The following is a 49,130-nucleotide window of genomic DNA, read 5'->3' on the forward strand; positions in this document are numbered from 1 at the left end:
GGCCTCTCCCGTGCCCGCCACCCCGGCGCCCACGGCGGCCGAGCCCGAGCGCAGCGGCCCCGACCACCAGCAGTTCGTCGACTGGCTGCGCATGGTGGCGCCGTATATCCATGCCTTCCGCGGCAAGACCTTTGTGATCGCCTTCGCCGGCGAACTGGTCAAGTCGGGCGTGCTCAATGCGCTGGTCAACGACGTCGCCCTGCTGCACGCCATGGGCATGCAGATCGTGCTGGTGCATGGCTCGCGCCCGCAGGTGGAAGAACAGCTGGCGCTGCGCCATGTCGAGTCACAGTTCGTCGATGGCGTGCGCGTCACCGACAACGCCGCGCTCGAATGCGCCAAGGAAGCCGCCGGCGAATTGCGCCTGGACATCGAGGCCGCCTTCAGCCAGGGCCTGCCCAATACGCCGATGGCCGGCGCCCAGCTGTCGGTGATCTCCGGCAACTTCGTGACTGCCCGCCCGGTCGGCATCGTCAATGGCACCGACTACCAGCACACCGGCCTGGTGCGCAAGATCGACGCCGAGTCCGTGCGCATGTCGCTGTCGCACGGCAAGGTGGTGCTGCTGTCGCCGCTGGGCTTCTCGCCCACCGGCCAGGCCTTCAACCTGTCGATGGAAGACGTGGCCAGCGCCACCGCGACGGCGCTCAAGGCCGACAAGCTGATCTTCATCACCGAGGTGCCGGGCGTGCCCGACCCGGTCGGCAAGATGATGCAGGAAATGTCGCTGCGCACGGCGGTGGAGCGCCTGCAGAACAACCACCTGCCGCCGGACGTGGCCAACTACCTGCAGCACCTGGTCAAGGCGCTCAAGGGCGGCGTGCCGCGTGCGCACCTGATCCCCTATTCGCTCGACGGCGCGGTGCTGCTGGAACTGTTCCTGCACGACGGCGTCGGCACCATGCTGTCAGACACCGACCTGGAAAGCCTGCGCGAAGCCACGCTCGACGATGTCGGCGGCATCGTCCAGCTGATCGCCCCGCTGGAGCAGGATGGCACGCTGGTGCCGCGCGGACGCCACCTGATCGAGCGCGATATCTCCAACTTCTCGGTGATCGAGCACGATGGCGTCCTGTTCGGCTGCGCGGCGCTCTACGACTACCCGCGCGAGAACATGGGCGAGATGGCCTGCCTGACGGTATCGCAGGAAGCCCAGGGCACCGGCGACGGCGAGCGCCTGCTCAAGCGCATCGAGCGCCGCGCCCGCGCGCTCGGCCTGGAGAAGCTGTTCGTGCTCACCACCCGGACCGAACACTGGTTCCTGAAGCGCGGTTTCGTCCACGCCAACGTCGACGACCTGCCCGAGGACAAGCGCAAGCTCTACAACTGGCAGCGCAAGTCCATGGTGCTGATGAAAAAGCTCTGAAGCCGTAGGGGCAATCGCCGCAGCGCCGCGGCCCGGTGCCCCGCTTGGCTACAATAGCGCCAGCGCCGAAGCTCTAACGAACATACCAAGGAGTCCCCATGGCCCGCATGGTCCAATGCATCAAGCTGAACAAGGAAGCCGAAGGCCTCGACTTCCCGCCGCTGCCCGGCGAACTGGGCAAGAAGATCTGGCAAAGCGTGTCGAAGGAAGCCTGGGCTGGCTGGCTCAAGCACCAGACCATGCTGATCAACGAAAACCGCCTGAACATGGCCGATGCGCGCGCGCGCCAGTACCTGCTCAAGCAGACCGAGAAGTACTTCTTCGGCGAAGGCGCCGACCAGGCCCAGGGCTACGTGCCGCCGCAGTCCTGAACCGGGACCGGCCAATGACAAAAGGGGTGCCTCAGGCACCCCTTTTTGCTTGGCCGCGGACGGCTTTGCTCAGTAGTCAGTGCGCTGCACGCTGTCGCCGGTGCCCAGCAGCAACACATCCGCGCCGCGCAGCGCGAACAGGCCCACCGTGACCACGCCCGGCACCTGGTTGACGGCCTGTTCCAGGCCGCGCGGATCGTCGATCTTCAGGCCGACCACGTCCAGGATCACATTGCCGTTGTCGGTCTTGTAGATGCCGCCTTCCTTGGCCATGCGCAGGCGCGGCTGGCCACCCAGGGCCTGCAGCTTGCGCGCCACCGCGGCACGTGCCATCGGAATCACCTCGACCGGCAGCGGGAAGGTGCCCATGGTCTGGACCAGCTTGCTGCCGTCGGCGATGCAGACAAAGCGCTTCGCGACCGAAGCCACGATCTTCTCGCGCGTGAGCGCCCCGCCACCGCCCTTGATCATGGCGCCGCTGGCGTCGATCTCGTCGGCGCCGTCGACATACACCGGGATCTCGTCGACTTCGTTCAGGTCCAGCACCTTGAAGCCGTGCTGCTGCAGGCGGCGCGTGGAGGCCTCGGAGCTCGACACCGCACCGGCGAAGCGCTCCTTGAATGCCGCCACGGCGTCAATGAAGAGATTGGCGGTGGAGCCAGTGCCCACGCCGAGCACTGCCCCTTCGGGCACTTCCTGCTTCACGTAGTCGGCGGCAGCTTGCGCGACCAGCGTCTTGAGTTCATCCTGAGTCATGACAACAGCCAGATTGCGTTGGGGGAAACGCGTAGTGTAGCGGATTGCGGCGGCAGGTCACGCGGGCGACGGTACAATGGACCGGACCGGGTGCCGTACGCGCACCCCTGATGCCCGCGACCGATTTTGCAGACGCTCAAGCAGACGACCAAGCGACCATGAACCAGCTCGAACAACTCAGGCAATTCACCACGGTAGTGGCCGATACCGGCGACTTCCAGCTGATGAAGCAGTACACCCCGCAGGACGCGACCACCAATCCGTCGCTGATCCTGAAGGCCGTGCAAAAGCCCGAATACCGGCACCTGCTGGAGAAGGCGGTACAGGACCACCACGGCAACGGCGGCGTCGATGCGGTGATGGACGAAGTGCTGATCGCCTTCGGCTGCGAGATCCTGGCGATCGTGCCGGGCCGCGTCTCGACCGAAGTCGATGCGCGCCTGTCCTTCGACACCGAGGCCAGCGTGGCCAAGGCGCGCCACCTGATCCAGCTGTACGAGCAGCGCGGCATTGCGCGCGAGCGCGTGCTGATCAAGATTGCCTCCACCTGGGAAGGCATCCGCGCGGCCGAGATCCTGCAGCGCGATGGCATCCGCTGCAACATGACGCTGCTGTTCTCGCTGGTGCAGGCGGTGGCGTGCGCCGAGGCCGGCGCGCAGCTGATCTCGCCCTTCGTCGGCCGCATCTTCGACTGGTACAAGAAGCAGGCCGGCGAGCAATGGGACGCGGCCGCCAATGGCGGTGACAACGACCCCGGCGTGCGCTCGGTGCGCCAGATCTACGACTACTACAAGAAGTTCGGCTACCCGACCGAGGTAATGGGCGCCAGCTTCCGCAGCACCGCCCAGATCCTGTCGCTGGCCGGCTGCGACCTGCTGACCATCAGCCCCGAGCTGCTCGAGCAGCTGGCCGCCGGCCAGGGCCCGGTGGCGCACAAGCTGTCGGTGGACCAGGCCCAGGCCGCCAATATCGCCCGCATCGCAGCCGACGAGCCGGCCTTCCGCTGGCAGTTGAATGAGGATGCGATGGCGACCGAGAAGCTGGCCGAAGGCATCCGCCTGTTTGCGGCGGATGCGGTCAAGCTGGAGAAGCTGATCGGCGAGATTGCGAAGTAAGGACGGTCCGGGCGGCAACGCCCGGATCCAGGCTCAGCCGGCCGAGGGTGCCGGCTGCGGCCACAGCAATGGCAGACATGCCCCCGCCGCGGCGGACAGCACGATATCCGCGGTCTGGTCCAGCGCCGACGGCTGCGGATTGACCACGATCACCGGCGCGCCATGCTCGCGCGCCAGGCCCGGCAGCCCCGCCGCCGGATAGACCAGCCCCGAGGTGCCGACCACCAGGCACAGGTCGCAGTTCTGCGCCGCATGCTCGGCGCGGTAGCGCGCCACGCGCGGCAGGTCCTCACCGAACCACACCACGCCCGGACGCATCAGCGCGCCGCACAGGTTGCAGCGCGGCGGCATGCCGGGCAGCGCGGTCGCCTCGTTGCAGCGTCCGCACCCGTCCAGCCATTTGTTGGCGAACAGGTTCCCATGCAGTTCGATCACGCCTGCGCTGCCGGCGCGCTGGTGCAGGCCGTCCACATTCTGCGTGACCAGCGTGAACGGTTTCTGCGCTGCCAGCGCGACCAGCGCATGGTGCGCCGGGTTGGGATGCACGGCTGCGACCAGCTCGCGCCGGTGCAGGTACCACTCCCAGACCAGCGCCGGCTGGCGGCGGTAGGCGTCCTCGCTGGCCAGCTCTTCCGGGTCGAACTGTTCCCACAGCCCCGTCATCGCGTCGCGGAAGGTCGGCACGCCGGATTCGGCGGAAATGCCGGCGCCGGTCAGCACGAAGATGTTGCCGGCGGCCGCGATCAGCCGGCGTGTTTCCTCAAGCCCCGGCATGTCAAGGAGACCGGAATCAGCGGCCATGGACTTATCGCGGCAGGCGCCGCTGACGCACGGCTTCGTACAGGCATACGCCGCTGGCGACCGAGACGTTCAGGCTTTCCACGCCACCCGCCATCGGGATGCCGACCAGCTCGTCGCAGGTCTCGCGCGTCAGGCGGCGCATGCCCTCGCCTTCGGCGCCCATCACGATCGCGGTCGGGCCCTTGAAGTCGATGTCATACAGCGACTTTTCGGTGCCGTCGGCGGTGCCGATGACCCAGATGCCGCGTTCCTGCAGCTCACGCAGGGTGCGGGCCAGGTTGGTGACGGTGATATAGGGCACGGTCTCGGCGGCGCCGCTGGCGACCTTGGCCACGGTGGCATTGAGGCCGACGCTGCGGTCCTTGGGGGCGATCACGGCATGCGCGCCGGCGCCGTCGGCCACGCGCAGGCAGGCACCCAGGTTGTGGGGGTCGGTGACGCCGTCCAGCACCAGCAGCAGCGGCGTGCCTTCGATGCCGTCGAGCAGTTCATCCAGGTTCAGCGCCAGCGCCACGTCTTCGGCACGTGCCACCACGCCCTGGTGGCGGTCGGTGCCGGCCATGCCGCGCAGGCGCTCGGCATCGACCGGATGCAGGCGCACGCCCAGGCTTTCGGCCAGGCGCACGAAGTCCTGCATGCGCCGGTCGCGGCGCGCGGATTCGATATAGACATCGGTCACGCCCTTGGCATCTTGGCGCAGGCGTGCGGTGACGGCGTGAAAGCCGATCAGGAGTTTGTTTTTAGCCATGGCGCGATTGTACTCGCCCTCACGCCCCCGGCAGCCGGCCGGGGGCGCGAGTCGGCGGCATGGCGGCCGCCGCAGGCTTCAGCGCTTGCGCGGGGTGCGCGGGCTCTTGGCCGGCGTCTTGCCCGCCGGCTTGGCCTGGTGCGACTTGGAGGCCGGCTTGCGCGGCTTCTCCAGGTGCGAGGGCTTGGGCTTGGCCGCGCGCTTGGCCGGCTTGCCGCCGGTCTTCACGTGCGGCCTGAGCGGCGTGATCACCGCCTCGAACACCGGCTGCTCCTCGATCACGCGGTCCAGCGTCTCGTCGAACGACTCTTCCGGCTTGGACGAGCCGCCCAGCAGCGCCGCCAGCTGGCGGCCCTTCTTGCGCGCCGGCACCGCATGGGCGGCGGGCACCCGCGGCTGGGTCTCGGTGCCCCCCGCGCGGGCGCGCAGGGTTTTCGCCGACGGCTCCTGCACCAGGCGGAAGTCGATCTTGCGCGCATCCAGGTCCACGCGCGACACCTGCACGCGCACGCGGTCGGTCAGGCGGTAGCGGATGCCGGTGCGCTCGCCGCGCAGTTCGTTGCGGGCCTCGTCGTACTGGAAGTAGTCGCTGCCCAGCTCGGTCACGTGGACCAGGCCTTCCACGTACAGCTCGTCGAGCTGCACGAAGATGCCGAACGAGGTCACGGCGCTGACGGTGCCGGCGTAGTCGCTGCCCAGCTTGTCGCGCATGAAGTAGCACTTGAGCCAGGCCTCGACATCGCGCGAAGCCTCGTCCGCGCGGCGCTCATTGGCCGAGCAGTGCAGGCCGAGCTCGTCCCAGATGGCCTCGTTGCGCCTGGCGCGCGCCGCGGTCAGTTCCGCCTTCTGCTCGGCGTCCTTGGCCTGCAGCCGGCGCGCCTTGGGCGAGATCGCGGTATTCAGCTCGGTCCCGTGCGCAAACGCCGGCTGGTACTTGGTATGTGCCAGCACCGCCTTGATCGCGCGGTGCACCAGCAAGTCGGGGTAGCGGCGGATCGGGCTGGTGAAGTGCGCGTAGGCCTCGTACGACAGGCCGAAGTGGCCGATATTGTCCGGGCTGTACACCGCCTGCTGCATCGAGCGCAGCAGCATGGTCTGCAGCATCGGCGCGTCGGGACGGGACTTGATCTTGTCCATCACCTCGGCGTAGTCCGATGCCTGCGGCTTGTCGCCCCCGCCCAGCGACAGGCCGGCGGTGCGCAGGAAGTCGCGCAGGTTCTTCAGCTTCTCTTCGCTGGGGCCCGCGTGGATGCGGTACAGCGCCGGGTGCTTGAAGCGTTCGAGGAAGTCGGCCGCGCAGACGTTGGCGGTCAGCATGCACTCCTCGATCAGCCGGTGCGCATCGTTGCGCGTGCGCGGCAGGATCTGCTCGATCTTGCCCTGCGCGTTGCAGACGATATAGGTCTCGGTGGTGTCGAAGTCGATCGCGCCGCGCGCGCGCCGTGCCTTGAGCAGGACCTGGAACAGCTCATACAGGTTCTGCAGGTGCGGCACCAGCTCGCCGCGCTTGTGCGCCTCGGGGCCCTTGGTGTTGGACAGCACCGACCAGACCTCGTTGTAGGTCAGGCGCGCGGTCGAATGCATCACGGCCGGGTAGAACTGGTAGCCCTTGAGCTCGCCCTTGGCGGTGATCACGGCATCGCACACCATGCACAGCCGGTCCACGTGCGGATTGAGCGAGCACAACCCGTTGGACAGCTTCTCCGGCAGCATCGGGATCACGCGGCGCGGGAAGTAGACCGAAGTGGCCCGGTCCAGGGCATCCGCATCCAGCGGCGTGCCGGGGCGCACATAGTGCGACACGTCGGCGATCGCCACGATCAGGCGCCAGCCCTTGGCGCGGCCGATCTTGACCGGCTCGCAATAGACCGCGTCGTCGAAGTCGCGTGCGTCTTCGCCGTCGATGGTCACCAGCGGGATGTCGCGCAGGTCGATGCGGTGGTCCAGGTCGGCCTGGCGCACCTCGTCGGGCAGCGCGGAGGCTTCCTGGGCTGCGGCCGGAGAGAACGCATGCGGCACGCCGTACTTGCGCACGGCGATCTCGATCTCCATGCCGGGATCGTCGATTTCGCCCAGCACCTCCACCACGCGGCCCACCGGCTGCACGTAGCGGTCGGGGAATTCGATCAGCTCGACGCTGACCACCTGCCCCACCCGTGCCTTGCCCTGCGCCTTGGGCGGGATCAGGATGTCCTGGCTGATGCGCTTGTCTTCAGGCGCCACCACCAGCACGCCGCCTTCACTGAGCAGACGGCCGATGACAAAACGGTTGGCGCGCTCGATGATCTCGACGATCTGCCCTTCGGGGCGCCCGCGCCGGTCGTAGCCCACCACGCGCACCTGCGCGCGGTCGTTGTGCATGGCCTTCTGCAGCTCGCGCTCGGGCAAGAAGATGTCGTCTTCACCGTCGTCGCGGATCAGGAAGCCGAAGCCGTCGCGGTGGCCCTGCACCCGGCCGGTGACGAAGTTCGGCTGATGGGCCAGCTCATAGCGGCCCTTGCGGTTCAGCTCGATCTGGCCGTCGCGCTCCATGGCCGCCAGGCGCTTCTGGAAACCGTCATGCTCTTTGCGCGTGACGGAGAGGGCCTTGGCAATATCGCCGGCCGACTGGGGGGATCCCGACGTTCTCAGCACGCCCAGGATTTCTTCCCGGCTGGGGATCGGATAGTTGTTCTGATTCAATTTTTTCTGGAAACTATTTGACAAAATTCTCGCGCTCTCTATAATGAGCGCTTCGGTTGTTTCGACACCTGCCCAGGTGGCGGAATTGGTAGACGCACTAGGTTCAGGTCCTAGCGGTGGCAACACTGTGGAGGTTCGAGTCCTCTCCTGGGCACCAAGTTACCGGAAAACCCGCAGCGCTTTCGAGCCCTGCGGGTTTTTTGTTTTTGACGCCTGTTTCGCGCATCAGATCCGGCAACTTGCACTCCTTGCTTGGCGGCCATGCCGCGATGTCATACCTGCGAGCGTACGGGTTTTTTCCCGTCCGTGAAACCGCGCACCGTACCCCGCGCGGCAGCCGAACCACAACGGTACGGCAATGTCGAGGAGTGTAACAGCTTCAGTGGCGATTCCGGCATTCCACCGGCCATTGGCTGCCACTTCGGCGTATTACCTCCTTCCCTCCCGGTACTCCGCCCTCCTTGCGCTCCTGTCCGTGCTTGACATGCCCGACCATGTGTAACTATCATGGTTTCACATTGCACCTGACATCCCGAGCACAAGCGTTGAGCACAAGCAGCCGGTTCGCCGTGGCGGTCCACATCCTTACCCTGCTCGCCGGTTCGGCCGAGCCGGTGCCCTCGTCGCTGATCGCCGGCAGCGTGGGCACCAACCCGGCGCTGATCCGGCGGCTGATCGGTCAACTGGCTGAAGCCGGCCTGGTGGCGACCACCATGGGCAGCACCGGCGGCGCCACGCTGGCGCGCCCGGCTGCGTCAATCACGCTGCTCGACGTGTTCCGCGTGGTGGAAACCACCGCGCTGATCACGCTGCACCAGAGCGCGCCCAACCCGGCCTGCCCGGTCGGGCGCGAGATCACCGGTGCGCTGCGCAAGGTCGCGGACCGTGCGCAGGCGGCCATGGACGATACCCTTGCCGGCATCACCATCGCCAGCATGCTCGCCGATGTCGAAGGCAACAGCCAGCGCCGCAAGCGCTGAATTTTTTTGCCCCGATATGTAACCACAATGGTTTCATATCAACCTGACCGAAAGAAGGAGTGACCATGAAGATCGCAATCATCGGCGCCACCGGCCGTGTTGGCACGCGCCTGACCGACGAAGCCCTGCGCCGCGGCCACCAGGTGACCGCCATTGCGCGCCAGGCCAGCAAACTGCCCGCACGCGACGGCGTGACCACCGCGGACGTGGACGGCGCCGACGTCGCCGCACTGGCTGCCGCCCTGGCCGGCAACGACGTGGTCATCAGCAGCGCGCGCTTTGCGCAGCTGAACGCGCAGCAGGTGACCTCGGCCGTGCGCCAGGCTGGCGTGCCGCGCCTGCTGGTGGTGGGTGGTGCCGGCAGCCTCTATGTCGCGCCGGGGGTGCAATTGGTCGACACCCCGAACTTCCCCGATGCCTACAAGCCCGAAGCCCTCGCAGGCCGCGACTTCCTCAACGCGCTGCGTAGCGAACAGCAGATCGACTGGACCTTCCTGTCGCCGTCGGCACTGTTCGAGCCGGGCGAGCGTACCGGCAAGTTCCGCGTTGGCGAGGAAAACCTGCTGAGCGACGCAGCAGGCAAGAGCTGGATCTCGATGGAAGACTATGCCATCGCGATGCTCGATGAGATCGAAAAGCCGGCGCATTCGCGCCAGCGTTTCACGGTCGGCTATTAAGCCGGCCGCCGGGGGCCGCCCGTAGCGACAGGCCCCGGCACAAGCGCATCAGGCCTGCGCGGCGTCGTCCTGGCTGGCGCGCTTGCCGCGCTTGAGCCAGGCGGCCAGGTTGTGCGGGCGCAGCGTGTCGTACTCTTCGAACGGCTGGTGGATCCACGGGTTCGACGGCAGGAAGGTCACGTGGTAGTCCGGCTCGACCTTCGAGCACGCCTTGTACCACAGCACGGCCGAACGCACCTCGGTTACGGCCGGATAGCGTTCCTTCAGGTGGCGGCCCACGCGTTCCAGCGTGATGCCAGAATCCACCAGGTCGTCGACCAGCAGCACCCTGCCCGTCAGTTCGCCGCGGGTCATGGTGATGTACTGCGCGATGTCCAGGTTGCCCTGCTGCGTGCCCGCGGCCTCGCGGTAGCTGCTGGTGGCCAGGATGGCCAGCGGCACGTCGAAGATGCGCGACATCTGGTCGCCCACGCGCAGCCCGCCGCGCGCCAGGCACAGGATCTTGTCGAACTTCCAGCCCGACTCATGCACGTTCAGCGACAGGCGTGCGATCAGGCGATGGTATTCGTCCCAGGAGACCCACAGGTTCTCGTCATCGTTCGTTGGCAGGTTCATCGTTTTACTCTTTGTATCGTCGGGTCGGTTGACCGATATGGCTCGGCCCGCTTGCGCGGGCCGATTTATTTCTGGCGGGCCGCAGCGCTCGTGGCGCCGCAGCCTGGTGGTGGGCTGCTGCCGGGTCAGGCCTTGTACGGATGACGCAGCAGGATGGTCTCGTCGCGGTCCGGGCCGGTCGAGATCATGTCGATCGGAATCCCGACCACTTCTTCCACGCGCTTCAGGTAGACGCGGGCCTGCTCGGGCAGCGCGTCCCACGTCTTCACGCCGAAGGTCGACTCGTTCCAGCCGGGGAATTCCTCGTAGACCGGCACGCAGCGAGCCACGGCATCAGAGCCGCGCGGCAGGATGTCGACGGTCTTGCCGTCGAGCTCGTAGCCCACGCACAGCTTGATGGTTTCCAGGCCATCGAGCACGTCCAGCTTGGTCATGCACAGGCCCGACACGCCGTTGATCTGCACCGAGCGCTTGAGCGCGGCGGCATCCAGCCAGCCGGTGCGGCGCGGACGGCCGGTGACCGAACCGAATTCCTTGCCGACGTTGGCCAGGCGCACGCCGACCGGGTCCTGGCGCGACGGGTTGTCGTTGTCGTACAGCTCGCTCGGGAACGGGCCCGCGCCCACGCGCGTGCAGTAGGCCTTGGTGATGCCCAGGATGTAGTTCAGGCGGCCCGGGCCGACGCCGGCGCCCGCTGCGGCAGCACCGGCCACGCAGTTGCTCGAGGTCACGAACGGATAGGTGCCGTGGTCCACGTCCAGCAGCGTGCCTTGCGCGCCTTCGAACATCAGGTTGCCGCCGGCGGCATTGACCGCATACAGCTCGGCCGACACGTCGGCCACCATCGGCGCCAGGCGCGGCGCGTAGGCCAACGCTTCGTCCAGGGTCTGCTGGAAGTCCACGGCTTCGGCGCCCAGGTACTGGGTCAGCATGAAGTTGTGATAGTCTAGGTTCTCGCGCAGGCGTTCGGCGAACTGCTGCGGATCGAACAGGTCCTGCACGCGCAGCGCGCGGCGGGCCACCTTGTCTTCATAGGCCGGGCCGATGCCGCGGCCGGTGGTGCCGATCTTGGCGGCGCCACGACGCGCTTCGCGCGCCTTGTCGATGGCAACGTGGTACGGCAGGATCAGCGTGGCGGCCTCGGAAATGCGCAGGCGGCTCTGCACCTGCAGGCCGGCGCCTTCGAGTTCTTCGATTTCACGGAACAAAGCTTCGGGCGACAGCACCACACCGTTGCCGATGTAGCAGACCGTGCCGTCACGCATGATCCCGGACGGGATCAGGCGGAGAATGGTCTTCTTGCCACCGATGATCAGCGTGTGGCCAGCGTTGTGGCCACCCTGGAACCGCACCACGCCCTTTGCCTGGTCGGTAAGCCAATCGACGATTTTTCCTTTGCCTTCGTCACCCCATTGGGTGCCGATCACGACGACATTGCGTCCCTGGCCTACTGCGGATGCGGACATATTGCTTTGGTCAATAGGTTAAAAACGTATTCTACTCTTGTTGCCGGGCGATTCTCGATTTTTGGGCACGCCCGGCGCCCAAGCGTCAGCGCGGCACCACGGCCCAGCCGGCATCCTGGCGCACCAGCTGCCGGTCGCAGTTGAATTCATCGAGCTCGTGGGTATGGCCGGGCAGCGACTGGATCACGATCTCGCCGGCCGCGCGCAGCGCGGAAATCGCGGCCCGGAGTGCCGGATCCGCATCCCAGGGCGCAAAAATCGCCTGGGCGCGCACTTCCACAGGCGACAGCGCAGCCACTTCTCGCAGATCCAGCGAGAATCCCGTGGCCGGGCGCGCCCGGCCGAAGGCTTCGCCCACCTTGTCGTAACGGCCGCCACGCGCCACGTAATTGGGCAGGCCGGCAACATAGGCCGCGAACATCACGCCACTGTGATAGTGGTAACCGCGCAAATCCGACAGGTCGATATTCACGCTGGCACCGCGCACCTGCACCGCCAGTGCCGCCAGTTCATCCAGCGCGCGGCCGATGGCCGGGCTGGCCGGCAGCGTCGCGCGCGCGCGCTCGATCACGTCCACGCCGCCGTACAGCGTCGGCAGCGCCAGCAGCGCATCGCGCTCGGTCTGCGGCATGCCCACGGTCAGTTCGCGCAGGGCCGGCACATCCTTGGTTTCCAGCGCGGCAAAGAGCGCGTCCTCGATCTTGCGGATCGACGGTAGGCCCGCCAGCAGCGCTTCCAGAATGCCGGCATGGCACATGTCGATGCGGACATCGGACAGCCCCGCCGCCTGCAGCGCGGCCAGCATCAGGTCCTGGATCTCGACGTCGGCTTCCAGGCCGGCATGGCCATAGATCTCGGCGCCGATCTGGATCGGCTCGCGCGTGGCGTGGAAGCCCGCCGGGCGCGCATGCAGCACGTTGCCCGCGTAGCACAGGCGGGTCACGCCCGGGCGGTTCAGCAGGTGCGCGTCGATGCGCGCCACCTGCGGCGTGATATCGGCACGCAGGCCCATGGTGCGGCCCGACAACTGGTCCACCAGCTTGAGCGTGCGCAGGTCCAGGTCATGGCCGGTGCCGGTCAGCAGCGACTCCAGGTATTCCAGCATCGGCGGCATCACCAGCTCATAGCCGTAGGTGCGGAACAGGTCCAGCATGCGGCGGCGCAGTTCTTCGATCTTGCGCGCTTCCGACGGCAGCACGTCGGCAATGTTTTCTGGCAGCAGCCAATGGTTGGACATAGTGAATCTCTTCTCAGTCAATCTCTTCTCAGTCATTCTGACCACCTCGCGAGGCAATGCCCCCAAGGCACCGGTCCTTGACCAGAAACGTCATCGCAGGCGCCACGCGCCCGCGCCATCACTCGGCGAGGATGGCTCCAGCCGGACAAAACCCCGGCATGCCGGGGTTTCGTCAATTCGCCACACGGACAAGCGACGGTGCTAGCGCTTGCCTCCGGATCCGCCCGAGGCGGCCGCGGCGGCACCGCCGCTGGAACGCATGTAGCGGAAGAACTCGGAGTTGGGCTCAAGCACCAGCACGTCGCGCTTGTCGCGGAAGGTGTTGCGGTAAGCCTCCATGCTGCGCCAGAACTGCGCGAACTGCGGATCGCGGCCAAACGCGTCGGCATAGATCTGCGAGGCCTTGGCATCGCCCTGGCCCTTGATCACCTGGGCGTCGCGGTAAGCCTCGGCCAGCACCACTTCGCGCTGGCGGTCGGCATCGGCGCGGATCTTTTCGCCCTCGGCGGCGCCGGTGGAGCGCAGCTCGTTGGCCACGCGCTTGCGCTCGGCCTCCATGCGGCGGTACACCGATTCGCTGATCGCGGGCAGCAGGTCAACGCGCTTGAGGCGCACGTCCAGGATCTCGACGCCGACCGACTTGGCATATTCAGCCATGCCGTTGCGGATGGCCTGCATCACCTGCTCGCGCTCGCCGGCGACCACGTCGGCCACGGTGCGCTTGCCGAACTCCTCGCGCGCCACCGAGTCGATGCGCTGGGTCATGCGGTCCTGCGCGCCGCGCAGGTTGCCGCCGAAGGCGACGAAGAACTTGCGCGGATCGGTGATGCGCCACTTGACGAACCAGTCCACCACCATGCTCTTCTTCTCGGCGGTCAGGAAACGCTCGTTGGCGGCGACGTCGATGGTCTGCAGGCGGCGGTCCATGAACACCACGTTCTGGAACGGCGGCGGCAGCTTGAAGTGCAGGCCGGGCTCGCGCACCACCTGCTTGATCTGGCCGAAGGCGAACACCACGGCGTACTGGCGCTGGTCGACCACGAACAGCATGGACGAAACCACGGCCAGCAGGATGAAAAAGCCAATCGCGAAGGAAATCAGTCGGTTCATGACGGTCTCCTCAGCGCGAGTCGCGGTCGCGGTTGCGCAGCGCTTCGCGCGAACGGGCGTCCGTCGATGCATCCGGCGCGGACGCCGGCGGGCTGGCCGCACCCGGTTGGCCCGGCTGCGGCGCAGCGCGGCCGTCGGCCTGTGCCATCAGCTTGTCCAGCGGCAGGTAGAGAAGATTGTTGCCCTGGCGCGCGTCCACCAGCACCTTGGTCGAATTGGTGTAGATCTGCTGCATGGTTTCCAGATAGATGCGGTCGCGCGTCACCTGCGGCGCCTTGGCGTATTCGGTCTGCACCGAACGGAAGCGCGAGGCATCGCCCTCGGCCTGCGCCACCACGCGCGAGCGGTAGGCTTCGGACTCTTCCTTCAGGCGCGCCGCGGTACCCTTGGCGCGCGGGAGGATGTCATTGGCATAGGCCTGGCCTTCGCTGATCGCGCGCTCGCGGTCCTGGCTGGCCTTGTTGACGTCGTCGAACGCGGCCTGCACCTGCTCGGGCGGCTGCACGCTCTGCACGTTCACGGACAGCACGCGGATGCCGGTCTTGTACGCCGTCAGGATGGCCTGGATCGACTTGGCCAGTTGCTGCGCGATCTGTTCGCGGCTCTCGTACAGCACCGCGTCCATCTTGTTGCGGCCGACGATCTCGCGCACCGAGGTCTCGGCGGCCTGCGTCACCAGCTCTTCATCGCCACCGCGGTCGGTCTTGTTGAAGAACAGGAATTCGCCGGCGTCCTGGATCACGTACTGCACCGTAAAGCGCACGTCGATGATGTTCTCGTCCTGCGTCAGCATCGACGAGTCCTTCAGGTTGCTGTCCTTGATCGAGGTGGAGCGCCCCACCTCGACCGAACGCACGGCCGACAGGTTGACGATCTCGGCCGACTGGACCGGCCAGGGCATGCGCCAGTTGATGCCGGGGCCAGTGGAGTACTTGAACTTGCCGAACTGCAGGATCACCGCGGTCTGGCCTTCCTGAACCATGAAGAAGCCGCTGGCCAGCCAGATGCCGACCACGGCCGCCACGATCACGCCAGCGCCCACCCCCGAGCCCTTGCCCGGCGTGCGCGGACCGCCAAAGCCCTGGTTGTTGCCGCCGCCGTTGTCCTTGCGGCCGAGCAGGCCGTTCAGGCGGCGGTTGAAGTCGCGCCACAGTTCGTCCAGGTCGGGCGGGCCGCCATCCTGCTGCGGGCGCTGGTTCTGCTGGCGGTTGTCGTCGCGACCGTCCTTCTTGTCGTCGTCGTCCTGACCGTTGCGACCCCAGCGCGGATCGTTCAGCGAGAAGATGGCGCGCAGGCGCTGCCAGCCCGCGCGCAGCGCGAAGCGGCCGCCTGGTGTCAGGCTCGAATCAGCATTCCGGGGAAACTGGGGCATGAAGTGCACGGGTCCGGGGAAGTTTGTAACAGGGGGATTCTAGCAGTCATCCGAGCCACTTTTGGCCAATTCGCGCAATCCCGGCAGCAATCGCACCGGGATTGGGCAGAACGGCCGGAGCACTGGCGGCGAACTGACGGCAACTTGACAGGCTACAGCCTGCCCGAATCCCCCGCGTCGGCGTCGTCGCTGCCGTCAGCCACGCCGCCCTCATCTGCACTGCCATCATCGCCGGCATCGGCGTACTGGGGCACGTCGACGAGGCGCGGGTCATAGGGTTGCGGCTCGGGCGGGCGGCTGGCCAGCCATTGCGCCACCTCGACCACGGCCTCGCGCAGCGTATCCAGGCCCATGCCCTCGCGCGCGCTCAGGAACACGCGGGTGGGGATGCCGTCCTCGTCGCGCTCCAGGCGCGGGCCCTGCTCCAACAGCTCGGGCGCGGCATCGATCTTGTTCATCACCACGATCTGCGGGATGTCCAGCGCGTTGATTTCCGCCAGCACGCGGTTGACCTGCTCGATCTGCTCGTGGCGCACCGGGCTCGATGCATCCACCACATGCAGCAGCAGGTCGGCATGCACGGTCTCGTCCAGCGTGGCGCGGAACGCCGCCACCAGTTGCGTGGGCAGGTCGCGGATAAAGCCGACCGTGTCGGACAGCACCACGTTGCCCAGCCCGTCCAGGAACAGCCGGCGCGAGGTGGTGTCGAGCGTGGCGAACAGCTGGTCGGCCGCATAGGCGCCAGCCTTGGTCAGCGCATTGAACAGCGTCGACTTGCCCGCGTTGGTATAGCCCACCAGCGAAATGCTGAGCGTGTCATTGCGCGCGCGCGCGCGCCGCTGCGTGCTGTGCTGGCGCTGCAGCCGCGACAGATCGGACTTGAGCCGCTTGGCGCGCTCGTCCAGCATGCGCCGGTCCAGCTCGAGCTGGCGCTCGCCGGGGCCGCCGCGCATGCCAATGCCGCCCTTCTGCCGCTCCAGGTGGCTCCACGCGCGGACCAGCCGCGACGCGCGGTACTGGACCTGCGCCAGCTCCACCTGCACCTTGCCCACGTGGCTCTGCGCGCGCTGCCCGAAGATGTCCAGGATCAGGCCGGTGCGGTCGATCACGTGGCGGTTCAGGAAGCGTTCCAGGTTGCGCTGCTGTGCCGGGCTCAGGGCGTGGTTGAACACGACCACGTCGGCATCCAAGGCGTCGGCGGCCTCCTTCAGCTCCTCGGCCTTGCCCGAGCCGATGAACAGCGCCGGATCCGGCCGCGAGCGGCGGCCCGTCAACGTATGCACCGGCAGAGAGCCAGCGGTAGAGGTCAGCAGCGCCAGTTCGCTGAGGCTTTCCTGGAAATCATGCTTGCCGAAGTCGACGCCGACCAGAATGGCGCGCGAAGGGGCGGTATTGGAAGTGGCTCTGGGGTCCAAGGGAGGGCGCGTAAGCGCAGGGAAAAACGGGTTCAGGGGGAAGGCGGGCGGATGTCGGACACTGTCCCGGCCCCTGCCGGGACAGGCCGCCGCATGATGCGGAACGTGGCGGCAGCGGTGGCGGCATTGGCAACCGCCGGGCCGCGCGGCACCGGGCGCGATGGCGCACCGGCGCCGGGCATCAGTGCGGCGCCGCGGGGCGCCCGCACGATGCCCGCAAGGAGATCAGGCCTCGGCGGCGTCATCCACGCGGAAATTGACCGCGCGCGCAGGAACGACAGTGGAAATCGCATGCTTGTAGACCATCTGCGTCACGGTGTTGCGCAGCAGGACGACATACTGGTCGAACGATTCGATATTGCCTTGCAGCTTGATGCCATTGACGAGGTAGATGGAAACCGGCACGTGCTCTTTGCGCAGCGCGTTCAGGAACGGGTCTTGTAGCAGTTGCCCTTTGTTGCTCATGGCACACTCCAAATTTATAGGTTTAGTGGTGAATGATGGGGATGGAAATCCCCGGTTCAAGTCAGTCGGCGCAAAAACGCGCCAGAAAAAAGATCAAAAACGGTACCAAGTCGGCGTCAATGCACAGGGAACCCCCTGCTACCGCAAATTTAGCCGCAGTTCCAAACGAACGCAAACGAAAACTTGCCCCGCCAGGAATCCGATTCCGGACTCAATCCTTCGAGTCCGCGTACGGATTTTTGTTCGTACGAAATTCGATGCGAAGAGGGGTGCCCTTGAGCTTGAATGCCGTACGGAAACGATTTTCCAGGTAGCGCCGGTAGGTTTCCGCAACGCCCGAGAGCGCATTGCCGTGGATCACGATAATGGGCGGATTCGAGCCGCCCTGGTGCGCGTAGCGCAGCTTGGGCCGCGACGCGCCGACCCGCTTGGGCTGCTGGAATTCCACCGCTTCCTGCAGCACACGCGTGAGCTGCGGCGTCGGCAGCTTGACCATGGCCGCGGCGAACGCATCATCGACCGAACGCATCAGCGCGCCAATGCCGGTACGCTCGCGCGCCGAGACAAAATGGAAATTCGCGAAGTTCAGGAATTGCAGCTTGCGTTCCAGGTCATGCTTGATGCGGTCGCGGGTATGGCCGTCCAGCCCATCCCATTTATTGACGCCCACCACCAGCGCGCGGCCCGACTCCACGATAAAGCCGGCGATATGCGCGTCCTGGTCGGAAATATCCTGTTGCGCATCGAGCAGCAGGATCACCACGTTGGCATCGGCGATCGACTGCAGGGTCTTGACCACCGAGAACTTCTCGATCGCCTCGAACACCTTGCCGCGCCGGCGCAATCCGGCCGTGTCGATCAGCGTGTAGGGCTTGCCGCCGCGCTCGAACTCCACGTAGATGGCATCCCGGGTGGTGCCGGGCATGTCGAACGCAATCACGCGCTCTTCACCGATCAGCGTGTTGACCAGCGTGGATTTCCCCACATTGGGGCGCCCGACGATGGCGATCTTGACGCCCTTGCCTTCGTCCGGAATCTCTTCGCCCAGCTCGGGGCGCTCCTGGACCGCGAGTTCGATGGCCTCGTCGACCAGTTCGCTCACGCCGTCGCCGTGGGCAGCGGAGATCGCGTACGGATCGCCCATGCCCAGCTCATAGAAATCGGCCGCCACCGAGGTGTACTTCATGCCCTCGGCCTTGTTGACCGCCAGCATGATGCGCCGGCCGGTCTTGCGCAGGTAGTCGGCGATGGCGCGATCCTGCGGCGCCAGGCCCAGGCGGCCGTCGACGATGAAGATCACCACGTCGGCCTCGACCACGGCCTGCTTGGTCTGCTTGGCCATCTCGGCGACGATGCCTTCCTTGACCACCGGCTCAAAGCCGCCGGTATCGATGGCGATGAACGGACGTTCGCCGATGCGCCCTTCCCCGTAATGGCGGTCGCGCGTCAGGCCCGGCAGGTCGGCGACAAGGGCGTCGCGCGATCGGGTCATGCGGTTGAATAGCGTCGACTTGCCCACATTGGGGCGGCCGACAAGTGCGATAACTGGTTTCATGCAATAAACGGAAACGGGGGCCGGCACGCCGCCCCCCGGTAACTCCGGAGTCAATGGATCCGACGGCACGCCGCGCCACCTAGGGCGCGGTCTGCCGCTTGTCCTGTCGGGCGCGGTGCCGGGTCAACGGACCCGCTGCAATTGCCGCGCTAAGGATCATGCTACCGGATTCGGCGCTAGCCGTACCGACAGGTGTACGGCAGCGCGCATTGGATTCCTGTCAGCCAGGCTGGAAACCGTAGACGTCGCCGTCGCGGGTCTGGATTACCAGGGTCTGCCCCGCCACCACGGGCGCGGCGGTGATGGCACTGCCATCGGTCTTCATGCGTGCGATGACCTGGCCGTCTTCGCGCGACAGGAAGTGTACATAACCTTCAAAGTCGCCCATAACCACCGAGCGGCCCAGGGCCAGCGGCGCGCCCAGGCGGCGATTGCGCAGGTCGTTGTTCTTCCAGCGCTCGTTGCCGTTCTGGCGGTCGAACGCATGCACGACCGACTGCTCGTCGCTGGCGTAAATTGCATTGTCATCCTGCGCCGGGCCGCTCGGCGACGAGAAATCCTTGCCCCACTGCGGCTGCCCGCTGGCCAGCTCCAGGCAGGCCACCCGGCCCTGGAAGGTAGTGGCGCAGACCTGGCGCCCGCTCACCATCGGCAGGCCGGTGACGTCGTTCAGGCGCTCGATCTCCGACACGCCCTTCGGGTACGAGACCGCACTCTCCCAGCGCAGCACGCCGTTGCCCGGCGTCAGCACGCCCAGCTTGCCGCCGGGGAAGCCCATCACGATGCCGTCGCCGGCAAACACCATCCCCATCGCCGCGCGCAGGTTCAGCGGCGTCTGCGAACGCTGGTAGATCCAGCGGCGCTCGCCGGTCTCGGCGTCCAGGCCGAATACGCGCGTGTCGGTGGTGCGCACCACCACCAGGCCGTTGCCGACCAGCGGCGCCGACAGCACCTCGCCGTTGACCTGCTTCTTCCAGATCTGCTTGCCGCTGGCGTCAAAGGCATAGATGGCGCCCTTCTCGCCGGCGACCGCCGTCACCGAGCCATCGCTGCCCGGGCCCGAGGTCAGGTCCAGGTCGGCCTTGGCCTTCCACAGCACGCGTCCGCTGGCGCCTTCCAGCGCCATCACGTTGCCGTTGTTGGACGAGACGTAGACGTTGTTGCCCGCCGCGGCCGGCTGCATCGAATAGGGGCCGCTCTTGCCCACGTCGGCCTTCCAGGCCTGGCGCACCGACAGCGTGCCCGAGATCGGCTTGAGCTCGGCGGGCGGGTGCTTGTTTTCCTTGCTGAACAGCGAGCAGCCGCCCAGTGTGGCCAGGCAGGCAACCGCCACCAGCGCACGGGTCATGGCGCGGGCGGGCTGGCGATGTACGGCACGGGAAAGCACTGACGTCATAGGGTTACGGTCCTGTTTATACGATCCGCTGGATATGCGGTGTTTGCATGCGTTCGGGAGCGGCCGGATCAGGCCGTGCCCAGCGCATCAAGCTTGAACTGGATGATCTGGCGCATCGCCGGCTCATCCTGGCCCAGCTTGTCCAGCGCCTTGCGATAGGCCGTGCGCGCATCGTCGCGCTTGTCCTGTGCGGCGAGCAGGTCGCCGCGGCGGTCGGCATACAGCGCCACGAACGCTGCCGGCGGTTCATCCTTGAGCAGCGCCAGGCCCTTGTCGTAGGCCTTCTCGTCGAGCAGCACGCCGGCCAGGCGCACGCGCGCCAGGTGCGAATACTCCTGGTCGCCATGGTCGATGGCCCATTGCAGCTGGCTCTTGGCCGCGGCGAGGTCGCCCGCATCGTACAGCACGCGGCCCGCGACCAGCGCGCTCATCTGGCCATAGGCGGTGCGGCCGTACTTGTCTTCCAGGTCGGTCGCGGCGCGCTTGATGCGCTCGATGTCACGCGCCTCGGCGGCCTTGAGCACCTGCTCGTACAGCACCGCGGCCTCGCCCGCCTGCTTGCGTTCCCAGTACTTCCAGCCGTTCCAGCCGGCGAACGCCAGCAGCGCGACGATCAGCGCCCAGGTCAGCGCATTGCCGTACTGGCGCCACCAGGCCTTCAGATTCTCAAGCTGTTCCTGTTCTTCTAGATCGTAAGCCATGTCGAGGCAATCACCTGCGTTGGGTTAGGTACTCGTGTACTGGGGTTTTCCGGCTGGCCGGCGCGCGATTTATTCGCTGGCGCCGACCATGGCGTCGATCAGGTAATCGACCAGTCCCTCGGCCGGCACGGTGGCCTGTTGTCCACCGCCTTCGGCCTGCTCGCGCTGGCGAAGTTCCTTGACCTGGACCACGCCGGCAGCCACTTCGTCGTCGCCAATGATAACGGCATAGGCCGCGCCGCTTGTGTCGGCACGCTTCATCTGCGACTTGAAGCTGCCGCCCTTGCCGTCGGGGCTGGCGTGCAGCACCACGTCCAGGCCCGCGTCGCGCAGCCGTTCCGCGGCGATCATCGCCTGCTGCGCGGCGGCTTCGCCCTGGTGCACCAGGTAGACGTCGCAGCCCGCCGCGTCGGGCACCACGCCCTCTTCGCGGATCAGCTCGATGATGCGCTCGATGCCCATGGCCCAGCCGCAGGCCGGCGCCGGCTTGCCGCCCATCTGCGCGATCAGCGGGTCATAGCGCCCGCCGCCGGCGATGGTGCCCTGCGCGCCCAGCTTGTCGGTGATCCACTCGAACACCGTCAGGTTGTAGTAGTCGAGGCCACGCACCAGGCGCGGGTTGATCTTGAACGGGATGTTGTTGGCCTTGAGCAGGCGCTGCACGCCCTCGAAGTGCGCCAGCGACTCCTCGCCGAGGAAGTCGATCAGCTTGGGCGCGTTGGCCGCCATCTCCTGCAGCGCCGGGTTCTTGGTGTCCAGCACGCGCAGCGGGTTGGTGTACAGGCGGCGCTTGCTGTCGTCGTCCAGGATGTCCTGGAAGCCTTCCAGGTACTTGATCAGCTGTTCGCGGTGCGCGGCGCGTTCATGGGCCTGCCCCAGCGAATTGAGCTCCAGGCGCACGCCAACCAGGCCCAGGTCGTCCCACAGGCGCTGGCACATCAGGATGATTTCGGCATCCACGTCCGGGCCGGCAAAGCCCAGCGCCTCGGCGCCGAGCTGGTGGAACTGGCGGTAGCGGCCGCGCTGCGGACGCTCGTGGCGGAACATCGGGCCGGTGTACCACAGGCGCTTGGGGCCGTCGTACAGCAGGTTGTGCTCGATGGTGGCGCGCACGGCCGCGGCGGTGCCTTCGGGGCGCAGCGTCAGCTGCTCGCCGTTGAGCGAATCGGTGAAGGAGTACATCTCCTTCTCGACGATGTCGGTGACCTCGCCGATGCCGCGCACGAACAGCTGCGTATGCTCGACGATCGGCGTGCGGATCTGCTGGTAGCCGTAGGCACGCAGCATGGCGCGTGCGGCATTCTCGAAATGCTCCCACAGCGGCGCGTCCGCCGGCAGCATGTCGTTCATGCCCTTCACGCCCTGCAGGGCCTTGGCGGGGCGCACCTTCGGTTCGGTCTTGGCACCGCCTGCGGCGGCCACGTTCTCGGATTGCGTCATTCTGTTCTTGTCAGGCTGCTGGCACCCGGCCGGTCCGGCTCAGGCTGCCACTTCTTTGTCGGCCCGCGCAGCGCCCGGGCCGTAATGCGTGCGAACGTATTCATCTACGATCGCCTGGAATTCTTCTGCAATGCGCTCGCCGCGCAGCGTCTTCACCTTGACGCCGTCGACGAACACCGGCGCCGCCGGCGATTCACCCGAGCCCGGCAGCGAGATGCCGATATTGGCGTGCTTGCTCTCGCCCGGGCCGTTGACGATGCAGCCCATCACGGCCACATCCATTTCCTCGACGCCCGGGTAGACGGTCTTCCATTGCGGCATCTGCTCGCGCAGATAGGCCTGGATGCTTGCCGCCAGCTCCTGGAAGACGGTGCTGGTGGTGCGGCCACAGCCCGGGCACGCAATCACCATCGGGGTGAAGTTGCGCATGCCCATGGTCTGCAGGATCTCCTGCCCCACGTACACCTCTTTCTCGCGCGGCGCGCCGGGTTCAGGCGTCAGCGAGATGCGGATGGTGTCGCCGATACCTTCCTGCAGCAGCACCGACAGCGCCGCGGTCGACGCCACGATGCCCTTGCTGCCCATGCCGGCCTCGGTCAGCCCGAGGTGCAGCGCGTAGTCGCAGCGGCGTGCCAGCTCGCGGTACACCGCGACCAGTTCCTGCACCTGCGACACCTTGCACGACAGGATGATCTGGTCGCCCGGCAGGCCGATTTCCTCGGCCTTCTTGGCCGAGTCGATGGCCGAGGTGATCAGCGCCTCGATCATCACGCTCTGCGCCGGCCACGGCTCGGCGCGCCCGGCGTTCTCGTCCATGATCCGTGCCAGCAGGTCCTGGTCCAGGCTGCCCCAGTTCACGCCGATGCGCACCGGCTTGTTGTAGCGGCACGCCATCTCGATCATCTGCGCGAACTGCGTGTCGCGCTTGGCGCCCTGGCCGACGTTGCCGGGGTTGATCCGGTACTTGGACAGCGCCTCGGCACAGGCCGGATAGTCCTGCAGCAGCTTGTGGCCGTTGTAGTGGAAGTCGCCCACCAGCGGCACGTTCACGCCCATGCGGTCGAGCTGCTCGCGGATCGACGGCACCGCGGCGGCGGCCTCGGGCGTGTTCACCGTGATGCGCACGATCTCCGAGCCCGCACGCGCCAGTTCCTTGACCTGGATGGCCGTGCCGATGGCATCGACCGTATCCGTGTTGGTCATCGACTGCACGCGCACCGGCGCACTGCCGCCAATGGTCACCACATTGTCGCCCCACGCAACGCGCGCCTGGCGCGTCTGGCGGCGCGGCAGCGGACCGGGCAGGACCGGGAGACAGAGCTGTTGGTTCATAGCGTTACCACCTTGCAAAGACGCACCGCGCGCCCGCGTCAGGGCAGCGTCAGGCGCGCCACGTTGTTGCGGTTGGCTGCCTTCAGGTCGACCGGCGTGCCATTGCGCGTCAACGACTCGACGCCCTTGACGTTGCCGATCACCACCTTGTACGGGGCCGTGCCGCCACCGGCCACGGTCTGGCCGGCCTTGGCGGTACCGCCCATGACGATCTTGCCGCTATTGTCCCGGATCTCATACCAGGTATCGCCGGCAAAGCGGATCTGCAGTTCGCCCTCGCCTGCTGGCGCAGCCGGTGCCGCGGCAGCTGCAGGCGCGGAAGCGGCTGCGGGTGCCGTCGCGGCCACGGGAGCTGCGGCGGCACTGGCCGGAGCGGTTTCGGCAGACGGCGCCGGCGAATCGCTGGCGGCCATGACCGGCGGCAGCGCCGCCGTCACGGTGCCAGCTTCCGTGCTCTGGATCACGGCAGGCGCTTCAGCCGTTACGGTCTCGGCAGCGCTGCTGCGCGCATCGATCCATGCGCGGATATGGTCAAGGCCGAACCAGCCGCCCGCGGCCACCAGCACGGCCACCAGCGCCAGCCAGACCCAGCGGCCGCCGTTGCCGCCCGAGCGGAAGCGGTTGCGGTCGTCGAAGGCCGCATTGATGCCACCCTCGCGCTGCCGGGCAATTTCCGCCACCTGCGCCACCGGGCGCGGCTGGAAGCGTGCCAGCAGCGGGTCGATGTCGACGTGCAGCATGCGCGCATAGGCACGCATCACGCCCTTGGCGAAGGTCACGTCGGGCAGTGCCTGCAGGTTGCCGGCCTCGATCGCGCGCAGCTTGCCTGCAGCCACCTTCAGGCGCGCGCTGACGTCTTCCACCGACATGCGCTGCGCCTCGCGCTCGCGCGCCAGCGCTGCGCCGATCTCGCGTGCGGCAGCTTCGCGTTCTCCTTCGTGCGCGCCCCCGCCGACTTGTTGCGTCGGTACGGCCTGGCCTGCGGCGCGGTCGTGCTCACTCATCCCATGCTCCTTGTTCGTAGGCGGTCAACTCACGCGAGTCGGGGAAGCGGCTGCGCAGTTGCGCCCCAAGCGCATCCTGCGTGCGGCTGTCGCCCTGACGGTGGGCAATGCGCGCTCCCAGCCAGAGGGATTGCGCATTGACAAATTGGCTGTTGTTGACGCGCTGGACATATTGCCGGGCCTGCGCGAAATCGCCGCGCCGGTAGAAGACCAGCGCAAGGTTGGTGTTGGCCACCGGGTTGTTGCGGTCGTAGCCGAGCGCGGCCTTCAGGTTCTTTTCCGCTTCGGCGCTGTGGCCCTGGCGCAGCTCGCACGCGCCCAGGCTGATCAGCGGCTTGGCGGGGCCGCCTGCGGACGGCGCCGACATCGCGCGCTGCAGCATCGGCACGGCCTCGCCGTAGCGCCCTTCCTGGCACAGGAACCAGCCGTAGTTGTTGAGCAGGTCGCCGTCGTTGGCACGCATCGACACCGCCGTGCGGAAGCTGTCATCGGCCAGCGTCCGCTCATTCATGTTCATGTAGATCAGCGCGCGCACATGGTAGGCGTCGGCGAGCGCCGGATCGATGGCAATGGCCTGCTTGATCTCGTCAAGGGCGACCGCGTTCTGGCCCGCCTCCAGGTAGTTGGTGGCAAGCTGCAGCCGGATGCCGGCGCGGCGCCTTGCATCGGTCTGGTCGGAAGCGGTCTGGGGATCCTGCGCCGGCGCATGCGGCAGCTGGCAGCCGGACAACATCAGCAGCCCCAGCAGGGCCGCAGCGAGCAGACGGATCATGCAGGGCGAACCTCCCGAGGCTGGCCGGAAGCAGCGACCGGCACCAGTGGCGTGATCTTGCCGAACTTGCCGCGCTCGGCCAGGCGCGTGCGGTCCTTCACTTCCCCGGCCAGCTGGCCGCAGGCGGCGTCGATATCGTCGCCGCGGGTCTTGCGGATGGTGGTCACGATGCCTGCGTCCATCAGCACCTGCGCAAAGCGCCGGATCTGATCGTTGTTGGAACGCTTCAGGCCCGATTCGGGGAAAGGATTGAACGGGATCAGGTTGAACTTGCACGGCACGTCGGCCACAAGCTTCAGCAGTTCCCGCGCATGCTCGACACCGTCGTTGACGCCGTCCAGCATGCAGTATTCGAAAGTAATGAAATCGCGCGGCGCGAATTCCAGGTAGCGGCGGCATGCCGCCATCAGTTCGGCCAGCGGGTACTTCTTGTTCAGCGGCACCAGCACGTCGCGCAGGGCGTCGTTGGACGCGTGCAGCGACACGGCGAGAGCCACCGGGAGATCCTTGGACAGCCGGTCCATCATCGGCACCACGCCGGAGGTGGACAGCGTCACGCGGCGGCGCGACAGGCCGTAGGCGTTGTCGTCGAGCATCAGGCGCATGGCCGGCACGACAGCATCGTAGTTCAGCAGCGGCTCGCCCATGCCCATCATCACCACGTTGGAGATGACGCGGTCGTCCTTGGGGCCGCGGCCCAGTTGTTCGCGCATGGCGAACTCCGCCATCCACAGCTGGCCGATGATTTCACCGGTGCTGAGGTTGCGCGAAAAGCCTTGCTTGCCGGTGGAGCAGAAGCGGCAGTTGACGGCGCACCCCGCCTGCGAGGAAACGCACAGCGTGCCGCGCGTTTCCTCGGGGATGTAGACCGTTTCCACCGCGTTGCCCTGGCCCACGTCGAGCAGCCACTTGCGCGTGCCGTCGGCCGACAGGTGGTCGGTGATGGCGGCAGGCGCGCGGATCTCGGCCCGCGTCGCGAGCTTTTCGCGCAGCGACTTGGCGAGATCCGACATGGCGTCGAAGCGGCTGGCACCGTAGTGGTGGATCCAGCGTTGCAGTTGCCGCGCACGGAACGGCTTCTCGCCGAGCTCGCCGCAATAAGCGGTGAGCGCGTCCGCGTCGAGGTCGAGCAGGTTGACGAGAGCGTTCATGACGGCAAACTCAGCTTCGGTGTCAGTCTAGTCCTGGCAGCAGCGCCGGACAATCAGCGGCTGTAGACGTTCATGCCCGGGAAGAAGAACGACACTTCCACGGCAGCCGTTTCAGCGGCGTCCGAGCCGTGCACGGCGTTGGCGTCGATGCTGTCGGCGAAATCGGCGCGGATGGTGCCCTTCTCGGCCTTCTTCGGGTCGGTGGCGCCCATCAGGTCACGGTTCTTGGCGATGGCGTTCTCGCCTTCCAGGGCCTGGATCATGACCGGGCCGGAAACCATGAAATCCACCAGGTCCTTGAAGAACGGACGCTCCTTGTGGACAGCGTAGAACTGCTCGGCTTCGCCGCGCGACAGGTGCACCATCTTGGCAGCAACGATCTTCAGGCCGGCGGCCTCGAAACGGGCGTAGATCTGGCCAATGACGTTCTTGGCCACGGCATCCGGCTTGATAATCGACAGGGTGCGTTCGATCGCCATGAAAAACTCCGAAAAATGAAGGGGTTACAAATGGATTAAACGTGCGATTCTAGCACGAAGACTATGACCCTTTCGAGGGTCTTCCCTGCTCTCGCGTGTGTCGGGCCGCCCTTGCCGCACAACCGGACGCCAAGTATGCCAATGAACACATTACAACCTTGTCATGCCAGGAACACGCCGCCCCGGCTAACATCCAATGTGAGCGGCACCGAACGGCGCAAAGCAATGCAAGAGGTGACTCATGAGTTACCCCGCCCTTGCAATTCCACCTCCCAGGTGCCACATTGACGATGGTTCCGTCCGGGTTCCATACGAATCTTCGCATCCGAAGCCTCGCAGCCCGGCGCCTCACCGTTTTGAGACAGGAGTCACCATGGATAACAAGCTGAACACCTACGGTTTCGGCAACAGTGCGTCGACCGTCACTGACGTCGTCGTTCGCAACCGGGTCTTGCGCAACACTTACTGGCTGCTGGCCCTCTCGATGATCCCCACCGTGCTCGGTGCGTGGATCGGCGTGGCCACAGGCTTCAGCTTCATGGCGGGCAACCCCTTCCTGTCGCTGATCCTGTTCCTGGGCATCGCGTTCGGGTTCTTCTACGGTATCGAGAAGACCAAGAACAGCAGCATGGGCGTGGTCCTGCTGCTGGCCTTCACGTTCTTCATGGGGCTGATGCTGTCGCGGCTGATCGGCGTGACGCTGCAGTTCTCCAACGGGCCGGCGCTGATCATGTATGCCTTTGGCGGCACGGCGGCGGTATTCGGTGCAATGGCGACCATCGCCACGGTCAGCAAGCGTGATTTCTCCGGCCTGGGCAAGTTCCTGTTCGTCGGCGTGATCCTGCTGATCCTGGCCAGCGTCGCCAATATCTGGCTGCAGCTGCCCTCGCTGATGATCACGGTGTCGGTGATCGCCATCGGTATCTTCTCGGCGTACATCCTGTTCGATGTGCAGCGCGTGGTGAATGGCGGCGAGACCAACTACATCACCGCCACGCTGGCAATCTACCTGGACGTGTACAACGTCTTCGTCAACCTGCTGGCGCTGCTGGGCATCTTCGGCGGCAGCCGCGAGTGACGGCAACCTCCCCTGCAGCATGAAAAAACCGGCCTGATGGCCGGTTTTTTCTTTGGTGCGACTTGCGCGATCAGCCGCGATCGAACACCGCGATCGACTCCACGTGCGAGGTGTGCGGGAACATGTTGACCACGCCCGCGCCGGCGAGCCGGTAGCCCGCCTCGTGCACCAGCAGGCCGGCGTCGCGCGCCAGCGTGGCTGGGCTGCACGATACGTAGACGATGCGCTGCGGCAGCACGTCGCTACCCTGCTGCGCCAGTTCGCCCAGCGCCTTGCATACCGCCAGCGCGCCTTCGCGCGGCGGATCGACCAGCCAGCGGTCGAAGCGGCCCAGCGCGGCAATGTCCTCGGCCGTGACCTCGAACAGGTTGCGGCAGGCAAACTCGGTCCTGGCCGCCAGCCCGTTGTATTCGGCGTTGGCCAGCGCTCGCGTGGTCAGCGCCTCGCTGCCTTCGATGCCCATCACCGACTTGCCCTGCGTGGCCAGCGGCAGCGTGAAGTTGCCGATGCCGCAGAACAGGTCGAGCAGGCGGTCCTGCGGCTGCGCGTCCAGCAAACGCAGCGCGCGGCCGATCAGCACGCGGTTGATCTGGTGGTTCACCTGGGTGAAATCGGTCGGCTTGAACGGCATGCGGATGCCGAATTCCGGCAGCGTATAGGCCAGCTCGGCATCGGCCGGATAGAACGGATAAACCGTATCCGGGCCCTTGGGCTGCAGCCAGAACTGCACCTTGTGCTGGTCGGCGAAGGCGCGCAGCAGGTCCTTGTCGGCATCGGTCAGCGGCTCCAGGATGCGCAGCACCAGCGCGGTGACTTCCTGCCCCACGGCCAGCTCGATCTGCGGCATGCGGTCGCGGATCGACAGGCCGCCAACCAGCTCGCGCAGCGGCACCAGCATGGCCGACACATGCGGCGGCAGGATCTCGCAACGGGTCATGTCGGCCACATAGCTGCTCTTGCGCTCATGGAAGCCGACCAGCACCCCACCCTTCTTGGCCACATGGCGCACAGTCAGCCGCGCGCGGTAGCGATAGCCCCAGTCCGGCCCGGCGATGGGGCGGAACACCACATCGGGCTTCACCCTGGACAGGTGCCACAGGTTGTCTTCCAGCACGCGCTGCTTGATTGCCAGCTGGGCGCGCGAATCGAGATGCTGCATCGAGCACCCGCCGCAGACCCCGAAATGCTGGCAGCCGGGCTTCACGCGCATCACCGATTCCTGCCGGACCTCGATCAGGTGGGCCTGCTCGTAGCTGGGCTTGCGGCGAAAGCTGCGGTAGCTGACGGTCTCGCCGGGCAGCGCGCCTTCGACGAAGATCACCTTGCCGGGCGTGCCGTCCTCATTCACCAGGCGGCCAACGCCGCGGGCCTCCATGTCGAGGCTGTCGATCGACACCACGGGATCGGCCGCGGGGGCGCCAGCGTCGGCGCGGACACGGGACTCTTTTGCGACGGGAGCAGCACCTTGAGCGGCAACAGCGGCCGGGGCTGCCGGCGTTTCTTGTGGGGAGGACACGGCTTGGGACACCAGACGAAACCTGACGTATTGTTTTGTGAAAGCGGGATTGTATGCCAGACCGGGCCGGCACCGGCGGCTGCTTCCCGGCGACGTGACGGAGACGGCAAATGGAACTGATTTCCTGGAATATCCAATGGGGTCGCGGCGCCGACGGGCATGTCGACCTGGGCCGCCAGGTCGACACCCTGCGCGGCATTGCCGACGCCGACGTCATCTGCCTGCAGGAGGTCACGCGCGGCTTCGGCGAACTGCGCGGCAGCCCGGGGGAAGACCAGGTGGCGGAGTTGACCGCCCTGCTGCCCGGCTACCACCTGCTCTACGCGCCTGGTGTCGACCGGCGCACCGCCACCGGAGGGCGCAAGCAATTCGGCAACCTGATCGCCACGCGCCTGCCGGTGCGCGAAGTCTTCCGCCACGCCCTGCCCTGGCCGGCGGACCCGCAGGTGGCGTCGATGCCGCGCGTGGCGCTGGAAGCCACGGTCGAAGTCGGCACCCGGCGGCTGCGCGTGATCTGCACGCACCTGGAGTATTACTCATCACACCAGCGCGCCGCGCAAGCCGAAGCCTTGCGCACCTGGCACGCCGAAGCCTGCGACCATGCGCGCCGCCCCGGCCGCAGCGAGAAATGGCCGGGCCCGTTCACGCCGGAGCCGCGCCCGGCCGAGGCTGTCCTGTGCGGCGACTTCAACAGCAAGCCTGACGATATTGCCTACCGCCGTGTGCTCGAGCCCTTTGACGACGCCACGCCGCCCTGGCGCGATGCCTGGCTGCACACACACCCAGGCCAGCCGCATGCGCCGACCTGCGCCCTGTACGACAAGGAGCAATGGCCGGAGGCGCCGTTCGCCTGCGATTTCATGTTCGTGACGGAGAATCTCGCCGGGCGGATCCGGCGCTGCGAGGTCGATGCCGATACGGCCAACTCGGACCACCAGCCGATCCTGCTGTCGCTGGATTTGTGAATTCGTGTCGGCGGCGCGTCGCCGCCGTGCTCAGTCTAGGTCTTCGGCTTCGGGCGTGAGACGCTGCAGCCGGAATGCCTGCAGGTATTCCATCCACTGCTCGCCGGGCAGCTCGGCCAATGACTCCTGGACGAACTCCATCTCGACGTCGAACTCGCGCGGCGACATGCCGCCGCGCATCAGCTGGAAGCGGCAGTACATCAGGTAGGTGTTGACGACGTCGGTCTCGCAATAGGCGCGGATCTCGTCGAGCTGGCCGGCCTGGAACGCCTGCCAGACCTTGCTGCCGTCCATCCCCATCTTGCCCGGGAAGCCGCACAGCTTGGCCAGGTCATCCAGCGGCGCGCTGGCGCGGGGCTGGTACATGGCCAGCAGGTCCATCAGGTCCAGGTGCCGCATGTGGTAGCGGCTGATGTAGTTGTTCCACTTGAAGTCGCGGCTGTCGTCGTCGCGGCCCTCTCCCATCTCCCAGTAACGCGGCGCGGTGACGCCGTTGACCAGGCCGCGATAATGCAGCACCGGCAGGTCGAAGCCGCCGCCGTTCCATGAAACCAGTTGCGGGCTGTAGCGCGCGATCAGTTCATAGAACTTCTGGATCAGCGTGGCCTCGCCGTCTTCCGGCGTGCCCAGTGAGCCGACGTGGAACACCGCCGAGCCGTCGCGGTGCGTGCGGCGCAGCACGCAGGAAATCGCGGCGATGCGCTGCAGGTAGTGCGGGAGAAAATCGCTGCCGGTCTTTTCGCGGCGGGCGGCAAACGCATGCTCGGCGACTTCGGCGTCGCTCATCGCATCGGGATGGTCATGCAAACGGCGCAGGCCGGCAACATCGGGAATGGTCTCGATGTCGAATACCAGCACAGGGGTCATAGAACAGCATCCTTCCTGACACCTTGCGAAGCGAAATGCCGCTTGAGCTTGACCAGCGCCTCCTGCTGGATCTGGCGCACGCGCTCGCGCGTGAGGCCCATTTCCTCGGCCAGCTCTTCCAGCGTGGCGGGCTCGATATGGTTGAGGCCGAAGCGGCGCTCCACCACATAGCGATGCTTTTCCGACAGGCGCGCCAGCCAGAGCTTCATCAGCCCTTCCAGCTCGCGGTGCGCCACCTCCTGGTCGGGGGCGGCGTTGTGCTCGTCGGAGAGGAAATCCAGGAGGCTCGAGCCGGGATCGAGATCGAACGGCGTATCGAGCGAGGTGGTATGTTCGTTGAGTGCCAGGACGTCCTGCACTTCGTCCGGCGTCTTGCCCAGCAGGTGGGCAATGTCTTCAAGGCTGGCGTCGCGCCCGTCGGTGCCGCCCTTCTCCAGATGGCGCTTGGCGCGCAGCACCTGGTTGAGTTCGCGGATCACGTGGACCGGCAGGCGGACCGTGCGCGCCTGGTTCATGATGGCGCGCTCGATGCTCTGGCGGATCCACCAGGTCGCGTACGTCGAGAAGCGGAAACCGCGCGACGGATCAAATTTTTCAATCGCGTGCATCAGGCCCAGGTTGCCTTCCTCGATCAGGTCGAGCAGGGGCACGCCACGATTGAGGTAGCCCTTGGCGATGCTGACCACCAGCCGCAGGTTGCGCTCGATCATGACCTGGCGTGCGGCAAAGTCGCCGTCCTTGGCCAGCGTGGAAAAATGCAGTTCTTCCGGGGCCGACAGGAGCGGCTTGATGCTGATGCGGTTCAGGTAGTGCTGGACGGTGTCCGCAGCCAGCTCGGTATGCAGCACGGTGCGGAAATCATCATGCTCGGGGGCGGCACTGTCGGTGCCATTTTCCGCGCTCTCTTCTTCCTCGTCTTCCGACTCGTCCTCATCGTCGTCGCGCACGATGCGCTCACTGTCGTCGGCAAGCAGGTCGGCCTCGCGCAGGCCCACCGAAGTGGACGTGGCGATGGGCTCGTCGGTCACGGGAATCAGTTCGGCGGCGAGATCAGGCTCGAAGCCTTCAGCATCGGCGCGCGCGTCGGGATGTGCCACACCAGCCTTCACTTCCGGCTGCTTGGGACGGCGAGCCCTGCTTACGGTTCCGGAGGAGACAGTTTTCTGGCGTGGCATGAACCCTCACTGTGGCGGCAGGTACCGCATCGGATCAACCGGTTTTCCGTTCTTGCGGACTTCGAAGTGAAGCTTTACCCGGTCGGTATCGCTGTTGCCCATCTCCGCAATCTTCTGGCCTTTTCGGACCGCGGATTGCTCAGCCACGAGCACCTTGTCGTTGTGCCCGTAAGCAGTAAGAAATGTCTCGTTGTGTTTGATGATGACAAGATTCCCGTAGCCGCGCAAGGGGCCAACGTGAATCACCCGACCATCGTCCGCAGCCAGCACCGCATCGCCCTTCTTGCCCGCAATATCGATGCCTTTATTACCCTTGTCGTCGAATTTCCCGACCGTCTGGCCGGTTGCCGGCCAGGCCAGCTTCATCGAGCCATCGGCGACCGGCGCCGCGGCCGCGGCGGGCGCGGCGGGCGTTGCCGCAGGCGCCGAAGCGGCCGCAGCCGGCGGCACCGGCGTGGCGGCCGGGCGGGCCTGGTCGATCGGCTGCGCCTGCACCGTGCCCGGCGCCACTGGCATGGTGGCCACGCCGGGCGCAGTGTTGACGTCGGCACCCGGCGGCACGATGCGCAGCAGCTGGCCGACCTCGATCTGGTTCACATTGGTCAGGTTGTTCCACGTTGCCACATCGCGATACGACTGGCCGTTCTCCAGCGCGATACGGTAAAGAGTATCGCCTCGCTTGACCCGATAGTATCCGGGGGGCGCCGGTTCCAGCGTCGCGGCCGTGGTACCGGAAGTGGAGGTACGGTCAACCACGGGTGCCGGCATCGGCGAATTGGCGCAGGCGGCCAGCAGGGCCGTCAGCGCCGAGGCCGCAAAAAGTTGTCCGGCGCGTGCGAAATATTGCGATTTCACGATGTTGTGCATAGTTCGACTCAGATGGTGCCCGATTTTAAGGGCACAAAGAAAACGGCTTCAAGCGCGGTTCTGTGAAAGCGATGGCGGTTGCGCCGCTCGATCAGCAACAGCTGCTGCGTGACGGTCTGGCCCGGCACGCCCGCCGGCGGCATCACCGCCACCGGGGCGATCAGGCGCCCGCCGATGGCCAGCTGCTCCAGCAGCGCCTCGGGCACCTCCATGCCGGCCGCGGCCAGGATGATGGCCGAAAACGGCGCCGCCTGGGGCAGCCCCAGCATGCCGTCACCGTAGTGCAGGCGCAGGTTGGGCACGCGCAGCGGCCGCAGGTTGGCCTTGGCCTGCTCGTGCAGCGGGCGGATGCGCTCGATCGAGAAGACTTCGCGCGCGACCTGGCTCAGCACCGCGGCCTGGTAGCCGCAGCCGGTGCCGATCTCGAGCACGCGCTCCAGCGGCGCGTCGGCGGCCAGGCCCTCGCGCAGCAGCTCGATCATGCGCGCCACCACCGACGGCTTGGAAATGGTCTGCTGGTGGCCGATCGGCAGCGCGGCGTCCTCATACGCCTGCGATGCCAGCCCCGGCTCGACGAACAGGTGGCGCGGCACGGTGGCAATGGCCGACAGCACGCGCTCGTCGCGGATGCCCGCGGCACGCAGCCGCGCCGCCAGCGCCACGCGCGCGCGCGCCGAGGCCATGCCGCCACCGCCCGCGGTGGCCGCCGAGGCGCGTTGCTCGACCGCGCTTGCAGGCACCGGCGCGGGCGCCGGTGCGGCGGTGCGCGGCAGGCGCGGCTTGGCCGGCTTGGCTGGCGCGGGTGTGGGCGCGGCCGGCCGCGGCGTGCCCACGGCAGGCATGCCGGCGGTGCGGGCCGGTGCGGGCTTGCGCTCGACTACCGCATCGAGCGGCAGCGGAAACTTGCTGCGAGGGGGCGTGGTGCTCATCGGGGGCGCGACACTGCGGATCGGTGGCCTACTTCAACCACTGGTCGAGCGCGTCGAGCTGCCCGCGGTGCGTCAGGTCGAGCTGCAACGGCGTGAGCGAGACATAGCCCGCCGCAGCTGCATGGAAATCGGTACCCTCGCTGGCATCGCGCGCATCGCCCGCCGGGCCGATCCAGTAGTTGGTGTCGCCGCGCGGATTGACCTGCGTGATCACCGGCTGCGACGGATGGCGCTTGCCCAGGCGCGTGGCGCGGTAGCCCTTGATATGTTCGAACGGCAGGTTCGGGATATTGACGTTGAGCAGGAACGGCTCGGCCGGCGGCGTGCCGATGATGCGCTCCACCACGGTGCGCGCAACGCGTGCCGCGGCGTCCAGGTGCTCCCAGCCCTTGTCCACCTGCGAGAAGGCGACCGACGGAATGCCCAGCAGGTAGCCCTCGATGGCGGCGGCGACGGTGCCGGAGTACAGCACGTCTTCGCCCATGTTCTGTCCCTGGTTGATGCCGGACACCACCAGGTCGGGTTTCTCTTCCAGCAGGCCCGTCAGCGCGATATGCACGCAGTCGGTCGGCGTTCCGTTGACGAAGCGAAAACCTTTTTGCACGCCTTCGCGCGCTTCGTAGATCGACAGCGGCCGCTGCAGGGTCAGGGAGTTGGAGGCACCGCTATGGTTCTGCTCCGGCGCGATGACCGTGATCCGGCCCAGCGGCGCGAGCGCGGCATGCAAAACGGCCAGTCCCGGCGCGAGATAACCGTCGTCGTTGGCGAGAAGGATATGCATGGCGCGATTGTACCTGAGCGCGCGCGCGCAAGCGGCCCGTGCGCCGCCCTGAAAGCACGTTTCTGGCGCTGTATGCAGGCCGCAAATAACCACCTCCATAGCTTGGACATGGAACAGAACGACCGTGCTATTTCTACGCTACACTTGCCCTGCCCGCCCGCATAAGCTTGACTGGCGTGAAATGCCACCAACATCACCGGAGACAAGATGAAAGCCGTACTGTGCAAAGCCTGGGGCCCGCCCGATTCGCTGACCATCGAAACCCTGCCCGACCTGGTACCGGCCAAGGGCGAAGTGGTCATCGACGTCAAGGCGGCCGCCGTCAACTTCCCGGATGTGCTCATCATCCAGAACAAATACCAGGCCAAGCCTGCCCTGCCGTTCAGCCCGGGCTCGGAGCTGGCCGGCGTGGTCAATGCGGTCGGCGAAGGCGTCACCCACGTCAAGCCCGGCGACAAGGTGATCGCCTACCTGGGCAACGGCGCGTTCGCCAGCCAGGCCAAGGCGCCGGCGGCGTCGGTGGTGCCGATGCCGCCCGGCATCGATTTCGAGACCGCGGCGGCGTTCACGCTGACCTACGGCACCTCGCACCACGCGGTCATCGACCGGGGCGAGCTGAAGGCCGGCCAGACCATGCTGGTGCTGGGCGCGGCCGGCGGCGTGGGCCTGGCGGCGATCGAGATCGGCAAGGCCATCGGCGCGCGCGTGATCGCCGCCGCCTCGACCGACGAGAAGCTGGCGGTGTGCAAGGAGCACGGCGCCGACGCGCTGATCAACTACAGCACCGAGGACCTGCGCGAACGCATCAAGGCGCTGACCGACGGCAAGGGTCCGGACGTGATCTACGACCCGGTGGGCGGCATCTATGCCGAACCGGCCTTCCGTTCGATCGGCTGGCGTGGCCGCTACCTGGTGGTGGGTTTTGCCAACGGCGAGATCCCCAAGCTGCCGCTGAACCTGGCGCTGCTCAAGGGCGCCTCGCTGGTGGGCGTGTTCTGGGGCGACTTCGTGCGGCGCGAGCCCAAGGCCAACCAGGCCAATATGGCGCAGATGCTGGGCTGGATGAAGGAAGGCAAGATCCGCCCGCATATCTCGGCGCGCTATCCGCTGGAGCAGGCTCCGCAGGCGCTCAAGGACATGGAAGCGCGCAAGGTCACCGGCAAGATCGTGATCGTGCCCTGAGCGGCACGCACGCCGGCGGCGCGCCCTGCCCGCCGGTAAAAGAAGGGCGCAAGGCGTGCGGCTACGCCCTGCGCCCGGCTGAGGCAACGCGCCTCAAGCTGCCAGCCGCCCTCGATGGCGCACACCCATGCGCCAGGCGGCGGGCAGTTCCCAACAGGCCGATGAGGCCATTCCGGCCATTCAGGCCGCCCCTTCCTCAGAAGCGGTGCTGCAGGCCGGCCATGACGCCGGTCTGGTTGTTGGCGAACCCGATCAGGTCGCGCGAGACGCTGACGTTCTGCCCGTTGCGCGCATCGGCATAGCCCACCGACAGGTAGGCCAGCGTGCGCTTGGACAGCGCGTACTGGCCGCGCAGTGAGAACAGGATCGGGTCGGCGTTGTTGCCGCCCTTGATGTTCTGCTTGTAGACCGCGCCGTACAGCGTGAAGGCCGGCGTGAAGTCATAGCTGGCGCCGCCCCAGTACATGTCGCTGCGGTCCGTCGCCGCGCCGGTGGTGAAGGTGCGCTTGTAGTTGCGGTAGCCGGCAAACAGCTTCAGGCCGCCGAAGTCATAGCTGGCGCCGGCATGGATGCCCTGGATGTAGTCGGTGCTGTCGGCCGGCGTGGTGCTGCTGCCGGCGCCGTTCTGGCGGTCCCAGGTGGCGGCCGCGGCAAACTTGCCGGCGCTGTAGCCCACCCCCAGCGCGTATTTGGAGGAGCTCTTGAAGTCCCCCGCCACTTCGCCCATGGCCACGGTCGCGCCCAGCTTCAGGCCGCCGAAGCTGCCGTCGTAGCGGACCGCGTTCGAGGCGCGCGAGAACAGGCCGTCCTTGCGGCCGCCGGTGGCGGTCGACGAGGTGGCCCACGAATAGGCCGGCGCGTAGCCCATCGGGTCGAACGGCAGCATGAAGTCGTAGGTCGTGGTGAAGGTGCGGCCCAGCACCACCTGGCCGTAGCGGCTTGCCAGGCCCACCGTGGCACGGCGGTCGAACAGCGTGTTGTCGGTGTCCAGCCTGCCGGTATCGATGGCAATGCCGCTTTCCAGGGCGAAGATCGCCTTCAGGCCGCCGCCCAGGTCCTCGTTGCCGCGGATGCCCCAGCGCGAGGTGTTCTTGCCGCCCGAGGTCAGCTTGACCGCCGAGCCGTCCGGGCCCGCGTGGCTGACAAATTCGATGCCGGCGTCCACTAGGCCATACATGGTCACGCTCGATTGGGCGGATGCCGACCCGGCCGCAGCCAGACCCATCGCTGCGAATGCCATTGCCGTACGCTTCATGCTATCTCCTTGCTTGTGCTTGTTGTGTGAATCGTTAGCCGGCCGGATGGTAGGGGACGCGCACTTTCAGTTCGCTTTCGGAATGCGGGCTTTTCGCGGGCACGGCGCCGCTGCGGGATTGGGGGTTTCCCCTAGCTTCTAAGCCGGCGCACTTCCCTGTATCTGTCTGGCCTCGGCCGTTCCGGCCGGTTTTCCGTATTGCCGCCTGACTGCCCTGCCCCATGCGTATCCTGCTTGCCGAAGACAATGTGATGCTGGCCAATTCCCTGAGCCAGGCCCTGGGCCAGGCCGGCTTCACGGTCGACTGCATGCACGACGGCCGCAGCGCCGACAACCTGCTCAGCACGCAGGACTACGCACTGCTGATCCTGGACCTGAGCCTGCCCGGACTGGATGGCCTGGAAGTGCTGCGCCGCCTGCGCCAGCGCCGCAACCCGCTGCCGGTGCTGATCCTGACCGCGCACGGCTCGGTCGAAGACCGCGTGCGCGGCCTGGACCTGGGCGCCGACGACTACCTGGCCAAGCCCTTCGACCTGTCCGAACTGGAAGCGCGCGCCCGCGCGCTGATCCGCCGTGCCCACGGGCATGAGAGCACGCAGATCGCCTGCGGCCCGCTGCACTACGACAGCGTCAGCCGTGCGGTCCTGCTGCACGGCGAGCTGCTGCCGCTGACCGGGCGCGAACGCGCCGTGCTGGAGGTGCTGCTGCTGCGCGATGGGCGCGCGGTGAACAAGGCGGCGCTGTCGGAGAAGATCTTCGGCATCGACGAATCGGTCAACCCGGATGCGATCGAGATCTACGTGCACCGGCTGCGCAAGAAGCTCGACGGCAGCGGCGTGGCCATCGTCACACTGCGCGGGCTGGGCTACCTGCTCGAAGCGCGGCCGGCGGCATGAGGCTCCCACGACAGGCGCCCAGCCTGCGCCTGCAGCTGTCGCTATGGCTGCTGTTGCCGCTGATGGCCCTGCTCGCCTTCGATGCGTGGCTGACCTATGAGCGCGCCATGTCGGCCGCGCATATCGCTTTCGACCGCACGCTGGAGGCGTCGCTGCGCGCAATGCGCGAAGGCATCCGCCTGCGCGAGGGGCGGCTCCAGGTCGACGTGCCAAACCTGGCGCTGGAACTCTTCGACGACCAGGCCGGCCCGCGCATCTTCTACCGCATCCGCGACGAGGACGGCGCCACCGTGACCGGCTACGACGACCTGCCGATGCCGGCCGAGGCGCCGCTGCGGCTGTACCGCACCGAGTTCTACGACACTGTCTTCCGCGAGCACCCGGTGCGCATGGCGGCCCAGGCGCTGCCGGTGCATGACGTGGGCTCGGCGCGCACGCGCCTGGTGTGGGTGCTGGTGGGCGAAACCATCGAGCCGCGCCAGCTGCTGGCGCGCGACATCCTGATCGGCTCGCTGCTGCAAGAGCTGATGCTGGTGACGCTGGCGCTGGGCATCGTCTGGCTCGGCGTGCGGCGCGGCCTGCGGCCGCTGAACCGGCTCTCCGACACAGTGGCACGGCGCGGCACGCAGCTCGACCCGATCGAGCAGAAGGACCTGCCCGCCGAGATGAAGCCGCTGGTGCAGGCGCTGAACCAGTACATGGACCGGCTCCACGGCATGGTGCAGGCGCGCAAGCGCTTCTTTGCCGATGCCGCGCACCAGCTCAAGACGCCGCTGGCGATCATCCAGGCGCAGTCCGAGCTGGCGCTGCGCGAGCGCGACGGCGAACGCGTGCGCGAGCATATGCGGCTGCTGCACGGCACCGTGCGCCATGCCTCCAAGGGTGTGCAGCAGCTGCTGTCGCTGTCGCGGCTGGAGCCTGATGCGGGCTATATGCCCACGCTCAGGCCGCTGCGGCTCGATGCGCTGGCGCAAGGCGTGGCACTGGACTGGGCGCCGGTGGCGCGTGGCAGCGAGGTCGACCTGGGCTTCGAGCAGTTAGGGCCGGTGGAGGTCTCCGGGCAGGCCGAGCTGCTGCAGGAGCTGACGGGCAACCTGATCGACAACGCGATCCGCTATGCGGGGCGTGGTGCGGTGGTCACGGTGCGCGTGGCGCTGCACGGCGGCGTGCCGCGGCTGCAGGTGATCGACAACGGCCCCGGCATTGCGCCGGCAGAGCGCGATGCGGTGTTCCGGCGCTTCTATCGCGGCGAGAGCGGACAGTCCGTGGAAGGGACCGGGCTGGGGCTGTCGATCGTGCGCGAGATCGCGCGGCTGCATGGTGCAGCGGTCGAGCTTGCGGATACGCCCGGAGGCGGGCTGACGGTGTCGGTAAACTTCAGCGCTGCCGACCACAAACCCGAGATTTGCTCTTGACCGCTTGGGTGCTCCCTCTCCCGCAAGCGGGAGAGGGAGCAAACCGCCGGCCAGCAGCGCTTGCCGGCAGGTTTGCATCAAAGCTTCTCCGTCTCCCCGCTCTGCGGCTGCCACTTCATCAGCCGCTTCTCACCCATGCCAACCATCCAGTCCAGCACCAGCGCAAACGCCGTCAGCACCACGATGCCGGCAAACACGGTATTGATGTCGAAGGTGCCTTCGGCCTGCAGGATCAGGTAGCCAACGCCGCGCGCCGAGCCCAGGTATTCGCCCACCACCGCGCCCACGAAGGCCAGGCCCACCGAGGTATGCAGCGACGAGAACACCCAGCTGGTGGCGCTGGGCAGGTAGACATGGCGCAGCAGCTGCTTCTGGTTGGCGCCCAGCATGCGCGCGTTGGCCAGCACCACCGGGCTCACTTCCTTGACGCCCTGGTAGACGTTGAAGAAGACGATGAAGAACACCAGCGTCACCGCCAGCGCCACCTTCGACCAGATGCCCAGGCCGAACCAGACCGCGAAGATCGGCGCCAGGATCACGCGCGGCATCGAGTTCATGGCCTTGACGTAGGGGTCGAGGATGGCCGAGGTCATCGGGCTCAGCGCCAGCCACAGGCCCACGCCCAGCCCCGCCACCGTGCCGATGCCGAAGGCCAGCACGGTTTCGATCAGCGTCACGCCCAGGTGCAGGTAGATATCGCGCTCGACGATAAACCAGCTCCAGATGCGCTGCGCCACCATCAGCGGTTCGCCGAAGAAAAAGGCAACCTGCTGCGAGCGCGTGGCCATATGCCACACGCCGAGGATCACCACCAGGACGAGCAGCTGCCAGACGCGCAGCATGCCCTTGGAATCAGTACGGAATGCCATCGGGATTCAGGTCTTGTTAGGTTGGAGGGCTCAGGCCACCTTGCGCTGCTGGGCGTAGCCCTTGAGCACTTCCTCGCGCAGCACGTCCCAGATCGCGGCGTGCAGTTCGACAAAACGCGGATGGTTGCGGATCTCGGCCACGTCGCGCGGGCGCGGCAGGTCGATCTCGAACTCGCCGATCGGGTGCGTGCCGGGGCCGGCCGACAGCACCACGACACGGTCGCTCATGGCAATGGCCTCGTCCAGGTCGTGGGTGATGAAGAGCACGGCCTTGCGCTTGGCGGCCCACAGCTCCAGCACCTCGTTCTCCATCAGCTGGCGGGTCTGGATATCCAGCGCCGAGAACGGTTCGTCCATCAGGATGATGTCCGGGTCCAGCACCAGCGTCTGCGCCAGCGCGACACGCTTGCGCATGCCCCCCGAGAGCTGGTGCGGATAGCGGTCGCCAAAGCCGCCCAGGCCCACGCGGCGCAGCCATTCCTCGCCCTGCTGCACGGCCTCGGCGCGCGCCACGCCGCGGAACTCCAGGCCGGCGACGACGTTGTCCAGGGCGCTGCGCCAGGGCATCAGCGCCTCGGTCTGGAACATATAGCCGGCGCGGCGGTTGATGCCGCGCAGGGGCTCGCCGAACACGCGAATCTCGCCGCTGGAGGGTTCCAGCAGGCCGGCGCCGACGTTGAGCAGCGTGGACTTGCCGCAACCGGTGGGGCCGACCACGGAGACGAATTCGCCGGGCTGGATCGACAGCGTGACGTCCTGGACCGCGGTATAGCGCTGGCTGCGGTCATCGCGCGAGACAAAGGTGCAGGTAACCTTGTCGAGGGAAAGTGCGGGAGTGCTCATGATGAACCGTCTCGGTCCCGCCGTGGCGGCGCCGGGGGGCGCGGCGCGGGCGGGTGATGATGGATTGGCCGTCAAGGTTTCAAAGCAAAGGCCCGCTGCGGGCAGCGGGCCGATGGCATCGACGGCGAGGGTCTTACTTGTACTTGGCGTTGGCCTTCTGCACGAAGGCGTTGGTGTAGGTCTCTTCCAGCTTGACCGGCTTGCCCTTGAGCTCGGCGTCGAACTGGCTCAGCGCATTGAACGCGGTGCGCGGGCCGTCGGCCGGCATGGTGCCGTCCGGCGAGATCGCTTCCTTGACCTTTTCCCACGCGGCCAGGTACAGCGCGCGGTCACCCAGCAGGTAGCTTTCCGGCACGGTCTTGACGATGTCCGACGGGCCCGCCTTCTGCAGCCACTTGAGCGCGCGCACCATGGCATTGGTCAGCGCCTGCGTAGTGTTGGGGTTCTGCTGGATAAACGCCTGCGACGCATACAGGCAACCCGACGGCATATTGCCGCCGAACACGGCCTGGGTGTCCTTGAGCGTGCGGGTGTCGGAGGCGATGCGCACTTCGTTCTTCTGCGTCAGCATCGAGATCACCGGGTCCAGGTTGGCCATCGCATCGATCTGGCCCGAGCGCATCGCGGCCACCGCGCCGGCGCTGGCGCCCACGCCGATGAACGACACGTCCGAAGGCTTCAGCCCGGACTTGGCCAGCACGAAGTTGGCCATCATGTTGGTCGACGAGCCCGGCGCGGTCACGCCGATCTTCTTGCCCTTCAGGTCGGCGATCGACTTGAAGTTGGGCATGGTCTTGTTCGACACCACCAGCACGATCTGCGGGGCGCGGCCCTGCAGCACGAATTCCTGGTAGCGCTGGCCCTTGGCCTGCAGGTTGATGGTGTGCTCGTAGGCGCCCGAGACCACGTCGGCGCTGCCGCCCACCACGGCCTGCAGCGCCTTGGCACCGCCGGCGAAGTCGACGATCTCGACGTCCAGCCCTTCTTCCTTGAAGTAGCCGAGGCGCTCGGCAATGGTCAGCGGCAGGTAATAGAACAGGTTCTTGCCGCCCACCGCGATGGTGACCTTGGTCTTCTCGGGCTTGCCCTGTGCCTGCGCCTGGCCGAAGGTGAACCAGCCGGCCAGGAACAGCGCCAGCGCGATCAGGAATTGCTTCCAGAATTTCTTGTTATACATGCGAGATCTCCTACCCGTGTGGACTGGCGCTGCGGCGACATGCGCTCGAAGGGGGCGCGCCGCGGTGCGGCAAATTGCGATGCTACCGGACGGTGCGATGCACCGCATCGGTATCAACACCTAGCAAACCCGCCAGCATAACGCCCTTACCTTTCGATCACCTTGCCGCAGCCCGCGCCATCATTCCGCGTGGATGTCGGCGGACTTGATCACCTTGCCCCAGCGCGCCAGTTCCGCCTTCTGGTACTGCCCCAGCTGCTGCGGGCTCATGTACTTGGCCTCGGCGCCCAGGCCCTCGGCCTTCTTGCGGAAGGCTTCGGTGCGCATGATCTTGTCGATTTCGCCAGTCAGCTTGTCGATCACCGGCTTGGGCGTGCCGGCCGGTGCGTACATCGCAAACCACGACGACACGTCCAGGTCGGGGTAGCCGGCCTCGGGCGCCGACGGCACGTCCTTCAGGCTGGGCAGGCGGGTCTTGCTGGTCACCACCAGCGGGCGCAGCTTGCCGGCGGCGATATGGGCCATCAGCGGCGGCGGCGTGGTGATGGTCAGGTCCACCGAGCCGCCCAGCAGGTCGGTCATGGCCGGGCCGGTGCCCTTGTAGGGCACGTGCGTGATCTTCGTGCCGGCCATCTGGTTCAGCAGCTCGGTCGATACGTGCTGCAGCGAGCCGTTGCCCGACGAGGCGTAGTTGAGCTTGTCCGGATTGGCCTTGGCGTACGCCACCAGCTCCTTCAGCGACTTGACCGGCAGGCTCGGGCGCACCACCAGCACCTGCGGCGCCGACAGGATGTTGGCCACCGGCGCAAAGTCCTTGACCGGGTCCCACGACAGGTTCTTGACCAGCAGCGGCGTGATCACGTGGAAGCCCGAGTACTGCAGCATCAGCGTGTAGCCGTCCGGCTTGGCCCGCGCCACCAGTTGCGCGGCGATGCTGCCGTTGCCGCCGGGACGGTTGTCCACCACCACCGGCTGGCCGAGCGCCTTGGACAGCGGTTCCGCAATCATGCGCGCCGCGATGTCGGTGGTGCCACCAGCCGCGGCCGATACCACCAGCGTCACCGGCCGGGCGGGATAGGTACCATCCTGCGCCAGGGCGACGGGCGCGAACCATGCCGCACCGAGTGCCGCCAGCGTGGCGGCTACGGCCTTGCGCCGTGCGGGCATGGCGGACTTGCGTTGAAGGGCTTGCTTCATGAGGGTCTCCGTTATCTGTTGGATGTGTTGTTCTTGTCTGGGTGCCGGCTATGCCTGCCCGGCGAAATGCTCCGCCATCCAGGCCGGCGGCTGGTGCGTGCGCAGGCGCGGGCCGGCGCTCAGCAGCTGGCTGTGGAGGTCGCGCCCGACCAGCGCCGGCATGCCGGCCACCACGTCGAGCAGCGCGCCCAGGTCGACGCCGGTCTCGACGCCCATGCAGTCGAACATGTGGACCAGGTCTTCGGTGCTGACGTTGCCGCTGGCACCGGGGGCGTACGGGCAGCCGCCCAGGCCGCCGGCGGCCGCGTCGAAGCGCGTCACGCCGGTCTGCCAGGCAGCCAGGGCATTGGCCACGCCCATGCCGCGGGTGTTGTGCAGGTGGATGGTCAGGCCGGTATCGGGCAGTGAGGCCTGGAAGGCCTCGCACAGCGCCGCGACCTGGTTCGGGTAGGCCATGCCGGTGGTGTCGCACAGCGTGATGCCGTCCGCGCCGGCCTCGGCGAAGCGGGTGGCCAGTGCCATCACCGCGGCGCTGTCGACCTCGCCCTCGAAGGGACAGCCGAACACGGTCGACAGCGAAATGTTGACCGGCACTCCGGCGCCGCGCGCCGCCTCGATCATCGCCAGCAATTGCGCTTGCGACTGCTCGCGCGTCATGCGCAGGTTGGCGCGGTTGTGGGTCTCGCTGGCCGACATCACCAGGTTGACCTCATCCGGCCGGCACGACAGCGCACGCTCCAGCCCGCGCAGGTTGGGCACCAGCGCGGTGTAGCGCACGCCCGGGTGGCGCTGCATGCGGTGCATCAGCGCCTCGGCATCGGCCAGCGCCGGGATGGCGCGGGCCGAGGTGAAAGAGGTGGCTTCGATGCGGGCAAAGCCGCAGGCCGACAGCGCGTCGAGGAAGGCGACCTTGGCGTCGGTCGGCACCACCACCGGCTCGATCTGCAGGCCGTCGCGCGGCGCGACTTCATTGATCTCGACGCGTGCCGGGCCGCGCAGGTTGGCGGCGGCGCTCATGCGATCACCTTGCGCGCGCGCAGGTCGGCGATGGCGGCGTCATCGAAGCCTGCCTGCTTCAGCACTGCATCGGTATGCTCGCCCAGCGTCGGCGCGCGGTCATGGATTTCCCCCGGGCTGGCCGACAGCTTGGGCACTACGCCCGGCACTTCCACCGTGAGCCCGCCGGCCGAGGTCACCGACTCGATCACGCCGCGGGCGCGGTAGTGCGGGTCTTCGGCAATGTCCTTGACGGTATAGATGCGGCCAGACGGCACCTGCGCGTCGCGCAGCACCGCCAGCGCCGAGTCCACCGTCTGCGTGCGGGTCCAGTCCGCGATGGCGGCATCGATTTCGTCGACGCGCTTCACGCGGCCATCGTTCTGTGCCAGCGACGGATCGTCGGCCAGGTCGGGCCGGCCGATGGCCAGCATCATGCGCTTGAAGATGGCGTCGCCATTGGCCGCCACCAGCACGTATTCACCGCTGGCGCAGGGATAGGCATTGGACGGCGCGATCCCCGGCAGCGCGCCGCCGGCGGGCTGGCGCACCGCACCGAAGGCCGAGTATTCCGGCAGCAGGCTTTCGCTCAGGTTGAACAGCGACTCGTACAGCGCCACGTCGATGACCTGGCCTTCGCCGCCGCGCGCGTCGCGCTGGTACAGCGCCAGCAGCACGCCCATGGCGCCGTGCAGGCCGGCGATGGTGTCGCCCAGCGACAGGCCGGCGCGCACCGGCGCGCGGCCGGGCTCGCCGGTCAGGTGGCGCAGGCCGGCCATGGCTTCGGCCACGGCGGCAAAGCCGGGCTCATCCTTCTTCGGGCCGGTCTGGCCGTAGCCCGACACGCGCAGCATGATCAGGCGCGGGTTGTCGGCATGCAGCACGTCCCAGCCCAGGCCCCACTTCTCCATGGTGCCGGGGCGGAAGTTCTCGATCAGCACGTCGGCCTCGGCGGCCAGCTTGCGCACCAGCGCCTGGCCTTCCGGCTGGCGCAGGTCGATGCAGATCGACTCCTTGTTGCGCGACTGAGCCTCCCACCAGACCGAGGTGCCTTCATGCAGCATGCGCCATTTGCGCAGCGGGTCGCCCTGCCCCGGCGGCTCCACCTTGATGATGTGGGCGCCAAAGTCGGCCAGGGTCTTGGCGGCAAAGGGGCCGGCGATGAGTTGTCCGAGTTCGAGGACGCGAATGCCCTCGAGGATCTGTTGCGCCATGGGTGTCTCCGTGCGATGCGGTATTTTGTTGCAGTGCGGCAAGCCCAATGACTGGCTTGTCATACATTGCGTTCGAACGGAGTGTGCCCCAGCACGGGGCCCGCCAGGAATCGGCAATCGGAGAAGCGGGCTTTCTCGGAACGCGAAAGGCTGCGAAGGCGCCTCAGCGCGGGCGCGTCAGAACGGCGCCCGGTCCCCGCACAGGTGGGTGATCAGCAGACGGGCCGAGACCGTCAGCCCGGCCGGGTCGCGCAGCCCGATCAGCAGCGAGCGGCGCGCCCAGGCGTCCTGCAGCGACACCAGCGACAGCCCCATCGACTTGACGTGCGGCTCGGCAGCGATGCGCGGCAGCACGCCCACGCCCAGGCCGGCCATCACCATGCGGCACATGGCATCGAAGCTGCGCACCTGGATGCGCAGCCGGAACGGCCGGTCGAGCCGGCTGCTCTCCTCGAGCAGGCGCGCGGCCAGCGAGGTTTCCTGCGGCAGGCTGACGAAGTCGAATTCCAGCGTATCGGCATAGTGCACCGGGCCGCGCGCGGCCAGCGGATGGTTGGGCGGCGTGATGATGACCAGCTCGTCCTGCCGGTACTCGATCGTCATCAGCCCCGCCGCGGGGGTGCGGTCGGCAAAGATGCCGACGTCGGCGCGGTTCTCGACCAGCGCGGCGACGATATCGCGGCTGTTCTGCTCTTCCAGCTCGATGCGGATGGTGGGATGACGCTGCATGAACGACGCCAGGTCGTCAGGCAGGAACTGCGTGATCGCCGAGGTGTTGGCGCACACCCGCACCTGCCCGCGCACGCCCGAGGCGTAGTCCGACATCACGCCGGCCATGCGTTCGACGTCCTGCAGGATGGTCAGCGCATGGTGGAAGCAGGCCTGGCCGGCCTCGGTCAGCTGCACGCCGGCGGCATGGCGGAAGAACAGCGGCGCGCCGACCGCGGTTTCCAGGTCGGAGATGCGCTTGCTGGCGGCGGCCACGGCCAGGTGCGACTGGCGCGCGCCGGCCGAGATGCTGCCCTGCCGGGCCACGGCGACGAACAAGCCAAGCGTGACGAGATCGAAGCGGGCCAGGTTCATGGGAGAGGCAGGCAGCTGAAGAAGGCGGAAGAACGCGGTGACCGGCGCGCGGGCAACCGGACCCGCGCGATCGTGCTCAGAGGTTGCGGCGGTCCATCACCGCACGCGCGATGGTGCCGGCATCGACGTACTCCAGCTCGCCGCCCACCGGCACGCCGCGCGCCAGGCGCGAAACCTTGAGGCCGCGTGCCTTGAGCATTTCGCCGATGTAGTGCGCGGTGGCCTCGCCTTCGCTGGTGAAGTTGGTGGCGACGATGACCTCGCCGACCGGGCCGCCCAGCTCGGGCTCGGTGGCGCGCGCGAGCAGCCGGTCAAGATGGATCTCGCGCGGGCCGATGCCATCCAGCGGCGAGAGCCGGCCCATCAGCACGAAGTACTTGCCGCGGTAGGTCAGGGTCTGCTCGATCATGACCTGGTCGGCCGGGGTTTCCACCACGCACAGCACCGAGGCGTCGCGGCGGTCGTCCAGGCAGGTCTCGCAGATCTCCTGCTCGGTGAAGGTATTGCAGCGCTGGCAATGGCGGATATGGTCCGCCGCGCCGCGCAATGCATCGCCCAGCTTGCGCGCGCCCTCGCGGTCGTGCTGCAGCAGGTGGTAGGCCATGCGCTGGGCGGACTTGGGCCCGACGCCGGGCAGCACCCGCAGCGCTTCGACCAGTGCCTGCAGCGAGGTCGGGGACGATGCCTTCACAGTGGCGTTCAGAACGGCAGCTTGAAGCCCGGGGGCAGCGGCAGGCCCGAGGTCATCGAGCCCATTTTTTCCTGCGAGGTGGCTTCGGCCTTGCGCACGGCGTCATTGAAGGCCGCGGCGACCAGGTCTTCCAGCAGGTCCTTGTCTTCGCCCTCGGCCAGCAGGCTGGGGTCGATGGTGACGCGCTTGACGTCGTTCTTGCAGGTCATGACCACCTTGACGAGACCGGCGCCGGACTGGCCCTCGACCTCGATCTGGGCCAGCTGCTCCTGCATCTTCTTCATGTTTTCCTGCATCTGCTGGGCTTGCTTCATCAGCCCGGCGAGTTGACCTTTCATCATGATGGAATGCTCCTGGATTCGGTAAGAAATTCGGTGAAGTGATTCGGTAAAGCAAACGCAGGCCGCGGATCAGGCGGCGCGCGGCTGGATCGAGCCCGGCACGATCTGGCCACCAAAATCGCGCAGCAGGCCCTGGACAAAGGGATCGGCCTCGATCACGGCCTCGGCCTGGCGCTGGCGCTCGGCACGCGCCTCGGCATCGGCGGCCGCCGCGGTGATGGAAACCCCGCCCACCTCGCAGACCACGCGCACCGGCTCGCCGAAGTGGTCGCACAGCGCCTGCTGCAGCCGCTCGGACACGCCGTTCTCGCCCAGGGCCGCGACCGGGATGCGCAGGTGGAAGGTACGTCCGACCACCTGGGTCAGTTCGCTCTGGTAGGCCAGCTGCTGGGCCAGGCCCTTCAAGGGCAGGCCGGCGGCCAGCACCGGCCATGCGCCGGTGAAGGCCGGCGGGGTGCCATCCTCGCCCGCTGCTGGCGGGCGCGGAGCGACGAACTTGGCGGATTCTGCCGGCGCCGCGGCTGGCTGCACCGGAGCGGCCTCGCGCGCCGGCTCGGCCTCGCGCGCGGGCGCCCGGCGCGGCCCGGCGGCACGCGCTGCCGGTTCGTTGAAACCGTTGTCGCGGTAGCCAGGATCGCTGTCATAGGGGCCGATGGCCGGCAGGTCGGGCGGCAGCTCTTCCCACGGCGGCACGTCGCTGCCACCCGCCAGCTCCCAGGGCGGCACGGATTCCGGCTCCGCCTGGCGCGCGGCGGGCGGCGCGGCGGGCGGCGCGGCGGGCCGTGGC

The 49,130-nt window shown here is 67.1% G+C and carries 46 protein-coding genes, 1 tRNA gene and 1 pseudogene; 11 read left to right on the forward strand and 37 right to left on the reverse strand.

Annotated features, from left to right (window positions below; translation table 11 throughout):
• Both argA and AC3WON_RS22980 read left to right on the forward strand, forming a co-directional pair.
• Window positions 1–1,366, forward strand: a 1,366-nt coding sequence (gene argA / locus AC3WON_RS22975; protein WP_492352817.1) for an amino-acid N-acetyltransferase, incomplete at its 5' end; no start/stop codon positions are given.
• A 98-nt stretch (window positions 1,367–1,464) separates the two neighbouring features.
• The gene (locus tag AC3WON_RS22980) at window positions 1,465–1,737 is read left to right on the forward strand and encodes an oxidative damage protection protein (RefSeq protein WP_010809445.1); all 273 of its coding nucleotides are present in this window, start codon (window positions 1,465–1,467) and stop codon (window positions 1,735–1,737) included.
• A 69-nt stretch (window positions 1,738–1,806) separates the two neighbouring features.
• Here AC3WON_RS22980 and rpiA read toward each other — a convergent pair whose 3' ends face one another.
• A complete protein-coding gene (gene rpiA, locus AC3WON_RS22985; protein ID WP_492352818.1) occupies window positions 1,807–2,493 on the reverse strand; it encodes a ribose-5-phosphate isomerase RpiA in 687 nt (228 codons plus the stop codon).
• A gap of 158 nt (window positions 2,494–2,651) precedes the next feature.
• Here rpiA and tal point away from each other — a divergent pair, with 158 nt between their 5' ends.
• Window positions 2,652–3,608: a transaldolase gene (tal, locus tag AC3WON_RS22990; RefSeq protein WP_492319893.1), complete on the forward strand. Its 957-nt coding sequence runs from the start codon at window positions 2,652–2,654 to the stop codon at window positions 3,606–3,608.
• 33 nt (window positions 3,609–3,641) lie between these two features.
• Here the strand turns inward: tal and AC3WON_RS22995 are convergent, their stop codons facing one another.
• From AC3WON_RS22995 to rnr, 3 genes are all read right to left on the reverse strand, one after another.
• Entirely contained in the window at window positions 3,642–4,382 is a 741-nt protein-coding gene (locus tag AC3WON_RS22995) for an SIR2 family NAD-dependent protein deacylase (protein ID WP_492352825.1), read from the reverse strand.
• 31 nt (window positions 4,383–4,413) lie between these two features.
• Window positions 4,414–5,157 (reverse strand): 23S rRNA (guanosine(2251)-2'-O)-methyltransferase RlmB, encoded by a 744-nt coding sequence (gene rlmB, locus AC3WON_RS23000; protein WP_010809441.1) that lies wholly within the window; start codon window positions 5,155–5,157, stop codon window positions 4,414–4,416.
• Between the two features lie 78 nt (window positions 5,158–5,235).
• On the reverse strand, window positions 5,236–7,839 hold the full coding sequence (gene rnr, locus AC3WON_RS23005) for a ribonuclease R (RefSeq protein ID WP_492319891.1): 2,604 nt from the start codon (window positions 7,837–7,839) through the stop codon (window positions 5,236–5,238).
• Between the two features lie 70 nt (window positions 7,840–7,909).
• On the opposite strand from rnr, the gene AC3WON_RS23010 reads away from it, so the two are divergent.
• The 3 genes from AC3WON_RS23010 (at window position 7,910) to AC3WON_RS23020 (ending at window position 9,496) form a co-directional block, all read left to right on the forward strand.
• Window positions 7,910–7,996: transfer RNA gene (locus tag AC3WON_RS23010), tRNA-Leu, on the forward strand.
• 388 nt (window positions 7,997–8,384) lie between these two features.
• Window positions 8,385–8,819 (forward strand): Rrf2 family transcriptional regulator, encoded by a 435-nt coding sequence (locus AC3WON_RS23015; RefSeq protein ID WP_492319890.1) that lies wholly within the window; start codon window positions 8,385–8,387, stop codon window positions 8,817–8,819.
• A 65-nt stretch (window positions 8,820–8,884) separates the two neighbouring features.
• Window positions 8,885–9,496 (forward strand): NAD(P)-dependent oxidoreductase, encoded by a 612-nt coding sequence (locus AC3WON_RS23020; RefSeq protein WP_492319889.1) that lies wholly within the window; start codon window positions 8,885–8,887, stop codon window positions 9,494–9,496.
• 48 nt (window positions 9,497–9,544) lie between these two features.
• Here AC3WON_RS23020 and AC3WON_RS23025 read toward each other — a convergent pair whose 3' ends face one another.
• From AC3WON_RS23025 to ndk, 16 genes are all read right to left on the reverse strand, one after another.
• The gene (locus tag AC3WON_RS23025; RefSeq protein WP_492319888.1) at window positions 9,545–10,111 is read right to left on the reverse strand and encodes a phosphoribosyltransferase; all 567 of its coding nucleotides are present in this window, start codon (window positions 10,109–10,111) and stop codon (window positions 9,545–9,547) included.
• 125 nt (window positions 10,112–10,236) lie between these two features.
• Entirely contained in the window at window positions 10,237–11,577 is a 1,341-nt protein-coding gene (locus AC3WON_RS23030; protein ID WP_492319887.1) for an adenylosuccinate synthase, read from the reverse strand.
• 85 nt (window positions 11,578–11,662) lie between these two features.
• Window positions 11,663–12,814: an ATP phosphoribosyltransferase regulatory subunit gene (locus tag AC3WON_RS23035; RefSeq protein ID WP_492319886.1), complete on the reverse strand. Its 1,152-nt coding sequence runs from the start codon at window positions 12,812–12,814 to the stop codon at window positions 11,663–11,665.
• Window positions 12,815–13,015: 201 nt separating this feature from the next.
• The gene (gene hflC / locus AC3WON_RS23040) at window positions 13,016–13,924 is read right to left on the reverse strand and encodes a protease modulator HflC (RefSeq protein WP_010809434.1); all 909 of its coding nucleotides are present in this window, start codon (window positions 13,922–13,924) and stop codon (window positions 13,016–13,018) included.
• Between the two features lie 10 nt (window positions 13,925–13,934).
• Window positions 13,935–15,296 (reverse strand): FtsH protease activity modulator HflK, encoded by a 1,362-nt coding sequence (gene hflK / locus AC3WON_RS23045; protein WP_010809433.1) that lies wholly within the window; start codon window positions 15,294–15,296, stop codon window positions 13,935–13,937.
• Window positions 15,297–15,448: 152 nt separating this feature from the next.
• A complete protein-coding gene (gene hflX, locus AC3WON_RS23050; RefSeq protein ID WP_492352819.1) occupies window positions 15,449–16,711 on the reverse strand; it encodes a GTPase HflX in 1,263 nt (420 codons plus the stop codon).
• Window positions 16,712–16,936: 225 nt separating this feature from the next.
• Window positions 16,937–17,176 carry an RNA chaperone Hfq gene (gene hfq / locus AC3WON_RS23055; RefSeq protein ID WP_010809431.1) on the reverse strand — a complete coding sequence of 80 codons (240 nt, stop codon included), beginning with the start codon at window positions 17,174–17,176 and terminating at the stop codon, window positions 16,937–16,939.
• A gap of 211 nt (window positions 17,177–17,387) precedes the next feature.
• On the reverse strand, window positions 17,388–18,731 hold the full coding sequence (der, locus tag AC3WON_RS23060) for a ribosome biogenesis GTPase Der (protein ID WP_492319884.1): 1,344 nt from the start codon (window positions 18,729–18,731) through the stop codon (window positions 17,388–17,390).
• Window positions 18,732–18,951: 220 nt separating this feature from the next.
• A complete protein-coding gene (gene bamB, locus AC3WON_RS23065; protein WP_492319883.1) occupies window positions 18,952–20,127 on the reverse strand; it encodes an outer membrane protein assembly factor BamB in 1,176 nt (391 codons plus the stop codon).
• Window positions 20,128–20,195: 68 nt separating this feature from the next.
• Entirely contained in the window at window positions 20,196–20,828 is a 633-nt protein-coding gene (locus tag AC3WON_RS23070; RefSeq protein ID WP_492352820.1) for a tetratricopeptide repeat protein, read from the reverse strand.
• Between the two features lie 69 nt (window positions 20,829–20,897).
• A complete protein-coding gene (hisS, locus tag AC3WON_RS23075) occupies window positions 20,898–22,268 on the reverse strand; it encodes a histidine--tRNA ligase (RefSeq protein WP_010809427.1) in 1,371 nt (456 codons plus the stop codon).
• Window positions 22,269–22,307: 39 nt separating this feature from the next.
• Window positions 22,308–23,600, reverse strand: coding sequence for a flavodoxin-dependent (E)-4-hydroxy-3-methylbut-2-enyl-diphosphate synthase (gene ispG / locus AC3WON_RS23080; RefSeq protein WP_492319882.1), 1,293 nt, complete (start codon window positions 23,598–23,600; stop codon window positions 22,308–22,310).
• A gap of 38 nt (window positions 23,601–23,638) precedes the next feature.
• The gene (locus AC3WON_RS23085; RefSeq protein ID WP_492319881.1) at window positions 23,639–24,604 is read right to left on the reverse strand and encodes a RodZ domain-containing protein; all 966 of its coding nucleotides are present in this window, start codon (window positions 24,602–24,604) and stop codon (window positions 23,639–23,641) included.
• On the reverse strand, window positions 24,597–25,376 hold the full coding sequence (gene pilW, locus AC3WON_RS23090; RefSeq protein ID WP_492319880.1) for a type IV pilus biogenesis/stability protein PilW: 780 nt from the start codon (window positions 25,374–25,376) through the stop codon (window positions 24,597–24,599). Before pilW ends, AC3WON_RS23085 begins: the two co-directional genes overlap by 8 nt.
• Window positions 25,373–26,527 carry a dual-specificity RNA methyltransferase RlmN gene (gene rlmN, locus AC3WON_RS23095; protein WP_010809423.1) on the reverse strand — a complete coding sequence of 385 codons (1,155 nt, stop codon included), beginning with the start codon at window positions 26,525–26,527 and terminating at the stop codon, window positions 25,373–25,375. Before rlmN ends, pilW begins: the two co-directional genes overlap by 4 nt.
• A gap of 53 nt (window positions 26,528–26,580) precedes the next feature.
• On the reverse strand, window positions 26,581–27,006 hold the full coding sequence (ndk, locus tag AC3WON_RS23100; protein WP_010809422.1) for a nucleoside-diphosphate kinase: 426 nt from the start codon (window positions 27,004–27,006) through the stop codon (window positions 26,581–26,583).
• Between the two features lie 373 nt (window positions 27,007–27,379).
• Between ndk and AC3WON_RS23105 the strand changes: the two genes are divergently transcribed.
• Window positions 27,380–28,084: a Bax inhibitor-1/YccA family protein gene (locus AC3WON_RS23105; RefSeq protein WP_010809421.1), complete on the forward strand. Its 705-nt coding sequence runs from the start codon at window positions 27,380–27,382 to the stop codon at window positions 28,082–28,084.
• Window positions 28,085–28,154: 70 nt separating this feature from the next.
• Here AC3WON_RS23105 and rlmD read toward each other — a convergent pair whose 3' ends face one another.
• The gene (gene rlmD / locus AC3WON_RS23110) at window positions 28,155–29,459 is read right to left on the reverse strand and encodes a 23S rRNA (uracil(1939)-C(5))-methyltransferase RlmD (RefSeq protein WP_492352826.1); all 1,305 of its coding nucleotides are present in this window, start codon (window positions 29,457–29,459) and stop codon (window positions 28,155–28,157) included.
• Window positions 29,460–29,710: 251 nt separating this feature from the next.
• Here rlmD and AC3WON_RS23115 point away from each other — a divergent pair, with 251 nt between their 5' ends.
• Window positions 29,711–30,565, forward strand: a complete 855-nt coding sequence (locus AC3WON_RS23115; RefSeq protein ID WP_492352821.1) for an endonuclease/exonuclease/phosphatase family protein — start codon at window positions 29,711–29,713, stop codon at window positions 30,563–30,565.
• A gap of 30 nt (window positions 30,566–30,595) precedes the next feature.
• Here the strand turns inward: AC3WON_RS23115 and AC3WON_RS23120 are convergent, their stop codons facing one another.
• The 5 genes from AC3WON_RS23120 to surE are packed head-to-tail and all read right to left on the reverse strand — an operon-like array spanning window position 30,596 to window position 35,184.
• Entirely contained in the window at window positions 30,596–31,432 is an 837-nt protein-coding gene (locus AC3WON_RS23120; RefSeq protein ID WP_492319878.1) for a 3'-5' exonuclease, read from the reverse strand.
• Window positions 31,429–32,607, reverse strand: coding sequence for an RNA polymerase sigma factor RpoS (gene rpoS, locus AC3WON_RS23125; protein ID WP_011615628.1), 1,179 nt, complete (start codon window positions 32,605–32,607; stop codon window positions 31,429–31,431). The genes AC3WON_RS23120 and rpoS overlap by 4 nt, the downstream gene beginning before the upstream one ends.
• A gap of 6 nt (window positions 32,608–32,613) precedes the next feature.
• Window positions 32,614–33,474, reverse strand: coding sequence for a peptidoglycan DD-metalloendopeptidase family protein (locus AC3WON_RS23130; RefSeq protein WP_010809416.1), 861 nt, complete (start codon window positions 33,472–33,474; stop codon window positions 32,614–32,616).
• A gap of 8 nt (window positions 33,475–33,482) precedes the next feature.
• The gene (locus AC3WON_RS23135) at window positions 33,483–34,403 is read right to left on the reverse strand and encodes a protein-L-isoaspartate(D-aspartate) O-methyltransferase (RefSeq protein WP_492319877.1); all 921 of its coding nucleotides are present in this window, start codon (window positions 34,401–34,403) and stop codon (window positions 33,483–33,485) included.
• A gap of 28 nt (window positions 34,404–34,431) precedes the next feature.
• Window positions 34,432–35,184, reverse strand: coding sequence for a 5'/3'-nucleotidase SurE (surE, locus tag AC3WON_RS23140; RefSeq protein ID WP_010814245.1), 753 nt, complete (start codon window positions 35,182–35,184; stop codon window positions 34,432–34,434).
• Window positions 35,185–35,391: 207 nt separating this feature from the next.
• On the opposite strand from surE, the gene AC3WON_RS23145 reads away from it, so the two are divergent.
• Window positions 35,392–36,366 carry an NADPH:quinone oxidoreductase family protein gene (locus AC3WON_RS23145; RefSeq protein WP_010814246.1) on the forward strand — a complete coding sequence of 325 codons (975 nt, stop codon included), beginning with the start codon at window positions 35,392–35,394 and terminating at the stop codon, window positions 36,364–36,366.
• A gap of 196 nt (window positions 36,367–36,562) precedes the next feature.
• Here AC3WON_RS23145 and AC3WON_RS23150 read toward each other — a convergent pair whose 3' ends face one another.
• Window positions 36,563–37,621, reverse strand: a complete 1,059-nt coding sequence (locus AC3WON_RS23150; protein WP_492352822.1) for a porin — start codon at window positions 37,619–37,621, stop codon at window positions 36,563–36,565.
• Window positions 37,622–37,842: 221 nt separating this feature from the next.
• Here AC3WON_RS23150 and AC3WON_RS23155 point away from each other — a divergent pair, with 221 nt between their 5' ends.
• Window positions 37,843–38,517 carry a response regulator gene (locus AC3WON_RS23155; RefSeq protein WP_492319875.1) on the forward strand — a complete coding sequence of 225 codons (675 nt, stop codon included), beginning with the start codon at window positions 37,843–37,845 and terminating at the stop codon, window positions 38,515–38,517.
• The gene (locus tag AC3WON_RS23160) at window positions 38,514–39,932 is read left to right on the forward strand and encodes a sensor histidine kinase (protein ID WP_492319874.1); all 1,419 of its coding nucleotides are present in this window, start codon (window positions 38,514–38,516) and stop codon (window positions 39,930–39,932) included. The genes AC3WON_RS23155 and AC3WON_RS23160 overlap by 4 nt, the downstream gene beginning before the upstream one ends.
• 77 nt (window positions 39,933–40,009) lie before the next feature.
• Here the strand turns inward: AC3WON_RS23160 and AC3WON_RS23165 are convergent, their stop codons facing one another.
• The 10 genes and pseudogenes from AC3WON_RS23165 to AC3WON_RS23210 form a co-directional block, all read right to left on the reverse strand.
• The gene (locus tag AC3WON_RS23165) at window positions 40,010–40,801 is read right to left on the reverse strand and encodes an ABC transporter permease (RefSeq protein WP_492320630.1); all 792 of its coding nucleotides are present in this window, start codon (window positions 40,799–40,801) and stop codon (window positions 40,010–40,012) included.
• Window positions 40,802–40,831: 30 nt separating this feature from the next.
• Window positions 40,832–41,644, reverse strand: coding sequence for an ABC transporter ATP-binding protein (locus AC3WON_RS23170; protein WP_010814251.1), 813 nt, complete (start codon window positions 41,642–41,644; stop codon window positions 40,832–40,834).
• Between the two features lie 133 nt (window positions 41,645–41,777).
• The gene (locus tag AC3WON_RS23175; RefSeq protein WP_010814252.1) at window positions 41,778–42,821 is read right to left on the reverse strand and encodes an ABC transporter substrate-binding protein; all 1,044 of its coding nucleotides are present in this window, start codon (window positions 42,819–42,821) and stop codon (window positions 41,778–41,780) included.
• A gap of 180 nt (window positions 42,822–43,001) precedes the next feature.
• Window positions 43,002–44,018: a Bug family tripartite tricarboxylate transporter substrate binding protein gene (locus tag AC3WON_RS23180; RefSeq protein ID WP_492352823.1), complete on the reverse strand. Its 1,017-nt coding sequence runs from the start codon at window positions 44,016–44,018 to the stop codon at window positions 43,002–43,004.
• Between the two features lie 48 nt (window positions 44,019–44,066).
• On the reverse strand, window positions 44,067–45,035 hold the full coding sequence (locus AC3WON_RS23185) for a hydroxymethylglutaryl-CoA lyase (protein WP_492352824.1): 969 nt from the start codon (window positions 45,033–45,035) through the stop codon (window positions 44,067–44,069).
• Window positions 45,032–46,228 (reverse strand): CaiB/BaiF CoA transferase family protein, encoded by a 1,197-nt coding sequence (locus AC3WON_RS23190; protein WP_492320627.1) that lies wholly within the window; start codon window positions 46,226–46,228, stop codon window positions 45,032–45,034. Before AC3WON_RS23190 ends, AC3WON_RS23185 begins: the two co-directional genes overlap by 4 nt.
• A gap of 177 nt (window positions 46,229–46,405) precedes the next feature.
• Window positions 46,406–47,311, reverse strand: a complete 906-nt coding sequence (locus AC3WON_RS23195) for a LysR family transcriptional regulator (RefSeq protein ID WP_010814256.1) — start codon at window positions 47,309–47,311, stop codon at window positions 46,406–46,408.
• 76 nt (window positions 47,312–47,387) lie between these two features.
• On the reverse strand, window positions 47,388–48,002 hold the full coding sequence (recR, locus tag AC3WON_RS23200; protein WP_010814257.1) for a recombination mediator RecR: 615 nt from the start codon (window positions 48,000–48,002) through the stop codon (window positions 47,388–47,390).
• An 8-nt stretch (window positions 48,003–48,010) separates the two neighbouring features.
• Window positions 48,011–48,343: a YbaB/EbfC family nucleoid-associated protein gene (locus AC3WON_RS23205; RefSeq protein WP_010814258.1), complete on the reverse strand. Its 333-nt coding sequence runs from the start codon at window positions 48,341–48,343 to the stop codon at window positions 48,011–48,013.
• A 69-nt stretch (window positions 48,344–48,412) separates the two neighbouring features.
• Window positions 48,413–49,130 (reverse strand): annotated as a pseudogene (locus AC3WON_RS23210) (DNA polymerase III subunit gamma/tau); the annotation flags it as partial.

It is taken from the genome of Cupriavidus sp. FW305-46 (assembly GCF_058787075.1).

Bases quoted from the DNA above. Each gene is read 5' to 3' on its own strand.
- AC3WON_RS22980 (WP_010809445.1), top strand. From the start codon at position 1,465: ATGGCCCGCATGGTCCAATGCATCAAGCTGAACAAGGAAGCCGAAGGC.
- rpiA (WP_492352818.1), bottom strand. From the start codon at position 2,493: ATGACTCAGGATGAACTCAAGACGCTGGTCGCGCAAGCTGCCGCCGAC.
- tal (WP_492319893.1), top strand. From the start codon at position 2,652: ATGAACCAGCTCGAACAACTCAGGCAATTCACCACGGTAGTGGCCGAT.
- AC3WON_RS22995 (WP_492352825.1), bottom strand. From the start codon at position 4,382: ATGCCGGGGCTTGAGGAAACACGCCGGCTGATCGCGGCCGCCGGCAAC.
- rlmB (WP_010809441.1), bottom strand. From the start codon at position 5,157: ATGGCTAAAAACAAACTCCTGATCGGCTTTCACGCCGTCACCGCACGC.
- AC3WON_RS23020 (WP_492319889.1), top strand. From the start codon at position 8,885: ATGAAGATCGCAATCATCGGCGCCACCGGCCGTGTTGGCACGCGCCTG.
- AC3WON_RS23025 (WP_492319888.1), bottom strand. From the start codon at position 10,111: ATGAACCTGCCAACGAACGATGACGAGAACCTGTGGGTCTCCTGGGAC.
- AC3WON_RS23030 (WP_492319887.1), bottom strand. From the start codon at position 11,577: ATGTCCGCATCCGCAGTAGGCCAGGGACGCAATGTCGTCGTGATCGGC.
- AC3WON_RS23035 (WP_492319886.1), bottom strand. From the start codon at position 12,814: ATGTCCAACCATTGGCTGCTGCCAGAAAACATTGCCGACGTGCTGCCG.
- hflC (WP_010809434.1), bottom strand. From the start codon at position 13,924: ATGAACCGACTGATTTCCTTCGCGATTGGCTTTTTCATCCTGCTGGCC.
- hflK (WP_010809433.1), bottom strand. From the start codon at position 15,296: ATGCCCCAGTTTCCCCGGAATGCTGATTCGAGCCTGACACCAGGCGGC.
- hfq (WP_010809431.1), bottom strand. From the start codon at position 17,176: ATGAGCAACAAAGGGCAACTGCTACAAGACCCGTTCCTGAACGCGCTG.
- der (WP_492319884.1), bottom strand. From the start codon at position 18,731: ATGAAACCAGTTATCGCACTTGTCGGCCGCCCCAATGTGGGCAAGTCG.
- bamB (WP_492319883.1), bottom strand. From the start codon at position 20,127: ATGACGTCAGTGCTTTCCCGTGCCGTACATCGCCAGCCCGCCCGCGCC.
- AC3WON_RS23070 (WP_492352820.1), bottom strand. From the start codon at position 20,828: ATGGCTTACGATCTAGAAGAACAGGAACAGCTTGAGAATCTGAAGGCC.
- hisS (WP_010809427.1), bottom strand. From the start codon at position 22,268: ATGACGCAATCCGAGAACGTGGCCGCCGCAGGCGGTGCCAAGACCGAA.
- ispG (WP_492319882.1), bottom strand. From the start codon at position 23,600: ATGAACCAACAGCTCTGTCTCCCGGTCCTGCCCGGTCCGCTGCCGCGC.
- AC3WON_RS23085 (WP_492319881.1), bottom strand. From the start codon at position 24,604: ATGAGTGAGCACGACCGCGCCGCAGGCCAGGCCGTACCGACGCAACAA.
- pilW (WP_492319880.1), bottom strand. From the start codon at position 25,376: ATGATCCGTCTGCTCGCTGCGGCCCTGCTGGGGCTGCTGATGTTGTCC.
- rlmN (WP_010809423.1), bottom strand. From the start codon at position 26,527: ATGAACGCTCTCGTCAACCTGCTCGACCTCGACGCGGACGCGCTCACC.
- ndk (WP_010809422.1), bottom strand. From the start codon at position 27,006: ATGGCGATCGAACGCACCCTGTCGATTATCAAGCCGGATGCCGTGGCC.
- AC3WON_RS23105 (WP_010809421.1), top strand. From the start codon at position 27,380: ATGGATAACAAGCTGAACACCTACGGTTTCGGCAACAGTGCGTCGACC.
- rlmD (WP_492352826.1), bottom strand. From the start codon at position 29,459: ATGGAGGCCCGCGGCGTTGGCCGCCTGGTGAATGAGGACGGCACGCCC.
- AC3WON_RS23115 (WP_492352821.1), top strand. From the start codon at position 29,711: ATGGAACTGATTTCCTGGAATATCCAATGGGGTCGCGGCGCCGACGGG.
- AC3WON_RS23120 (WP_492319878.1), bottom strand. From the start codon at position 31,432: ATGACCCCTGTGCTGGTATTCGACATCGAGACCATTCCCGATGTTGCC.
- rpoS (WP_011615628.1), bottom strand. From the start codon at position 32,607: ATGCCACGCCAGAAAACTGTCTCCTCCGGAACCGTAAGCAGGGCTCGC.
- AC3WON_RS23130 (WP_010809416.1), bottom strand. From the start codon at position 33,474: ATGCACAACATCGTGAAATCGCAATATTTCGCACGCGCCGGACAACTT.
- AC3WON_RS23135 (WP_492319877.1), bottom strand. From the start codon at position 34,403: ATGAGCACCACGCCCCCTCGCAGCAAGTTTCCGCTGCCGCTCGATGCG.
- surE (WP_010814245.1), bottom strand. From the start codon at position 35,184: ATGCATATCCTTCTCGCCAACGACGACGGTTATCTCGCGCCGGGACTG.
- AC3WON_RS23145 (WP_010814246.1), top strand. From the start codon at position 35,392: ATGAAAGCCGTACTGTGCAAAGCCTGGGGCCCGCCCGATTCGCTGACC.
- AC3WON_RS23150 (WP_492352822.1), bottom strand. From the start codon at position 37,621: ATGAAGCGTACGGCAATGGCATTCGCAGCGATGGGTCTGGCTGCGGCC.
- AC3WON_RS23155 (WP_492319875.1), top strand. From the start codon at position 37,843: ATGCGTATCCTGCTTGCCGAAGACAATGTGATGCTGGCCAATTCCCTG.
- AC3WON_RS23160 (WP_492319874.1), top strand. From the start codon at position 38,514: ATGAGGCTCCCACGACAGGCGCCCAGCCTGCGCCTGCAGCTGTCGCTA.
- AC3WON_RS23165 (WP_492320630.1), bottom strand. From the start codon at position 40,801: ATGGCATTCCGTACTGATTCCAAGGGCATGCTGCGCGTCTGGCAGCTG.
- AC3WON_RS23170 (WP_010814251.1), bottom strand. From the start codon at position 41,644: ATGAGCACTCCCGCACTTTCCCTCGACAAGGTTACCTGCACCTTTGTC.
- AC3WON_RS23175 (WP_010814252.1), bottom strand. From the start codon at position 42,821: ATGTATAACAAGAAATTCTGGAAGCAATTCCTGATCGCGCTGGCGCTG.
- AC3WON_RS23180 (WP_492352823.1), bottom strand. From the start codon at position 44,018: ATGAAGCAAGCCCTTCAACGCAAGTCCGCCATGCCCGCACGGCGCAAG.
- AC3WON_RS23185 (WP_492352824.1), bottom strand. From the start codon at position 45,035: ATGAGCGCCGCCGCCAACCTGCGCGGCCCGGCACGCGTCGAGATCAAT.
- AC3WON_RS23190 (WP_492320627.1), bottom strand. From the start codon at position 46,228: ATGGCGCAACAGATCCTCGAGGGCATTCGCGTCCTCGAACTCGGACAA.
- AC3WON_RS23195 (WP_010814256.1), bottom strand. From the start codon at position 47,311: ATGAACCTGGCCCGCTTCGATCTCGTCACGCTTGGCTTGTTCGTCGCC.
- AC3WON_RS23205 (WP_010814258.1), bottom strand. From the start codon at position 48,343: ATGATGAAAGGTCAACTCGCCGGGCTGATGAAGCAAGCCCAGCAGATG.